We start from the raw sequence: 56997 nt of genomic DNA, 5'->3' as shown, positions 1-56997 counted from the left end.
GCGGGCCCGGGTGCGGATGCGGTACTCGGACCGGTCGTGGATGGCCCGGCTGCTGCTGGGCCTGGGCGGCCAGGTGCGGGTGCTCAGCCCCGACGAACTGGCATGTGACGTGCGTCAACGCGCGAAAGACGCGTTGGCGCGGGCGCGTCACCTCCCGTCCACCTGAGCCCGCTACGGTGACGCCGTGCCGTACACGTGGAGTCTTGTCCTGCTGGCCGCCGGCCTGATCCTGCTCGCGCTGTTGCTGATCCGGTTGTTCCGGGAGCTGCGTAGGTTCAAAGCCGTGCAGCGGCAGGTCTTCCACGACTTCGGTGATCGCAGCGGTCTGGTGAAGGCACGCGTGGCCGGTCTGAAGGTGGCGTTCGCCCAACGTCGCGATCGGTGACGTGCAACGGCCCTATTTGTCGCCCCCTGCCTTGCGTACCATTGCGCCTGCAGGGACATCACGAAAGGTTGGACTCGAATGGGTTTGCCAGGTGGCTGGGAACTGATTCTCATCGTCTTGGTCTTGGTGCTGCTCTTCGGTGCCACCAAGCTTCCGCAGATGGCCCGTTCGCTCGGCCAGTCGGCCCGCGTCTTCAAGGCCGAGGCGCGCGGCATGAAGGCCGACGAGGAAGCGGCCAAGAAGGAGAAGGCCGAGCGGGAGCCGAAGCCGGAGCTGACTTCCGGTGAATCCGGCGCGCCCCCGGTCACGTCCGCGCTCGACGAGAAGCAGCGCAACGACTCCAAGAACTGACTGAGGACGGGAACGACAAGGTGGGTGCCAGTGCACTGGGGCGCCTGAACCCGTTCCGCAAGGATCGCCGTCGGTGGGGGCGTAGGCACAACCCCGATGGCACCATGACGCTCGTCGATCACCTCTACGAGCTGCGGTACCGGTTGGGCGTGGCCATCGTGGCGGTGGTCGTCGGCGCGATCTTCGGGATCTGGTGGTTCTCGAACTCGGTCTTCGGGCTGCCCACGCTCAGCGATGTGCTGCTCGAACCGTACTGCCAGCTGCCGGTCACCCAGCGGCTGAGCCCGAACGGGACGTGCCAGCTGCTGCAGACCGAGCCGTTCGAGATCTTCATGCTGACGCTGAAGGTCGGGGTGTCGATCGGCGCGGTGCTGTTCAGCCCGGTGTGGCTGTATCAGTTGTGGGCGTTCATCACGCCCGGGCTGTACGCCAAGGAGCGCAAGTTCGCCCGGCTGTTCGTGAGCTGCGCGACCGTGCTGTTCGTCGCCGGGGCGGTGTTGGCGTACTACATCCTGCCGACGGCGCTGGGGTTCATGTCCGGGTTCGGCGGGAACGCGTTCTTCACCGCGCTCACCGGTGGCAAGTACATCAGCTTCATGCTTCTGCTGCTGGTGATCTTCGGCGTCAGCTTCGAGCTGCCGCTGATCCTGGTGATGCTCAACCTGGCCGGGATCGTCAGCTACGCCAAGCTGAAGAGCTGGTGGCGGGGGCTGGTCTTCGCGCTGTTCGTGTTCGCCGCGATCGCGACGCCCGGGCAGGACCCGTTCTCGATGCTGGCGCTGGCGGCCGCGCTGAGCGTGCTGTTCGCCATCGCGATGCTGATCTGCCGGGTCAACGACAAGCGCCGGGCCAGGAAGCTCGAAGGCCAGGGCCTGGAGGGCCTGAGCCCGGACGAGGCTTCGAAGATCGACTTCCGGGCCTCCGGACTGGACAGCACGCCGTCGCCGAGCCCGAAACAGCACGACGACGTGACCTGAGATCCGTGACTGAGATCCGTGACTGAGATCCGTGACCTGAGATCCGTGACTGAGATCCGTGACTGAGATCCGCAATTTCCAATTGAAATCGAACCTTCGATTTCAATGGAAATTGCGGTGGCACTGGCCAACTAGGGCCCGGTGGGCGAAGATTCTCCCTCGTGCACTGCGTCCTGTTGATCAACCCTGCCGCCGGTGGTGGACTTTCCGCGAAGGTGGCCGGCGAAATCGTCGGCCACCTTCGCGGCGTTTGCGGCTGGGCGGTGAGAACGGCTGGCTGGCGTACGCCGACGGAGAACCGCAGGCCCGCCTGCCGCTGAGCATGCGCTGCGTTCCCGGCGCACTCACGGTGGTGGGTTTCTGACCCGGCTGTGATGGGATGCGCATGGCTGCTGGCGCTAGGGCTGCGACGGTGGTCGGTGCGATGTGAAAGCCTTGGGGGGTGGCTGCCAGCCGTTCGTACCCCACCAAGCCGTCCCCGGCCGACGCCTTCTCGGCGCACGCCCGTCGCAGCGCGCACCCCAAGTTGGCCGAGTTCGCGGGCGAGCTGTCCTTCGAGCTCGACCCGTTCCAGCGCACCGCCTGCCAGGCCCTGGAGGCCGGGCACGGCGTGCTGGTGTGCGCGCCCACCGGGGCCGGGAAGACCGTGGTCGGCGAGTTCGCCGTGCACCTCGCTCTCAAGGAGGGCCGGAAGTGCTTCTACACCACGCCGATCAAGGCGCTGTCCAACCAGAAGTACGCCGACCTGTGCGAGCGGCACGGTAGCGACGCGGTCGGGCTGCTGACCGGCGACACCTCGATCAACGGCGAGGCGCAGGTGGTCGTGATGACCACCGAGGTGCTGCGCAACATGCTCTACGCGGGCTCCCGCAGCCTGGACCAGCTCGGCTACGTCGTGATGGACGAGGTGCACTACCTCGCGGACCGCTTCCGCGGCGCGGTGTGGGAGGAAGTGATCCTGCACCTGCCGGAGTACGTGCAGGTGGCGAGCCTGTCGGCGACGGTCAGCAACGCCGAGGAATTCGGCGAGTGGCTGCAGGAGGTGCGCGGCGACACCACGGTCGTGGTCGACGAGCACCGGCCGGTGCCGCTGTGGCAGCACATGCTGGTCGGGCCCCGGATGTTCGACCTGTTCGGCGGCGAGACCGCGGACCGCGAACTGCAGATCAACCCGAACCTGGTGCGGCACACCCAGCAGCTGGCCCGCGTGCACCTGCCCTACGGCGGTCGGCGCGGCGGGCCGAACACCAGGGGCAAGGGTCCGCGCCCGCCGCGGTTCTACCCGCCGTCGCGGGTAGAGACGCTGACCGGGCTGGACGCGGCCGGGCTGCTGCCGGCGATCGTGTTCATCTTCAGCCGCAACGGCTGCGACCAGGCCGTTTCCCAGTGCATGCGGGCGGGGCTGCGGCTGACCACCGACGCGGAGATCGACGAAATCCGTGAGGTGATCGACGAGCACACCGCCAACCTGCCGGAGTCCGACCTGGCGGTGCTGGGCTTCTGGGAGTGGCGGGAGGCGCTGGAGCGCGGCCTGGCCGCGCACCACGCGGGCCTGCTGCCGGCGTTCAAGGAGACCGTCGAGGAGCTGTTCGTCCGCGGCCTGGTCAAGGCCGTGTTCGCCACCGAGACGCTGGCGCTGGGCATCAACATGCCCGCCCGCACGGTGGTGCTGGAGCGGCTGGTGAAGTTCAACGGCGAGTCACACGTGGACCTCAGCCCTGGCGAGTACACACAGCTCACCGGCCGGGCCGGGCGGCGCGGCATCGACGTCGAGGGCCACGCGGTGGTCGTCTGGCAGCCGGGCGTCGACCCCAAGCAGGTCGCCGGGCTGGCCTCGACCCGCACGTACCCGCTGCGCTCGTCGTTCCGGCCCGGCTACAACATGGCGGTCAACCTCGTGCAGCGCGTCGGCCAGGACGCCGCGCGGGAACTGCTGGAGCAGTCGTTCGCGCAGTTCCAGGCCGACCGCTCGGTGGTCGGCCTGTCCCGGCGCGTGGATCGCAACAACGAGGCGCTGACGGGCTATTCCGAGGCGATGCACTGCCACCTGGGCGATTTCGACGAGTACTTCGAGCTGCGTCGCCGCATTTCCGAGCGGGAGAAGCACCTGGCCCGGCAGAACCGCCAGTCGCGGCGCGCGGAGGCGGCGAAGTCGCTGGAGAAGCTGCGCAAGGGCGACGTGATCGCGGTGCCCGGCGGGCGGCGTTCGGGGCTGGCGGTGGTCATCGACCCGGGGCTGGAGCCGATGGGCGAGCCGCGGCCGCTGGTGGTCACCGAAGACCGCTGGTCGGGGCGGCTGTCGGTCGCCGACTTCACCTCGCCGGTGGAGCCGCTGGGTAAGATCAAGCTGCCGAAGCACGTCGACACCCGCTCGCCGAAGTCCCGCCGGGACCTCGCCTCGACGCTGCGCAACACCGGCCTCGAGGCCCCGGGCGGACGTGGCCGGCGGCGCTCCGACGCGACCGACGACGCGGAGCTGGCGACGTTGCGGCGCGCGTTGAAGGCGCACCCGTGCCACGGCTGCGACGAGCGGGAGAGCCACGCCCGGTGGGCCGAGCGGTACGAGCGGCTGCGGGGCGAGAACGAGAACCTGCGGCGTAAGGTCGCCGCGACCACGCACTCGCTGGCCCGCTCCTTCGACCGGATCGTCGCGCTGCTGACCGAACGGGACTACCTGCCGGTGGCGGGCTCGTCGGAGGGCGAGGTCACCCAGCACGGGCGGCGGCTGTCGCGGCTTTACAGCGAGTCGGACCTGCTGGCGGCCGAGTGCCTGCGGGTCGAGGCGTGGCGCGGGCTGGGGCCCGCCGAGTTGGCGGCCGTGGTGTCGTCGCTGGTCTACGAGTCGCGGCGGGAGGGCCTGGCGCCGCAGGTGCCGGCCGGTGCGGTCAGCGACGCGCTGGCCGCCACCTGGCGGCTGTGGGCGGAGCTGGAGGACGACGAGCGGCGGCACAAGCTGGACCGCACCCGCGAGCCGGACGCCGGTTTCGCCTGGCCGGTGTTCCGCTGGGCGCGCGGCGAGTCGCTGGAGAAGGTCCTCACCGCGGCCGCTTCCAGCGGGCACGAGCTGTCAGCCGGTGACTTCGTGCGCTGGTGCCGCCAGGTCATCGACCTGCTCGACCAGATCCGCGAGGTCGTCGGGGCGGCGGACCCGGTGGGTTCGTCGGCGGTGAAGGCGGTCACCGCGATCCGCCGCGGCGTGGTCGCCGCCGGCGCCTTGTGACCGCCGCCCGGCCGATTCGGGCGGCCGGGCTGTTGTGGTTGGATCTCCTGGCGTCGGGAATGTCGCGATGGCCAGGTGAACTTCGTCGGAGGTGCAGATGTCGTCCCCCTACGGCCCGCCGGGGGGCTATCCCCAGTGGGGGCAGCAACCCCAGGGGCCTGGGATGCAGCCGGCGGCGCCGGGCTATCCGCAGCCGGGTGGTTTCGCGCCGCAGCGACCTCCGCAGCAGCCGCCGCAGCAGCCGCAGCCACCCCAGCAGCAGCCCTACGGCTATGGCCGGCCGCAGTACCCGCAGGGCGGGCAGTATCCGGCACCGGGCGGCTACGGGAGGTTCGACCAGTTCGAACGGCCGAAGAAGAAGCGCTCGGCGCTGCCGTGGGTGCTCGGCGGGATCGGCGCGGTCCTCGTGGTCGGCGTGGTGCTGGTGCTCGGGTTCGTCACGCCGGGCTGGTTCGTGCGGCCGGTGTTCGACGCGGCCAGCGTGGAGAAGGGCGTCACGCAGACCCTGAAGGGCTCCTACGGGCTGCAGGGGGTCGGAAACGTCAGCTGCCCGAGCGGGCAGCCGGTGGCGGTCGGTCAGCGCTTCGACTGCAAGGTCAGCATCGACTCGGCGACCAAGACCGTCACGGTGACGGTCAAGAACGAGAAGGGCGTCTACGAGGTCGGCCACCCCAAGTGAAATTCGGTCGACGCATGCCGGGGCGGCAGGCAAGATCGGTGGCGTGAGCCAGCACGAAGTGCGCGCGTTGTCCGAATCCGAGTTCCGCGGGGCGAACGACCTGTTCCGCCATGCCCTGTTGTGGCAGCCGTCGAGCGACGAGGAGTGGGCAGGCAACGCGGCCCTGCACGAGCCGGGTCGGGTGCTGGGGGCGTTCGTCGACGGTGAGCTGGCCGGGACGACGAGAACGATTACGAACATGCTGGCGGTGCCGGGCGGTCGGCGGCTGCCGGCGGGCGCGGTAGCGGGTGTCGGGGTCCGCGCCGACCAGACGCGTCGCGGGGTGCTCACGTCGCTGATGCGCGCGCAGCTCGAGGAGGTGCGCGAGCGCGGCGAGGCGGTGGCGATGCTGCGCGCGTCCGAAGCGGTGATCTACGAGCGGTTCGGTTACGGCGTGGCCACCAGGTGCCGGTCGGTGGAGCTGGACCGGGCCAGGGTGGCGGTGCGCGCGGAGATGCCGCGCGGCGGCCGGGTGCGGCTGGTGGACCAGGCGAAGGCGGAGCCGCTCCTGCCGGCCATCTACGAGCGGTGCGGCCTGGACCGGCCGGGCCGGATCGGGCGCGCCGACGCGTGGTGGTCGGCCCAGTGGTCGATGCTGGGCAAGGGGCTCACCGTCGCCGTGCACGCCGACGAGGACGGGGTGGACGACGGGTTCCTCATCTACGAGCCGAAGACCGATGACAACCGGTTCAACACGGTGCGGGTCGTCGACGTTTCGGCGGCCGATGCCACGGCGACGGCGGAGCTGTGGCGCTTCCTGTTCGACCTCGACCTGGGGGACCGGCTGGTGGCCGGGATCCGGCCGGTGGACGAGCCGCTGGAGTGGTGGCTGACCGATCGCCGCCAGTGCCGGATCACCACGGTCGAAGACGACCTGTGGGTGCGCTTGGTGGACGTGCTCGCTGCCTTGCGCGCGCGGACCTTCGGCGCGGCGGATCCGGTGGTGGTCGAGGTTCGCGACGCGTTCCTCCCGGAGAACGAAGGCCGCTACCGCGTCGGCCCGGACGGCGTGGACCGGTGTTCCGGCGAACCCCAGCTCAGCCTCGACGTCGCCACGCTCGCGGCGCTGTACCTGGGCGACCAGTCCGCGTCGGCGCTCGTGGCGGCGGGCCGCGTCCAGGCGCACGACCCGGCGGCCGTCCCGGCGGCGGACTCCCTGTTCGCCACCGTCGTACCGCCCTGGTGCGGCACCAGCTTCTGAGCGCCCGTGCGCACTTTTCGTTTCGCGCGACCGGGGAGTCCGGGCCTGGGCACCTTGAAAATATGTAGACCAACTGTCGCGGTGACCGCGTTGTCGATGCTCGAAGGTGCCCGGCTGCTCTGCAAGGTCCAGCGGGACCTCGCGGCGATGCGGACGGTGGGCGATCAGCTGGCGGAACTGCTCGAAAGCGCTCGGACGGAGGAAGTTTGATGCGGGTCCACCACCTGAACTGCGGGACCATGCGGCCGTTCGGCGGCCGGCTGGTCAACGAGGGCGGTGGTCTGCTCGGTCCGGCCCGGATGGTCTGCCACTGCCTGCTGGTCGAGACCGAGCGGGGATTGGTGCTCGTCGACAGCGGTCTGGGCGTCCCGGACGTCACCACGCACGTCGAGCACCTGGAGCGGAGCTGGCTGCGGCTGACCCGCCCGGTGCTGGACGTGGCGGAAACGGCGGCGGCGCAGATCAAGCGCCTCGGCTACCGCACCGAGGACGTGCAGCACATCGTGCTGACCCACCTGGACCGCGATCACGCCGGGGGACTGCCGGACTTCCCGCAGGCGCAGGTCCACGTGCACGACGTGGAGTACCAGGCAATGTTGCGCAGCCCGGAGCCGTCGCGCTACCTCGGCCACCAGTGGCGGCACGGTCCTAAGTGGAACGTCCACGGCAGTTCAGGTGGAGAGCGCTGGTTCGGCTTCGAGGCGGTGCGCGACGTGCCCGGGCTGCCGCCGGAGATCCTGCTCGTCCCGTTGGTCGGGCACACCCGCGGGCACGCCGGAGTGGCGGTGCGGCGGCCGGACGGGCGGTGGCTGCTGCACGCCGGTGACGCCTACTTCTACCACGGCGAGATGGCGGACAGTCCACATTGCACGCCGGTCCTGCGCCACTTCCAGAACCGGGCCCAGGAAGACGGCCCGCAGCGGAGGCGGAACCAGGACCGGCTGCGCGACCTGGTGACCGCGCACCGAAGCGAGATCGACGTGTTCTGCGCGCACGACCCGGTCGAATTCGAGCGCCACCTCCGAGCGGAATCCACAGTGGACAGATGCTAGGCTTTCTAGCGGCTTAGGGGGTCAGGGCCGCGATCAGGCGGTCGATGCTGGCGCCCAGGCCCCAGATGCGTTGGAGCTCGCGCAGGCGGTCGATGTCCACAGGGGACTGTGGGAGCGCATCAGGGCGGTCCTGGACCACCGGGGCGTCGCGGGCCACCCGGACCACCGACGGGGCCGCGGCCAGGTAGTCGGCGGCTTCCGCGAGCTTGCCCCGGATCCTCGGGGTCAGGCGGGAATCGCCGCTCCCGGCCGCCGCGAGGAGCGCTTCGAGCGAGCCGAACTGGATGATCAGCTTCGCCGCCGTCTTCTCGCCGATGCCGGCCACCCCGGGCAACCCGTCCGACGGATCTCCGCGCAGCATCGCCATTTCCGCGTAGTCGTCACCGGCTCGGTCGGCCGACAGGGCGTACTTTTCCGCGAGTTCGGCGGGGCCGTAGTCCTGCGCCTTCGCCAGGCCTGCGCCGACGTAGATCACCCGGACCGCGGTGGGCTGCGTGCGCACCAGCTGGAACAGGTCCCGGTCGCCGGTGACGACCTCGACCGGGTCCCGGTCCTCGCGGTCGGCCAGCGCGCCGATGACGTCGTCGGCCTCGTAGCCCTCGGCTTCGGCGGTGGCGATGCCCGCCGCGTCGAGGACTTCGAGGATCACCGGGATCTGCGGCGACAGCGTGTCCGGGACCTCTTCGGCCGCGGGGTCGTCCTCGGCGACGCGGTGTGCCTTGTAGGACGGCAGCGCGTCGACGCGGAACTGCGGCCGCCAGTCATTGTCCAGGCACGCCACCAGCCGCGACGGGCGCCGGTCGCTGATCAGCTTGGCGAGCATGTCGCAGAATCCGCGCACCGAGTTCACCGGCGTGCCGTCCGGGGCGGTCAGCGAATCGGGCAGTGCGTAGTACGAGCGGAACCACAACCCGGCCGAATCGACGAGCATCAGGGGACCAGTCACAGCTCGCCAGCTTGTCACGTCCTCGCCCCCTGCTCGCGGTGGGTCCGCAATTTCAATGGAAATTGGAAAGGGGCGGGTTCGACGCCGCTGTCCGCGGCGGACATCGCGGCGGCCGACGCGGTGATCTTCGCCTCGCGGCGGGCGATCCGCTGCGGGTGATCCCCTCGATCGTGATCGGCTCGGCGACGACCGGTGCGCTGTCGATGACCTTCGGCGCCACGCTGCGGGCCCCGCACGGCGGGATCTGGACCAGCCGGGGCGGCGGGTCGCCGCCCCGGGGTTAGGCTTGGGAGCCATGGCCACCGTCTCGATTAAGCAGGATCCATCAGTGTTCGCGGCCCGGCTCACCAAAGCCGCCGAAACTGCTGCCGCGGCGGAACTCGACGCGCTGCTGATCACGCCCGGTTCCGATCTGCGCTACCTCCTCGGCGCGGGCGGGGAGTCGCACGAACGGCTGACCTGCCTGGTGTTGCCGGCCGGCGGCCGGCCCGCGCTGGTGCTGCCGAAGCTGGAGGAGCTCGGCTTCGCCGACATCCCGCTGGCCGAGCTCGGCATCGACGTCGTGACCTGGGTCGACGGCCAGGACCCGCACGCGATGGTGGCCGACCTGGCCGGCCGCGGCGGGGCGCCCGCCCGGTTGGCCGTCGCCGACGTGATGCCCGCGCTGCACGTGCTCCCGCTGCGCGACGCCCTGCCCGACGCTGAACAGGTGCTGGCCGGGACCGTGCTGCGCGAACTGCGGATGCGCAAGGACGCCGCCGAGATCGAGGCGCTGCGCAAGGCCGGGGCCGCCATCGACCGGGTGCACGCCCGGATGGCCGAGTTCCTCAAGCCGGGCCGGACCGAGGCCGAGGTCGGCGCCGACATCTCCGCCGCGATCCTCGAAGAGGGCCACACCGAGGCGGCGTTCGTCGTCGTCGGCTCGGGACCGAACGGTGCCAGCCCGCACCACGCCGTGTCGAACCGGGTGATCGAGCGCGGCGACGTGGTCGTCATCGACATCGGCGGCCCGAACGCCGAGGGCTACAACTCCGACTGCACCCGCACCTACGCGATCGGCGAGCCCGCGCAGGCGGACGTCCGCGAGACCTACGCAGTGCTGGAGGCCGCGCAGCGCGCCGCGGTCGAGGCGGTGCGGCCGGGCGCGACCGCCGAGTCGATCGACGCCGCCGCCCGCGAGCCGATCGCCGCCGCCGGGTTCGGCGAGTTCTTCGTGCACCGCACCGGGCACGGCATCGGGCTGGACGTGCACGAGGAGCCCTACATCGTCGGCGGCAATGCCCTGCCGCTGGAGGCGGGCATGGCGTTCAGCGTCGAGCCGGGCATCTATCAGCCGGGGCGCTGGGGCGCGCGGATCGAGGACATCGTCATCGTCACCGAGGACGGCGTGGAGAGCGTGAACAACCAGCCGCACGAGTTGATGGTGCTGCCGGCGTGAGCGACAGGTCCGCGACGCCAGGCGCCCTGGAAGGCACCGACCGGACCATCCTGCGCGAACTCGCGCGGGACGGCCGGTGCAGCTTCACCGATCTGGCCGAACGCGTCGGTTTGAGCGTTTCCGCCGTGCACCAGCGGGTTCGCCGCCTGGAGCAGCGCGGTGCCCTGCAGGGCTACACGGCCAAAGTGGACGGTGACCAGATCGGGTTGCCGCTGACCGCGTTCATCTCGCTGACCCCGATCGACCCGGCCGCGCCGGACGACTACCCGCAACGGCTGGAGCACCTTCCGCAGATCGAGTCGTGCTATTCGGTGGCCGGCGACGAGTCCTACATCCTGCAGGTGCGGGTGGCCTCGCCGCTGGGACTGGAGGAACTGCTCCGGCAGATCCGCGAGGCGGCGAAGGTCTCCACCCGAACGACGGTGGTGCTGTCGACACCGTTCGAGAACCGCCCCCCGGCGATCTGAGCCGACCAGGGGGGCGTGAGTGATTTTCGGCGCTGTGGCGCCTGAAAACGCTCACGAGCCCTGGTCGCAGGATCAGGGATGGGCTTGGGCGGCCACGAAGTGTTCCGGGACCGGCCTCAGGTTGCCGCGCTCGTCCGGCAGGCACATCGCCGTCGGGGTATCGGTGGCCATGAACTCGCCGAGGCAGTGGCCCAGCTGCGTGTGCCCGGCGGCGTTGGCGTGGAACGATTCCTGCATCGCATGCGGCGCGCGCCGCTCGTCCTGGAGGCTCGGCCAGTCGACCGTCAGCCGGGTGAACCACTCGCCCTCTGCCGTGCGCGGGTTCCCGGTGCACGCCTCGTGCCCGGAGCCCGCCAGGGACAGGTCCAGGAACCGGGCGTCCGCCTGCCGCGCGACATCCCGCAGCCCGGCCGACAACTGCGGCACCCCCGTGTCCCGGATCCACTCCAGGTCGCCGGTCAGGAACGGGCAGCCGGACAGGTCCTGCAGCTCGGGCTTGACCCCGGGGCCGACCGGCGAGGCGTAGGACTGCACGATCAGCGAGTAGCTGCTCGGCGTGTAACCCGCGCTGTCCATCGCCGCCCGGATGTCGTGCAGCGCGCCCAGCACCTTCGGCTTCATCCGCTCCACGCGCTGCGGCCACGCGGTGCGCAGCGGCGCCGCGCAACCGTCCGGGGCCTGCCGCACCCAGGCTTCCACGCACCGGTTGACGACTTCGGTGAAGCCCGGGTCGTCGTTCGCGCCGACCTGCACCACGACGTCGGTGATCCGGTAGCGCCGCGCCAGCTCGGCCAGCCGCTGCGACTGGGAACCCTCGGCGTGGCCGGGTTCCGGGTTCGCGCTCACCAGATCGGTCCGCGCGCCCGAGCAGGCCAGGTTGATGCGGGTCACGGTGGGCGGCAGCCGCAGCTGGTTGACCGGCGCGGCGGCCGAGCGGTGGCACCAGTTGTCCTGCTCGCCGTTGGTGCCGGCCTCGTAGTTGCCGCCGCCTTCGCCGGACATCGTGCTGTCGCCGAGGGTCACCACCGCGGCCGGGAGCTGCTTGGGCTGCAGCGGCAATCCCGGCAGGTACTGGTCGCTGATCAACACCGCGAGCGCGAGCACGGTGCCGACCAGCAGCAGGATCAGTGGTTTCGACTTGTGCGCCAGCATCGCGTGGAAGTCTATGGGGCCGCCGCGCGGCGGCCTTCATCACCTCTGCGGGTTTTGGGAGCATTTGCGGCGTCTGGTTCGTTGAACCGGGTGACTGCCACCGACAGGAGGTCTCCGCGCCGTGCAGATCCTCGCCCTTCTCCTCGTCGCCGGTGTGGTCGAACTCGCCGTGCTGGTCGCCGTCGGCCAGGCGATCGGGGTGCTGCCCACTATCGGCCTGCTGGTCGCCGCCGCCGTGCTGGGTAGCTGGCTGCTGCGCTGGCAGGGCCGCCGGACCCTGCAGGAGTTCCGCGAAGCCACGCGCCGGCGACGGCCTCCGGAGAGGGAACTCTCCGACGGCGTGCTCATCGCCGCCGCGGGCATTCTGATCATCCTTCCGGGGTTCCTCAGCGACGTGGCCGGCCTGCTGTGCCTGCTGCCACCGGTCCGCGCCGTGCTGCGCAAGCGGATGCTGCGCGCGGCGGAGCGGCGGTCGAAGGCGATGCGGGACCAGATGTGGCTGCACACCCAGCAGGCCTACCGCCGGCCGGGCGCGACCGCGCCCGGCGGCGTCGTCATCGACGGCGAGGTGGTTTCGGTCACCGAGGACGACGAGCCCGCCGCGGCCGGCCCGGAACTGCTGCCCCCGCAGCGGTCTGCGCAGGCAGAACGACCGGACGGGCGCCCGCGCCGGTGATCGGTCGCCGTCGGCGTCAGCTGGTGCCGGGGGGCGGGTAAGCTCGCCAGAACGATCGCGGCCGGGTTCGCGCTGGGGGCCGGTTCGATCGCGGGATCGTGCGTCGACGCCTTCGACCGATCTCGACCTGCGCAGCTGGAAAACCCGGAACGGGGAAGCACGAAGGACATGTCCGAGACCACGTTGTTGCTCGGTGGGCGGATCCACTCGCCCGCCGACGCCGGTGCCACCGCGATGGCCGTGACCGATGGCACCATCGCGTGGGTCGGCACCGACGAGGCCGGCCGTGCGCTGCATCCCGACGCCGAGGTCATCGACCTCGAAGGCGCGTTCGTGGCGCCTGCCTTCGTCGACGCGCACGTGCACGCGACCTCGACCGGCCTGCTGCTCAACGGCCTCGACCTGACCGGTTGCGCGTCGCTGACGGAATTCCTGCACGCACTGCGGGATCACGTGGCGGAGTACCCGGGCACGCTGGTGTGGGGCCATGGGTGGGACGAGACGTGGTGGCCGGAGCGGCGACCCCCGACCCGCGACGAGATCGACGGCGCCGCGGGCGGCGCGCCGGTGTACCTGTCCCGGATCGATGTGCACTCCGCGCTGGTGTCCAGGGCGCTGGTGGACCGGGCGCCGCTGGCCCGCGGGGCCGAAGGCTGGAGCGAGCAAGGCCCGCTGACGCGCGTCGCGCACCACCACGTCCGCCGCGCCGCACGAGAAGCCCTCGGTGCCGCGCAGCGCCAGGAAGCGCAGCTGGCCTTCCTGCGGCACGCGGCCTCGCGGGGCGTGGCGTGCGTGCACGAATGCGGCGGGCCGGACATCTCCGGGGCGGACGACCTGGCGGACCTGCTGGCGCTCGCGGCGCAGGGCGGCGTGCCGGAGGTCGTCGGCTACTGGGGCGAACTGGGCGCGGTGGACCGGGCCCGCGAGCTCGGTGTCCGCGGCCTGGCCGGTGATCTCTTCGTCGACGGTGCGCTCGGTTCGCGCACCGCGGCGCTGCGTGAGCCCTACTCGGACGACCGGACCACGGCGGGCGTGCTCTACCTCGACGCGCACGCGGTGGCCGAGCACCTGGTGGAGTGCACGCGCGCCGGGATCCAGGCCGGATTCCACGTGATCGGCGATGCCGGGGTGGCCGAGGTCTGCGACGGCTTCCGCAAGGCGGCCGAGATCGTGGGTGCTCCGGCGCTGGCGAGCCTGCGCCACCGGCTGGAGCACCTGGAGATGGTCGACGAACACCAGGCCGCCGAACTGGGCAGGTTCGGCGTGGTGGCGTCGGTCCAGCCGTCCTTCGACGCCGCCTGGGGCGGTTCACACGACATGTACGCGCGGCGCCTCGGCGTCGGGCGCGGCACCCGGCTCAACCCGTTCTCGAAGCTCGCCGCCGACGGCGTGCTGCTGGCGTTCGGTTCGGACGCACCGGTCACGCCGGTCGACCCGTGGCGCGCGGTGCAGGCCGCGGTGCACCACCGCACCGCCGGTTTCGGCATCTCACCGCGTGCCGCGTTCATGGCGCACACCCGGGGCGGTTGGCGAGCCGCCGGGGTCGACGACGGCGTGACCGGCACGTTGGTTCCCGGTGCGCCCGCGACCTACGCGGTGTGGGAAGCCGGGAATCTCGTTGTGGCGGCACCTGATTCGCGGGTGCAGCGGTGGTCCACCGACCCGCGGGCGGGCCTGCCGGGCCTGCCGGACCTTTCCCCGGACGCCCCGCTGCCGCGCTGCCTGTGCACGGTCCTGCGCGGGGAAACCATTTATACCCGAGCCGCCGAGGACGACGAACTCATCTAGCGCTTGATTGGAACGGGCCCCATGCCCTCCGACGGCCTACCGATCCACCTGCAACGCGTCTCGTGATCCGCGGAGTCCGGGTCTTCCGCGGCCGGACCCCGCGGACGTGGTTACGCGTTCAGCGGTCTGCCCAGGGCTGCCAGGACCGATTCGTGCACGGCTTCTGACAGGGTTGGGTGGGCGAAGACCGCCTCGGCGAGGTCGTCGGCCGTGGCCTCCAGCGAGTGGGCGATACCGAGGCCCTGGACCAGTTCCGTGACGTCCGGACCGACCAGGTGCGCGCCCAGCAGTTCGCCGGTAGCGGCGTCGAAGATGGTCTTGACGAAGCCGTCGGCTTCGCCGATGGCCATCGCCTTGCCGGAGGCCTGCAGGTCGAACCGGCCGATGTGCAACGGGCGTCCCGTTGCCCGGGCTTGGGCCTCGGTCAGGCCGAGACGGGCGACCTGCGGTCGTGCGTAGGTGCAGCCCGGAATTCGGCTCGGGTCCAGCGGTTTCACGTGCTCCACCCCGGCGAGTCGCTCGACGCATACCACGCCTTCGTGGCTCGCCTTGTGGGCGAGGCACGGGGCGCCCGCCACATCACCGATCGCGTAGACACCGAACACGTTGGTCCGGCACCACTGGTCGGTGCGGACGAATCCGCGTTCCACCTTGACCCCGATCCCTTCGAGCCCGAGCCCCGTCACGTTGCCCTCGACGCCCGCCGCGACCAGGACCCGCTCAGCGACGAGCCGCTCCGCCGCGCCGTCGGCGAGGTTCAGCGTCGCGGTCACGTGGTCGGCCGCCGCGGCGACCTCGGACACCGATGCGCCGGTGTGCACCCGGATGTCACGCTTCTCGAACTTCTTGCGCACGTGCTCGGCGACCGCGGCGTCCTCGGCGGGCATGACCTGCGGGGCCACCTCGACGAGCGTGACCTCGCTGCCGAGGTCGTTGTAGAGGCTGGCGAATTCGACCCCGATCGCGCCGGAACCGATGACCAGCAAGGACTTGGGGACCTCCGCCGGCACCAGCGCCTCGAAGTACGTCCAGACCCGGTCCCCGTCGGGCACCACACCGGGCAGCGAGCGGGGGCGCGCGCCGGTCGCCAGGATCACGTGGTCGGCGCGCAGCGTCCTCGGGTGCTCCCCGACGACCTCGACCACGCCCTTGCCGACCAGTCGGGCGGACCCGTTGACGACGTCGATGCCGTTCTTGCGCATCAGGTATTCGACGCCGCCGGCGAGGCGGTCCGAAACCGAGCGGCTGAACGCCACCAGCTGCGCCACGTCGAACTCCACCCCGCTCGCGGTAAAGCCCAGTGGCCGCAGGTTGGCGAGCGTGTGGGCGACGTCCGCGCCGTGCAGCAGCGCTTTGGTCGGGATGCATCCCCAGTTCAGGCAGATGCCCCCGAGCCGATCGCGTTCGACGACGGCCGTGCGCAGCCCGAGCTGGGCGGCGCGGATGGCCGCCACGTAGCCGCCGGGGCCGCCGCCGACGACGAGCACATCGTACTTTTCGGTCATCGCTCCTCCTAGACCAGCATCAGGGCCGGTGATTCGACGAAACGCTTGAGCTCCCGTAGGAACGTCGCGCCGAGCGCACCGTCGATCACGCGGTGGTCGCAGGAGAGCGTCACCGTCAGGACCGTCCGGGCGATGATCTGTCCATTGTCGACGCACGGGCGCTGCTCGCCGGAGCCGACCGCGAGGATCGCCGCCTGCGGCGGGTTGATGATCGCGTCGAACTCGCGCACCCCGAACATGCCCAGGTTGGAGACCGTGAAGGTGCCGCCCTGGAACTCCTCGGGCTTGAGCCGGCCGGTCTTGGCCTTGGTGACCAGGGAATGCACCTCGCCGGAGATCTCGGCCAGGGACTTGGTGCCGGCCCCGCGCACGATGGGCGTGATCAGGCCCGAGGGCAGCGCCACCGCGACGGAGATGTCGGCGGCGGAATACCGGAGCACCGCTTGAGATTCCTCGTCGAACTGCACGTTGACGTCCGGGACCTCGCGCAGCGCGGCCGCGCACGCCTTGACGATGAAGTCGTTCACCGAGAGCTTGACCGCCGGCACCGTGGCGTTGATCTGCTTCCGCAGGGCGAGCAGCGCGTCGATCTCCAGGTCCGCGGTCAGCCGGAAGTGCGGGGAGGTCTGCTTCGAAGCCTGCAGCCGACGGCCGATGACCTTGCGCATCGAATCGAGCGGTACGGTCTCGAATTCCGGTGCGGCCGGGGCGGTTTCGCGGACCTCCGGTCCGGCAGCGGGCAGGAACTTCCGCTCTGCCTCGCGGACGTCCGCGACGCACACCCGGCCGCGCGCACCCGTGGCCCGGCAGTCGTGCAGGTTGATGCCGAGGCCCGCCGCGAGGCGCCGCGCCACCGGGGTGGCGTTGACGCTGCTGTCGTCCTGTGCGGACCGTGTGGGAGTGGCGTTACGCTGCGGTGCCAACGGTTCTGCGACTGTGCCTCCCGCCGCGCGGATGGCGGCGTAGACGTCGGCCACCGAAACCCGGCCGATGCGGCCGGAACCGGTCACCTCGCCGAGATCGATCTGGAGCTTGGCCGCGAGCTTGAGCGCGTGCGGCGTTGCGAAGACGTCGCCGTTCGTCGAGCCTGCCAGCGATTCTGGGACCACGGTCGTTCCCGGTGTCGCGACCGGCGCCGCTGCCGCCATCGGGGCAGCGGGCAAAACTGCTTTCGCCGCAACGGGTTCCGGTACCGTAGACCCGTTCGCCGCCAGGAACTCCTCGATCGCCGCATCCGGGACGTCGGCGTCTGCCGACACCGCCATCGCGGCTCCCACCGGTAGCGTCTCGCCCGGCTTCGCGAGGACGCGGCGCAGCACCCCGTCGAAGGGCGCTTCCATCTCGTTGGTGATCTTGCTGGTTTCGACCTCGCAGATCGGGTCGCCCTTGCGGAACCCGGCACCCTCGTCGACCAGCCATTTCGTGATGGTGCCCTCCTCCATGGAAAGGCCCCACTTCGGCACTTCGATCAGGTTGATGTCGCCCATGATCAGTTCGCCACCAGCCTGCGGATCGCGGTTTCGATGCGGGCCGCGTCCGGCAACCAGGCCTTCTCCAGTTTGGGGGAGAAGGGAACCGGCGTGTGCGGCGGAGTCACGAGCTCGACCGGCGCCCGCAGCGAGTCGAACGCCTTGGTCGCGATGAGCGCGGCCACGTCGTGGCCGAAACCGCAGCGGGCCGCGGACTCGTCCACGACGACCACCCGGCCGGTGGCGGCCACCGATTCGAGGATGCCCTCCTCGTCCAGCGGCGAGACGGTCCGCGGGTCCACGACCTCGACCGAGACGCCCTCGGCGGCCAGCTTGTCGGCCGCGTCGTTGGCGGCGCCGACCATGGCGGACAGGGCGATCACCGTCACGTCCGTGCCCTGCCGGGTGTAGTTGGCCACTCCGAACGGGATCGCATAGGGCTCGTCCGGCACCTCGGCCTTCGTGTCGTAGAGGGTCTTGTGCTCGCAGAACACGACCGGGTCGTCGTCTCGGATGGCCTGGATCAGCAGCCCCTTGGCGTCGTAGGCGTTCGACGGCGCCACGACCTTGAGGCCGGGCACGGCGGCGAACACGTTGTAAGGCGACTGCGAGTGCTGGGCGGCAGCGGAGAACCCCGCGCCGATCATGCCGCGCATCACCATCGGCGTGCGCGCCTTGCCGCCGAACATGTACCGGAACTTAGCCGCCTGGTTGTAGAGCGCGTCGTAGCAGACCCCGAAGAAGTCCATGAACATCAGCTCTGCCACGGGCCGCAGGCCGGTCAGCGCCGCACCGGCCGCCATGCCGATGATCGCTGACTCCGTGATCGGCGTGTCGATGACACGCTCGGAGCCGAACTGGGTCCACAGGCCCTTGGTGACGCCGAGGACGCCGCCGAACGCTTCGACCTTCTTCGTCTCCAACTCCGGGTTGGTGCCGGCGTGGCCGCCGCGCAGGTCCTCGCCGATCTGCACGACGGTCTCGTCGCGCTCCATCTCCTGGCAGAGGGCGTCCTTCACGGCCTCGCGGTACGTCTTCTTCGACGTGGTCATCGTTGCCAGCCCTTCAGTACGAGACGTAGACGTCGGTGAGCAGGTTCTCGATCGGCGGGTACGCGGCGGCGCGGGCGCGGGCGACCGCATCGTCGACGAGCCGCCGGGATTCCTCGTCGATGGCGTCGAGTTCCTTCGCGGTGGCCTTCTTGCGGTCCACCTCGTCGCGGAAGTTCTGCAGCGGATCCCTCGTCCGGCGCAGCTCCGCGACCTGCTCCGGGGTCCGGTACAGCTGCGCGTCGCCCTCGAAGTGGCCCCAGAACCGGTTCGCCCGGGCCTCGATGGTGGTCGGCCCGCCGCCGTCGCGGGCCCGCTCGGCGGCCTGTCGAGTGGCCTCGTGCACCTCGAAGAAGTCGGTGCCGTCGACCTTCACCGCGGGCATGCCGAACGCGGCCGCCCGGGCGGCGATGTCCGGCGCGCCGACCGCGTAGTCGGTGCCGGTGGCCTCGCCGAACCCGTTGTTCTCGATGACGAAGATGATCGGCAGCTTGAGGACCACCGCCATGTTCATGGCTTCGAAGGTGGTGCCCTGGTTCGAGCCCCCGTCGCCGGTGAACGACGCGGCGATCCCGCCGTTGCGCAGCGTCTTGGCGCTCAAAGCGGCACCGATCGCCAGCGACGGTGCGCCGCCGACGATCGCGTTGGCGCCGAGCATGCCGACCGACAGGTCGGCGATGTGCATCGATCCGCCCTTGCCGTGGCACAGGCCGTCGTCCTTGCCGAAGATCTCCGCCATCATCCCGCGGATGTCGCAGCCCTTGGCGATGCAGTGACCGTGGCCGCGGTGCGTCGAGCCGATGTAGTCGGTATACCGCAGGTTCTCGCACACGCCTACGGCGATCGCCTCCTGCCCGGAGTACAGGTGGATGAACCCGGGGATGTCGCCGGTGGCGTTCTCCTCGTGCAGGCGGTCCTCGAACGCGCGGATCTCGGACATCTTTCGATAAGCGCGCAGCAGCTCTTGCTTGTTCAAGGCCATCTCGCTCCTTTTCCGCGTGCGGTCCGGCGACCTGGCGATGTGCGGATGGGGCGGGTGGTCCGCCCGATCGGATCGCGCAGACCCGCCGTGGCTCTTGGTGGGCAAACGTAAGCGGATCTCGAAAGAGCGGACCAGCGTTGCAGTGGGTTGCATGTGGGATGTCGCCCAGTGGCAACGATCTTCTGGGCAGATTGTGTCCTCTGTGGATTGGATCGAACGGAGGTTCGAAGGTCTCGACGCGGGACGCAACCCTGTGCAACTCTTGCGCATCCGCCCCGTGACGCCGTCTCCTATGGCGACGTCTCGTGGCGAGACACAGCGTTGTTGCGGGACCGACAGGAGCTGGCCATGCGGACCCATCGCCTCGACGAGGCCGCGCTCCCCGTGGGGACGGATACGCGGCAGTACGCCCGTGCGGTCGCCCGTGCGCACGACGCCGTGGTGAGCGGTCGCCGCCCGGCGGTTCCGCCGCGGCCGCTGATCGCCGAGTCCTGGAACCGCGCGCGCAGCCAGGGTGTGAACCCGGACCACGGCGCGGAGTGTCGACCGGTGTCCGCTGGCGAGGTCGAGCATCGTCGCGTCACCTGCGGCATCACCGATGACGCGCTGCTGGCGCTGCGCAGCGGCCTGGTCCCGGCGGCCGAAAGCGCCGGGCACATCGTGGTCATCGTCGACGTCGAGGGACGAGTCCTGTGGCGGGATGGGCACCCGGGTGTGTTCCGCCGGGCCGACCGCCTCGGGTTCGTCGAGGGCGCGTGCTGGCTGGAGAACACGGTGGGCACCAACGCCATCGGCACGGCGCTGGTCGAGGGCGTGCCGGTGCAGGTCCACTCGGCCGAGCACTACGTGCGCAGCCACCACGCGTGGAGCTGCTCGGCCGCGCCGATCCGCGACCCGCGCGACGGGAGGCTGCTCGGCGCGGTGGACGTCAGCGGGCCCGCCGACACCATGCACCCCACCACCCTCGCGCTGGTCCGAGCCGTGGCCGGGTTGGCGGAGGCGAGGTTGCGCGATGTCCACCGCACCCGCCTGGACCGCCTGCGCGCCGTGGCCGCGCCGCTGCTGGCGAAGATCGACGGGCAGGCCCTGGTGGTCGACCCGAATGGCTGGGTGGCCGCCTCGACCGGCCTGCCGCCGCTGGACCGCGTCGCGCTACCGGACCGGCTGGATTCGCAGGAGGTGTGGCTACCGGCGTTCGGCGCCTGGTCACTCGAACCGCTGCCGGAGGGCATCCTGCTGCGCCCCTGCGCGCCGGACGCGCCGTCGGCGGCCCGCGTGGTGGTCGACGTGCGCCGGCCGGGTCGCCCCGCCCTGACCGTGCACCGCACGTCCGGGAGCTGGACGTATCCGCTCAGCCGGCGCCATGCGGAGATCCTTCTCGACCTGGCCGAGAACCGGGCGGGCCGGAGTGCCGCCGAGCTCGCCGAGCAGCTATTCGCCGACCGGACCCGCACGATCACGGTGCGGGCGGAGATGTCCCGGTTGCGCAAGCGGTTCGGCGATCTCCTGGACCACCGGCCGTACCGCTTCCTGGCGGACCTGGACGTGACCGCGGTCCGCTGACCGGTGAGCTCAGCAGCTGGGCTCACCGAGAAGGGACGTGCCCGACCTGGTCAGCGAGGTGGAATCGGTCGCCTGACCCGGCCCCGTGACAGCCTTCGAGGGGCGCCGTGGGGGGCGCCCCTCGAAGGTTCGTCGCTGCGATCAGGCTGTGGGGGTCACACCGACGTCACTGCTGTCCCGAGAAACCCCTGGCTCGGGTTGTCCAAGGCTATCCCTCGTCATCCTGCTGCTGCGGCTGCTGCTCTTGCTGCGGCTGCTGCTGTTCTTGCTGCTGCGGCTCTTGCTGCTGCGGCTGCTGCTGTTCCTGCTGCGGCTGCTGCGAATCAAAAGCGGGCAGGGTCTGGAAGCCCGATTCGGCGGTGGGGGTCTCTTCGAGGAAGGCGCTGACATTGCTCGGCAGCTGGAAGGTGGGCTCCTCGTCGGCGCTGGCGATGCCCTGGGCGCCGAGCAGGAGGCCGGTCGACGCCGCAGCGGCGAGGACGAGTTTGGCGGTCGTACGCATTTGCTTCTCCCGTTGGTGAAGGGGTTGGTGCGACTGGGAATCTGCCCTGCCTGCGGCCTTCCAGCAGCGCGAGGCCACCAATGTGTGTCACCCCCGGCCGACGTGTTTCGCGCCGTGATCGTCGGTGACCCATTCGGACTGCCTGCTTTGTCCCCCGGGCACTGATCAGGGGAAGACCCTGCTGACCAGAGATCCGGCGGGTTTGAAGAATGGGCGCGCGAGCCGCTGACCGTCCAATTCGCACAGTCGTCGGGCCAGCGCCTCGCCTTCGGCCGGGTCGTCGCTCTTGATGTGCAGCAGCAGCGGTTCGCGCGGGAACTCGGCGACCACCTCGTCCAGCGACGGCATCAGCCCGGCTCCCCTGCCGGAGACGCGCCGCTGACGGTGGTGCGGGAGCGCCTCCCGCTGTGTCGGAAACACCTGATGGCGTCGGGTGTGCCGCCCGGGCGGTACCACATCGGTCTCGTGTTGCACAATGGTTTCGGCAGCGCATGTCCGGCCGCTGCGATCTACAGCCGATACCACCACTCTCGGGGTGAGGATTGTGCCCAGTCATGCCACGTCCGGCAACGACGCGCTCCACCGGCCGGTCGAGGGCCGGCGTGCTTGCCCGGTTCCGGGCGACCTGATCGCGGTGCGGGGGCCGTGGGGCACCCGGCGGCCGAGGCGGCAGCTCGGCTCCACCGGCATCGTCACCGCCGACGTCGTCCGGGTCTGACCCGGCCCGCTACCAGCCCCTGCGACAGCGGCAAGACCGACGCTGCGTGTGAAGCATCCTGCGCGCTGCGCCAGCCGGACCTCGGTGCGCGGCGCTGGTCAACCGGGATTACCCGTTCCGCTGCGTGGCCATTCCTGCGTCATGGCTGCCGGTGTCCGTTGCCGCCGTGCTCCGGGACCGCGCCCGCCTGAGTGTGGAGGGCGCGGATGACGGTGTTCGCCGTGGCGACCAGCGGCACGGCCAGGACCGCACCGCCGACACTGGCGAGGGTGAAACCGGCCGTCACGCTGAGCACGACGGCCAGCGGGTGCAGCCGCACGGCGTGCCCGAGCAGCAGCGGTTGCAGCACGTGCCCTTCCAGCTGCATCACGCAGACGACCACGGCCAGCAGGATCAGCGCGTTGACCACGCCGTTGGCGGCCAAGGCAACCAGCACCGCCAGGCTGCCGGTGACGACCGCGCCGATGTAGGGCACGAAGGCGCCGAGGAAGATCAGCACGGCGAGCACGAAGGGCAGCGGCACGCCGAGCACGGTGGCGCCGATGCCGATCACGGCGGCATCGATGAACGCCACCGCCGCGGTCGCGCGAACGTAGGCGACGAGCGTGATGAACCCCTGCCGACCCGCGTTGTGCACGCGGAAGCGGATCGTGCGCGGCATCGTGATCCGCACCAGGAATGACCAGATCGAATCGCCGTCGCGGAGGAAGAAGAACAGCGTGAACAGGCCGAGCAGCACGCCGGCGAGGAACCGTAGCACGGTGCCGGTGGTCGCCAGCGCGGTCGTCGGCAGGCCGCCCCGGTCGATTCGCAGGGCCTCCGAAAGCTGTTGGAAGACCTGGTTGAGCTCCTGCTGGCTCAGGCTCAACGGCCCCCGGATCAGCCAGTCGTGGATCTGCTGGAAGCTGGCCACCAGCTGTTCGCTCAGCCCGGACAGTCCCGCCACGAGCGTGTTGATCACCACGGCCAGCACGGCGCCGAGCGTGGCGAGCCCGCCGACGAGCACCAGCGTGGTCGCCAGCGTGCGGTTCAGCCCCTTGCGGACCAGCCAGTGCACCGCCGGGGACATGAGCGCCGCCAGCAGCGCCGCCACCGCCACCGACATCACTTCGCCGTAGAGCAGGCTGAAAATCTGCCACAGCACCCAGACAACGGCAACCAGCACCAGCAGTCGCCACCCCACGGCGGCGGCGACGCGCAGGCCGCGAGGTATCGCCACTGCGACACCGCCCCGGCCGCCGGAATCGTCCACGTCCCGTGGTTGGCCCGCAACGCTGATCACCAAACGTTCCCGGTTCACGGGTTTGACCCGGTGCGAAACGGGGTAACGTGATGATCATCCAATGAGGACGGGCGTCAGGCGGCGATCGCGAACACCAGCGCCGCGGCGCAGGCGGCGAGCATGCCGGTGCAGTTCAGGAACAGGTTCCGGCCGAAGTCGCGGGCGCGGATGTGCGATGTGAACGCGATCAGGAAGTAGCAGACGAGTGCCGCGCTGGTCAGGATCGCCAACGGGCGGAACCAGATGCCGATGACCAGACCGGCGGCGGCCGCGAACTTCAGCAGCGGCAGCAGCCGCCAGTACCGCTCGGGGAAGCCTACGTCGACGAGGCACCGGCGGACGAATCCCACGGGCTTGATGCACAGCAGCGCATCGCCGAAGTGGATGAGGGCCAGCACCGCAAGTGGCCACCACGGTTCTATCATGTTCGCTCCCTGTCCGGTCGGGTGATCCGTGCTTTCCCGGACAGGACGAGGCGGCGCGGCGAGATGTGACAGGCCGGGTCTCAGGCCGGCGGCGGGGTGTTCTCCGACCGCCATTGCGCGAGGTGGTCGTGGAGGCCGCGCAGGGCGTCGTGCGAGCTGCGGTACGCCTCGTACAGGGGCGTGAGGCGCTCGGCACCGGGGGATGGGGTGAAGACCCGGCTCACCGCGACGGTGGCGGCGGCAGCGGTCTCGACGTCGGGGTACGCACCTGCGGCGACGGCGCCCAGCATGGCCGCGCCGAGCACTGCGCTGTCGTGCACCCGCAGCCGCTCGATGGGGCGCTGCAGGACGTCCGCGTGGATCTGCGTCCACAGGTCGCTTCGCGCGCCGCCGCCGGAGAAGGTCAAGGACGGCAACGGGGTTCCGCATGCCCGCTCCACCGGCTCAAGCACGTGCCGGCCGGACATGGCCACGCCTTGCAGCACCGCCAGGGACATGTCGGCCGTCGACGTCGCCGAGCTCAGCCCGAAGAAGCTGCCGCGGACGCCGGAATCCCACAGCGGTGCGCGCTCGCCCATCAGGTGCGGGGTGAAGACCACTCCCGGGGCGCCGGTCGCCGCCGAGGCGAGCACCTCCTCGATGCTCAGCCCCGCGACCCCGCACCACCAGCGCAGCGCGTCGCCCGCGGCCTGCGTCGGCCCCGCGTGCACGAAGAGCCCGTTCCGCGGCGGGAACGTGACGACTTCCCCGACCGGCGCCGATGTCCGCGATGCGCCCGCGACCACCAGCGACGTCCCGCACGACACCATGCCGCGACCGGCCTCGGTCGTCCGGGTGCCGAAGACCGCGCCGAACGCGTCCATCGTGCCCACCGACACCTCGGCGGAGCCGAGCGCGGCGTCCTTCGCCCGTTCCACCGGCGCCTCGGGTTCGAGGATTTCCGGCAGCTTCCCGGCGAGCCCGTCGACGAGCCCGACGGCTTCCGGGAGGTATCCGGCGGAACCGGCAACGCGCACCCCGGAGAGCTGGTCCGTCGCCAACCGGCCGGTGAGCCTGGCGACCACGAAGTCCTTCGGGCTGAGCACCCATCGGGTGCGCGCCCACTGCGCCGGTTCGGTGCGGGCGAACCACTCTGCCCGCGCCCCGGCGAACGACGCGTCGAGCACGATCGGCCCGCCCCAGATCCGGGTCTTCTCCGCCGGGGTGAACCGCGCGTCGAGCTCGCGGGCGACCTCGGCGCAGCGTTGGTCCTGCCAGATGATCGCCGGTGCCAGCGGCTCCAGCCGCTCGTCGACGAACACGTGGGTGTTCACCTGGCTGACCACGCCGACCGACCGCACCGCGTTCGCGGGGAGTCCGGCGAGGACGGCGCGGATGCCGGCCTCGCACCCGCGCCACCAGTCGAGCGGGTCCTGCTCGGCCCAGCCCGGCCGGGGCCGGGCGATCGGGTAGCCCGTCGTGTGCGCGGCGACCGGTTGCCCGTCCAGGCTGAAGGCGGCGACCTTGACGGCCGTCGTCCCGACGTCGATCCCCAGCATCAGCTCTGCTGCGTACATGAGCAAGAGGTACCAGGAGCTGCCGCGCGCCCGGAACCGGCATTCGCCGCTCGGTGCGGCCCGAACTGCGATTTGAAGATTGCCGAGCAGTGATCAGTCGATTCGAAGGTGCTGTCCTGGAAAATCCTCAAATGCAGCCTCAATGAGAATCTTGAAGGGTCGATGCGCCGCCGGATTCGCCGCCGACTCCGGCGGCGGATCCGGTGAGGTGGAGCTTGCGCTGGACGCGTTGGTAGAAGGTGGTCCGGCCGAGCCGCACGACCCGGGCGGCGGCCGGCTCGACCGTGATGTCGAGGACGGTCCCGGCCGATCGGTGCGCGACGAGCTGCCCGTCGACCTCCACGCCGAGCTCGCTGCTCGTGGGCAGGATCCGCAGCGCGAGCCGCTCCCCGTGGGACAGGAAGATCGCGCGGTTGAAGACCGAGTGTGGTGCCACCGGCGTGACCAGCAGCCCCTCGACCCTGGGGGAGATGATCGGGCCGCCCGCGGAGAAGCTGTAGGCGGTGGACCCGGTGGGGGTCGCGACGACGACGGCGTCCGCCGCGTAGCTGACGAACGGGTGCCCCTCGACCTGCACCTCGACCTCCGCCATGCCCTGGCCGGGCACCCGCACCAGGACGATGTCGTTGAACGCGACCACCTCGTGGTCGGCGGTGGTGATGTGCAGCCCGGAGCGCGTCTCGACGGTGAAGCCGTCCTCGTCGATGGCGCACAGCGCCCGGTCCAGCTCGGGAACGTCGATCTCGGCCAGGAATCCCAGCCGCCCGAGGTTCACGCCGAGGACCGGGGTCTGGTGCTCGCAGCCGAGCCGCAGCGCCCGCAGCATGGTGCCGTCGCCGCCGAGGCTGACGAGGAGGTTGGCCCGGCGGGCCAGCTGCGCGGGCGCGAGTGCGGTGATCGGCTGGGTGTAGGCGGCGATCTCCGGCGGCGCGCCGAGCACCTCGATGCCCCTGGCCCGCGCCCAGTCCACGACCGTTTCGATCACGTCGGGGCGGTGCCGCCCGGGGTGCAGCACCAGCCCGACCGCCTTGATCAATCCCATGGCCAGCCGCCCTTCGGTCCGGGAGGGGTCCGTACCGGATCTGCCGTCCACTGTAGAGGTTGACGGGCCGGTAATCAGGTCCGGCGGAGCCGGCTTCCGACCGGGCCGGGATTCTCCAACGGTTATCGAGATTCTCACGTTCCAGGGCTTGATCCACTTCGGCGCGCGTCCCGGTGCTGAACGTGCGTCACCGGACCGGATGGTTTGCCTCCGTTCCCCCGGGCGGCGGCGGACATCCGGTCTGCGGCGATGCGATCATCGGAATCGTCCAGCCCGGCGACTCCGCAGGCGTTTCCTCGTCGATCTCCGGGCCCGGTGCCGAACCGGATGGCACGCCAAATCCGCAACGGCCCGATCGATCAACATCCCGAGCCGGCCGGTCGCCGCGCAGAACGAACGGAGATCCCTGATGACTTCGCAACTCGATCTCGGAGCGTCGGTACCTGCGGCCCGTACCGCGGTCGGCCAGGGGACCGCCACGTCGCGCCTCGTGCACCTGGTGGGCTCGCTGCCCGGAGACCTCGCCGCCGATCAGCGAACCAGGATGCAGTGGGTGCTAGATCGCTCCGGCGGCGCCCGGTTGAGCGCGGTGCCGTGCGACGACGATCCGTCCTGGATCGTCGACTACCTGCGCTCCCGGGCGCAGGTGCCCGCGTTCGAGGTGGTGCGGGACGGCGAGTGCGCCGACTACGCCGACATGCCGGTCTACCGGGTGCGCCAGGGGCATCGGCTCACGATCGAGGACGTCTCGCTGGGCCGGCCGGAGGAGATCTACCGGGCGGTCGCCGCCTGGCGCGAGCTGGGCGGGCCCGCGACGCTTCCGCCGGTGCAGGCCAGCGTGCCGTCGCCGCTGGACCTCGCGACGTTCACGCTGGGCGACCCGGCGCGGATGTTGCGGCACTTCCCGGTGTTCGAGCGGATGATCTGCACCGAGGTGGCCGAGATCGCGCACCGCCACGGGCCGGACGAAGTGGTGCTCCAGCTGGAATCCCCGGCGGTTCTCTACCTGCTGCACCGCGCGCCGCGGCCGGCGCGGTCGGCGATCGCGCACCTGCTGGCGCACCAGCTCGCGCGGGTGATCGTCTCGGCACCGCGCGGCGCGCGGTGGACGCTGCACCTCTGCCACGGCGACCTGGGGCATGTTTCCCTGTTCGGCCCGGAAGATCTCGCTCCGGCGGTGCTGGCGGCGAACGCCTTGGCTGCACGCCTGCGCAGCTACGGCCGCCGGATGCCGACCGTTCACATCCCGATGGCCCACGGTGATCAACCACCGCTGGTGGATCCCGCCGCCTACGCCCCGCTCCACGGGCTCGCGCGCGGCATCGACGTGATCGCCGGCTGCGTCGACGAGCGGCAACCCGAGTTGTCGGCGAAAGCGCTGTCGCTCGCCGAAACCGCGCTCGGACAACGGGTCGTCGGAGTCGCAGCGGCCTGCGGGCACGGTCGCCGCACCCCGACCGAGGCGGCGTTCAACATCGAACTGGCCCGCCACCTCGCCGGCAGCTGACCGGGGATCGTGATCCTTCGAAACATGTTGCCGGGCAACGTTTCCCGGTCGGTCATTCGTCGGGTAGCTCATCGCGGCGGCGCGGGTGGCAGCCGTGGCAGCGGTTCCGCGCGCGTCCCGCCCCGCACGCGAGGAATCCCGCGATCACCGCGAACACCAGCACCGGTAACACCTGCACCAGCAGCGGCGTGTTCGCGGCGGCGCTGAGCAGCGCGGAGATCGTGCCGATGTTCCCGGTGAACGTCAGGGCGACCGCCACGTTCCGCCTCCCGGGCTCCCGCTCGTCGTGGCTTCGGTCGTGTCGGTGCATCTTCGCCCCTTTTCCGTGTGCAGCGCCGGGACCGGCCGACGCTGTCCGAGTGCGTTCACGGAAGCGGCGAAGCGTCAGGCCAGCGCGGACAACTCCTTCGCGGCCACGGCGAAGCGGTTGCAGTCCGCGCACAGCTCGACGGCGCACCACTGCGGGATCAGGCCCTGCGCGACCAGGTCGGCGAGCCCGGCGCGGAGGGCGGCGTCGGGGGCGACGGGTTGGCGCCGGAGGGCGGCGACGAGGACGGCGACGACCCGCGCGTCGAATTCCGTGGAATCGTCGGCGACTTGCCCGGGGTCGTGCGCGGGCAGGTTCGCCGCGTCGCCGCACTCCGGGGTGGCGATCGGCTTGTCGGTGCGCCGCGGCCTGCGGCCCATCGGCCGCTCGATGTAGCGCTCCCACCAGGTCACCTTCTCCGGTTCCGCCGCGGTGCCCGCGTTGACGCGGGTGCCGGAGCGGCAGTGCCGCTCGACGAGAGCGACGCCGGCCGCGACTCGTGCGCGGTAGTGCTCCGCCGCGCCGCCGAACTCCGCGGCACAGCGGGTGGCGAGCCGGCGCAGCAGTGCTTCCTGGCTGTCCAGCGGGGCCATCACGCCCGCCTCGTCCGCGAGGTACTCCAGCAGGGCGCGGTGGAACTCGTCGGGTAGGCCGAGGGCCATCGCGGACTTCCGGATGCGGTCGACCCGGGCTTGCGCGCCGACGTCGGTCCGCCGCCGCCGGATCCAGTCGTGCACCGCCTTCTTGCGCACGTGCACGCGCGCGGCGCCCAGCGGGTTCCCGAGTTCGCCCGCCCGGTCGGCCAGGTACCGGTGGCACTCCACGAGCATGTCGACGAGGAAGTCGCGGCAGACGCAGTCGCCGTCGATCAGGACCGTACCGATCAGCTTCCGGTTCCGGTCGGAAGCGCTGATCCGCAGGTCGCAGCGGGTGTCGGGCAGGGCCCGGTGGATCGCCGCGCGGTTCGCGCGCGTTTCGTGCCAGATCACGTCGAGCAGCTCGGGTACGCCGACCGACTGCTGCGACCGGTCGCCGGTTGGGCGAAGGCCTGGAAGCACTGTCGTCATAACACGAAATTTTACGAGAACACAAAAATGCTCGTCACGGTTTTTTTCGATAAAATCGCGGACAGACGATGTGCACGCCGAATGAGATGTGCACGCCGAATGAGTCGAGGAGGGTAAATGGGCCTGCTGCCCGCCGAGGTGCCGGATATCCCGGAGGCAAGGTCCGAGATAGTCCCGGCGAGACTCGCGCGGAAGCTCGCGCCGCTGTTCGGCGTGCCGTGGGAGCGCAGCCCGTTCGGCCCGCAGACCTGGGTCTCCGACTACAACAAGATCACCTTGTCGGAGATCGCGCGCGGGGCACCGCTGCGGACCCGCGGCCGGGCCAAAGCGCCGGTCGCGGACCCCGGCACATGGGCAATCGTCGACCGCATCGCGGTCACCGGCCCGGGCGGATCCCTGCCGAACGAGATCCCGAACGCCACGCTCAACCGGTTCGGGCCCGACACGAAGGCGGCGGTCGTGCTGACCGCGACGAACCGGCTGCTGGTCCCGGTCGTCGACGCCGTCGAGTCCGCGATGGGGCTGCTCGTCGCGGCCGACGGGTCGGAGCTGCCGGTCCGGTCGCGCCTCGCCGCGTGGGCCGCGCTGGTCCTCGAAGCCTTCCGGACGCAACCCGCCCTGGTCGCCGCGGCGATCCGGGCCCGCACCATCCAGCGCGAGCTGCTCGTCGACTGGTACCTGCCGCTCGCCGGTGCCTCCGCCGAACTGCCGCTGACGCGTTGCGAAGTGGGCGGTCCGCACGCCGACGGCGGCGCGGGCACCTCGTCGCGGCCCCGCGACCTCCAACTGGCCGACCACACGGTCCGACTGCTCGGATCGGACGTGCCGGGCGAGGTGGTGGACCGGTTCCTGCGCGAGCTGATGGCGATCGGAACCCAGCGGAGTTCCAGCCACCTCTGGCTTAGCGAGCGCCGCCCCGGCCAGCTCGCCGTGGAGGCGCTCGTGCCGCCCACCGAACAGGTCGACCGCTACGTCGAGCAGGTGGCGCACCTGCTCGACCAGGACTCGTCCCCAACGGGAGTGCTGCCGCGCATCCCGAAAGCGTCCGAGCTGGCCGGGCTACCGGTGCTCGCGCGGCGGGCGGTGTTGATCGGTCTGCTGACCGTGCTGCGGCAGGTGCGGTTCGACGCCGAGGGGCGCGAGCAAACCAGGGTCGCGATCGTGCCGATGCTCGCGGAGGTGGCGACGCTCGCGACGGAGTGCCTGGGGCCCGGCGATCCGTTGACGGTTCTCGCGCGGTGCCGCGCGGCCGACATGACCGTGCACACGCTGCGCCACGATCGCCGCAACGACCTGGCCGAAGCGGTCGAGGAGCTGCTGGCGCAGGTCGAGCGGTGCATCGAGCTTGCGGAGGAAGGCGTCGTGGACCGGGGTGCCGCCGCCGAGGCGGTCTCGTCGGCCAACGTCGAGATCAACATCGTGCGGCGGACCAACGCCGCCGATCCGGCGGCCAGGCTGCCGTCGCCCGCGAAACTGGACGACTGGCTGCGCCGCACCTGGGACGCCTACCGGCGCATCCTGCAGATCAGCCCGGACTGGCCGGCCGACCCGGACTCGCGGCTGGCCGTAGGGCACCACCTGCACAACTACGCGTCGTACCTGGCCTCCCACCCGGACGACGAGTCCGACCTGCTCGCCGCCGTCGAGCTCTTCGCCGGCACCGTCATCCCCGCCCGCGAGCTGTACTGGAAGAGGACGCAGAGCTTCCTGCCGCTGCGCCAGTCGTTGCAGGTGGCGACACGGGCGACGACGACGTTGAGCAGGCTTGCCGCCGAAGCCGGGCGGCGCGCGCAGGCCGCCCACTGGGCGGAGTGCGGGCACGGCTGGATCTGCCAGGCGCTCGACGACCGGGAGACCGCCGAGCTGCTGGCCCGGCCGACCGAACCGGCGGCGCACTTCTGCTTGCTCGCCGTGCCCGCGCTGCTCGCGGCCGTCGAGGCCGGGGTGGCGGGCCCAGACGAGGTCGAGCGGTCCGGGCGGTTGCTGGCGGTGGCGGAGGACTGGGTGCGGCGGGTCACCGACGGCAGCGAGGCCAGCTACAGCCACTACGAGCTGTTGGCCGACCTACGCCGCCGCCTCGACACGCTCCGCTGAGAGCCTATTGGTGAATGGTCTGGGTGGGTGGTCGCTTAGCGGAACCTGAGAGGTTCCCTGGACTGCGGGTGCCCCTCCTGATGTATGTCCAATACGCGGCGGAGGGGCCGTCCTCGCCAGAAAACCTCTCAGAACCCGCCGATGGTCGTCTTGGCAAGGTGAATGCAAGCGGCTACGCCGCTTCCAAAGGCGCGGACGGCATTCGCCAACAGGCTCTGAATTCAGCGCTGGACATACGTAAATCGGGGATCCCGCAGTCCAGACGGCGTCTGTAATTCCCGCAGGGGAGCCGTTACCAGCACCGCTTCGTAGAATGAGTCTGGAGTCAGTCCCTAAAAGGAGTTGCCTGGCAATGGATTACTGGTGCAGCAGCTCGGGCCAGGGGCCCTTGTACCGCTCCAGCTGCCGGCGTGCCGCGTCCGGCGCGATGCCTGCGGCGTCGCCCAGCGAACGGTAGTTGTCCACCAGACCGGTCTCGCCCCACTGCCGGTGCGGGCAGATTTCGTCCGCCGCAACGGGTTCCCGGGGCGTGTCCCGGGCCGACCGGTCCACTTCCGGGCAGCACGGTTCGCGCAGGGGCCTCGCGGATCGCTCCACGAACTGCATCGGCGCCCGCGTCCCGTGCCGGGCGATGAGCTTGGCCTTGACGAGGACCTTGGCCGCGCCGTCGGTGCTGTCCTTCCTGGCCGCGGGCGTCAGTTCCGCCACCAGGTAGCGGGTGAGGGCTTTGACGGCGGGTGCCCGATCTGACCACAGTGGACTCAGCGAGTTCAGGGCGAAGTGGTGGACGCCGACCAGCGTGCACCCCTCGGCGGCGGACGGGTCGGCGGCCGCGGCCAGCTCCGCGATCAGGTCCCCGAACTGGCCCTGGGTGATTCCCGCCGGCCGAGGTGGGCGGGCGGTCCCGAGCTCGTCGGCCTGCGCCAGGCGGCCGAGCCGATCGGTGGCGGCCCGCAGCCTGCGCACCAGCACCGGCAGGTCCTTGGTCTTCGGGTATTCGCCCGGCTTGCTGCGCAGCCATGTCAGCAGCGGGTTCCGCGCGGCGGATTCCGCGTCCACGAAGAGCTTCGCGACGAACCAGCCGGCCAGTTGCTCGACGTCGGAGAGCCGCTCGCCGTGATCCGGGGCGCCGGACGACGGCTTCTGGTCGAGGTCGTCGACCGGCAACTGGTCCGGGCGTTCATCGAGGTGGAGACGGTGGTTCAGCACGCGGTGCACGGCGTTGACGCGCTTGCCCGCCGCGCTGCCCCCGGGCGCGGCGCTCCCGAGGTGGACCGCGAACTGGTCGATCGCCACCGCCACATCGGATTCGTCCGGCCCGCGCCGCATCCAGGAACCCGCCGGGCGCGTCATCGCCCTGTTCAGGATGCCCGCGAGCTCGGGCACGGACTTCGCCAGCTCGTCGAGCGGATCGCCCCCGACCAGGCCACGGCGCGCCGCGATGGCGACGCGGTAGGCGGCGAGCCGGACCAGGAAGTCGGCGTTGCCGGTGACCGGGAGCGGATTGGCCGCGCTCGGGGTGGGCAGCCCGGCCACCCGGTACTCGGCCGTGAGCCGGGCGCCGCGCTCCAGCACGTCGAGGACGACGTCCGCCGCGTCGGCGTCGGAAACCGCCGGCTGCCCGGGGATTTCCACGAGCGCCTCGATGATCGCCGGTACCACCACGTTGAGCAGCAACTCCGGCTCGCCGACCGGGCGGGCCCCGGTCACCAGTCGCCGGATGCGCACGGTTCGAGCCAGCAGGGCGATGGTGCGGTCGTCATCGTCGGAGTCGACCCGGCCGACCCGGACCAGGATGTCGAGCGGGAGACCGGGAAACCGGCGGTAGCGACCGAATTTCGCCGCGGCGTTGCCGGTGTTGCGCTGCACACCGGAATGCCAGCGACCCCAGGTCAGGCACGCCGCGACGAGCACGCCGCTCTCGTCCGGCTTGACCGGCGAACCGGATTTCGCCAGCTTGGCAACCACTTTCCCGGCCCGGTCGACGACGGCGTCCCGCAGCGCCCCCAGCGATCCGAGCTTGTGGACCAGCGCGTGCAGGTCGTCCGCGTAAATGCTGCCGAACAGCTCGTCCGAGGCCGCCGCCAGTTCGTCGCGTGAACTCATGCCGACCTCCGGCTCTCGGAGCGGAACCGCACGCCGACCGGATCGCCGGAGGCGACCAGCCGCGCGCGCAAGACACCGGATGGATCCGGCTCGAACGTTTCCCAGTGCTGCGAGCCGTCGTCCAGACCCGCCTGGAGCACGGCGTTCGCCGTACCTCCGGCGGGCCGAACGGCCAGGCCGATTTCGACCGCACCCCCAGCCAGCGGTCGAATCGTCCACGTCACCTCGGGTGCCACCCCGACCGCGGCGGCGAGCTCGTCGGGCAACCGCCAGATCTCCTGCGCTGCTGGCGGATCCGCTTCCCGCTCGCCGGATTCCCCGGATCTGAACCGCAGTTCCGGGCCCCGCAGGGCACCGGCCCAGCCCGCCAGGTCCAGCCGCGTCCACAGCTCGCCCGCCCAGGCGCCCAGCGTGCCCCGGGGTGCGGGGATCGCCGGCTCCAGCGCCACCGCCCGGTACGGTGCCCAGGCCTCGGCGAGGCCGTCGACCTCGCCGAGGTCGAGTTCGAGCCAACCCCCGGGACCGCCCGCGGCGATCGCGTCGGCGACGGCCGCCGCCACGCGCGGCCCCAGCAATTCCGCCACGTCGTCCGGAACCCCGTTGTCGCGCAGCGCTACTGAGACGAACGTCGGTGGCCCCTCCGGATCGGCGGCCACGAATCCGGCGACGAGACCGTTGCGCAACTGCACCTCCAGGGTCGGCTCCGCGGTCAGCAGCGTGATGGCGACCGTGCCGCGGTCCGGCAGGTGGTCGATCCGCAGGTGACCGTCCCAGGTGATGACGCTCATGCGCCTCCTCCGCGCTCGCCGGATGTCCGCCGCACCGCGACGGCTCGCCATCCGGTCGTCCGGCCCCGGAAGGCCGATCCCGGCCCCACCCGATGACCGTGCCGGACCGATCGGAAGGAGCGTCGCCATGCTCGGTGGTTCTGACGACAACCCCTGACGGACGACCGGAACGGGCGGCACCTTCGAGCGCGGCGGACGCGCCCCCGAGCGGTGGTCATCGCGCCGGATTTAGTGCCCACGACTTACCCGCGAGAATCGAGTTCAGCCGCCGGGTGGACTCGTCCAACCACGTTGCGGCCGGCGGCTTGCCGTGTCCGCTCTGACCGTTCGCGTGGTGTCCCGCCTGTTCGAACTCGTCCGCTGCCGAAACTGCGTCGTCCACCACGGTCCCGAGCACGTCGAAGCGCAGGACCCGGATCTCGCGCACATCTACCGCCATTCCGGCGATCTTCCCAAGGGAATACAGGTGTCCGTGCGTGCTCTCGCACCGACGGGTGCCCGTGGGCTCGTGAGTGGCAATGCCGGTTCTTACCGGATCAGTCACTCACGAGGGGTGTGGGTGGGGTCGTGAGTGGTGATGCCGGTTCTTACCGGAATAGTCACTCACGAGGGTAGGCGGCGGAGCTGTCCTGGCCGGGAGCCCGGACGGGGTGGGCATAGTCTGAGAACCCGCTGCGGTGCAGGGAATCCCTCGTCCGTCAGTGCACGATCGCAAGCCCTCGCAGATACGGATCGCAGATCATCGGAAGGCAGCCATGACCGACCCGACCCGCCGACGGTGGCGCCCGGCCGTCACCGGGTGGCTGATCGTGCTTACGCTGCTGGTGGCCGACGCCTGCTCCTGGCCGGGCTCCGGGGAGCCGGGCGAGGAGGACGCCCACCTCGTCTCGTACTCCAAGGCCGCGTCCTGGCTGGCCGGGCTCGACCCGGCCGAGGCCGAAGAGCAGATCCGCGACTGGGCCAGGCTCGCGCTGGCGTCGTCGCTGGGCATGGACCAGGACCGCATCGTCGATGCCCTGCACGACACGACGCCGCTGCGGGACCCGTTGTTCGACGGGCTCGTCGAGCAGCCCGTAGGTCCCGGCCGGTCGCTGTTCGACGGCCGCACGCTGCACCTGCTGGTGCCGGAGAACGACCCGCACCCGTCCCGCACCCTCGGTCGGCTCCTCGACCAGCACCGCGTCGATGCGGGCTCCGATCCGGTCGGCGTGCAGGTGCACCGGTACCGGATGCGCCCGGAGAACCAGAAGGTCGAGCTGTACGCGCAGCCGGAAACTCCCACTGCGGAGTTCCGCGCGGCCAACGGCTACCGCGAGGCGCGGCTCGACCAGCGAGCGGACCTGGAAGGATTCCTCGCGGACACCAATCACCTCTCGCGGCTGGAGCTGCGCGACGGGCAGGTCTGGGCGGCCGGGTGGAACTGGCCGGATCTGCCCGATGGCGACGTCCGGCCGGCGGACGTTTCCGTGCTCCAGCGCGGCTACCGCCAGCAGGGCGAACCGGGCCCGGGATTCTCCTTGGACCCCAAGCCGATTTCGAGCCCGGACGAGATCCGTGCCGCCATTCCGGACCTGGCACCCGAGCTCGTCGGCCGCGTCGCAGGCGGGAACTGGGATGCCGAGCTCACCGACCTCATCGAGGGGCACCTGTTCAGCGGCGACCCGCCCGCCGATGCGCTGCGCGCCTGGGGCCTGCCCGCGGACCGGACCCAGTTGTGGGCGCTGTACAACCTGTTGGGCGGGCTTCCGGTGGTCAACGAAGCCCGCTACGAAGGGGGAATCGCCGGCACCGAGGTCGGCATGACCGCCTTCTACACCGACCTGGTGATGAAGGACTGGGTTGCCGGCGTGGGCACGGGGGTTCCTTCCGGCGGAAGGGTTCCCGGGTTCGTGCCGAACCCGCAAGCCCCCACCCCGCCCGGGCTTTGCCCGCCGGCGGGGGAGCGGTCGCCGCCCGCGGAATCGGCGCGGCTGTGGCTGGGCCAGGCCGACGGCGCGTTCGGCTACCGACCGGACGGCGTCGACATCGGCGCCCAGGCGACCCGGCTGTTCGTGCGCTCGCAGGGGCCCGGCGGGCAGGAGCTCGAAGCCACCTACAGCATGGGCCGCGCATCGGCCTGGTGGGATCGCCACTATGCGGACGTCGCCGATTACGAACCCGAGTTCTGGCGCCTCGAGGAGCTGATGCGCTGGTCCGGGGCCCTCGAATGGCTCGCCGGGAGCGGGCATTCCCTGCCGCAGCTGCCGGCCGGCGAGATCAGGTCCGACCTGCGGTTCGCGGACTGGCACGCGCGCAACAGCGACCTGCGTGAGCGCGCGCGCCCGGTCTCCGCGTCCCCGCCCGGACGGGCGGAGTCCGTGCTCACCGTTCCCTCGCCCGCGTTCTCCGACTGCGGACTGTCCTATGTGTACGGTGGTGTCACGCTCGGCGATTCCCTGGCGCGGCATGGCGGTGCACCCGCCGAAAACCCGCTCCCGCCAGGAATGCGGCGGGCCAAGCCGGTCGACCCCGCCGCCACCAGCATCGACCAGTCCACCGGAACGGCCCAGATCAGGCAGCTCGGCGACGCGGGGTCGCCGGAGGGCCTGACCCGGGGCTTGCGGCGCGGCCCGGACGGTGCGTCGGTGGTGACCGAAGGCGCGCCACGCAGGGAGATCCCGTTCGGCGAGGCGCGGTTCCGGGGCGAGGGCGGACGCCTGGTCGAGACGAGGCTGCGTTCCGGCGAGCACGGCATCTCCGCCGGTGTCGAGGCCCAGGGGCAGCCGTTCGGGACGGTGGCCGCGCTGCGCCCGGAGGCCAGCGGGGTGCGGCAGACCGACATCGTCGTGAACCTCGGTCTGCTCGGCCGGTTCCGGGATCTGGTCAAGCGGGATCGGCAGGACCCGGCGCACGGGTTGGAGAACGCGCCCGGCTTCCTCTACAGCTACCCCGAAGCGAATGGGACCGGCTACCGCTTCGCCGATGGCTGGGTCGGGAAAACATCCGGCCAGGCGCCGAACCAGGCGGGCTTCGCCGCGGAGGTGGTGCCCGGCGAGTCCTACCTCAGCGTCGAGCGGCCCGCGCTGCTGCCGGGCATCGAGCTGTCCAGGCTGCAGGAGATCTCGGAGCCGTTCACCACGACTTACGGCGAACTGCTCCGCCAGGTGCCCGCCACCGCCGCTGTCTACGTCCTGGCCGATCGGTCGACGCACCTGCCGCGGCCGATTGAGCGCAACGCTCGGGTGCGCGTCAGGATCGCGCAGCCGGTGGTGGCCCTCGGTCCGGGTGCCAGCCCGATCTCCGCGGAAGGGCAGGTCTGGTCGCTGCTCGACACGGGCACCGTCGGCGCCCTCGCCGCCCCCGGCCAGGACATCGTGTTCGGTCGGCCGTTCGGTGGTGGGCCGGGCGGCAGTGGCTGGGGATCCTGGCCGTTCGGGGTTCCCTTGCCCGTCAGCCCCAGCAACCAGGTCGTGCTCGTGCAGCAGTGCCAGCCGAGCGACGGCGTGGATCATGGCGTGGATTACGGCGTGAATCCGCCGACGTGGGACGAGGAATGCGGCTCATGACCGGACCAGAGGAGTTCGCGGTGGACGCGGGGTCGCCGCTGGCCGTGGCGCTCGCCGCGGCCTGGGAAGCGTTCGAACGGGAGGACGTGCGAGCCACGGACCGGTCGTACCGGCAGTCGGTCCGGCTCGCCTCCGGCAACCCGGCGCTGGCCGCCGCGCTCGCCGTGGAGCACGTGAGCCGGCTCCGGGCCCTCGACGACAGCACGACCGCGTTGGCCCGTTGCGAGGAATACCTCGGCAGCGACTGGGAAAACCTCCAGCTGCGGCTGCTGCGCGCCGAGACACGCCTGGCGATGGGGGACAACTCCCGGATCGACGCCGAACTCGACGAGATCGGTCGGATCGCCGCCGGGCGGCACATGCGGCGCGAGGACGAAGCCCATCTCGACCGGCTCCGGGGCATCGCTGCCGCTCGGCGCGGGGATACCGGTCGAGCTCTGCGTCACCTCCGCGAGGTGCGCGTGGTGTTCGCCGAGCTGGGAGACGAAGCCGCGGCGTCCAAAGTGGATCTCGATATCAGGGCGGTCGAAGGACGACGCGGCGACGCGTCGGAGCCGGTGCGCGGCGATGACGATTCGCCGCAGGCCAGCATGGTCCGGGCGGAAGAGCTGCGGATGGACGGGTGGTACGAGAAGGCCCTCGCCGAACTGGCACCGGCGCTGGCCGGGAAGCTGGATCCGGCCATCCGGTTCCAGTTCCTCTTCGCGAAGATCCGCCTGCTGCGCCTGTTGCACTCGACCGAGGCCGACGAGCTGTTGCCGGAGCTCTACGCGGCGGCAGAGCAGTCCCCGCAACCGGAGGAGAACCGCCTCGTCGCAGGGCGGCTGGATCCCAGCGCCGAAAGCTTCAGCGTGGTGGGCATGGGTGGGCATCTGCTGCAAGCCGCCCGCGCCTACGCCGAAGCCGCAATGCGGCTCGCCGAGCCCGGACGATCCGACGAGGCCGAGCGGCGCGTCCTGGCCAAGCAGCGGGTCGACGAAGCGGAACGGCTCTTGCTCGCCGAGCAAGCCCCACCAGAGGCCACCGGCCGGCACGTCGCCGAATGGCACCTCGCCGCGGGCGAAATCGCCCTGGCGATCGCCAAGCTGGAACATGATCCGGCCACCGCCGCGCAGGCGGTCCGCCACTTGCAGGAGAGCACGGCGATCGAGGATTCGCCGGTAGTCAACCGGATCGCCGCGCTGCGGCGCCTCGGCGACGCCCACGACCAGCTCCGCGAGCTCAGTGGCAGCGCCGACGGCCTGGCGAAGGCTGCGGAAGCCTGGGCCGAAGCGCACCGGCTCGAGGAGCACTTGGCGTCGCGGCAGGACGACGACGAGAACCGCATCCGGATGCTGCTGGCGAATCCGACGGAGTTCGACAAGCGGATCGAGGCGGCGGCCCGGGAGATCGAGCGCGGTGACCAGCACGCGGCGGTCGCCGCCGTCGTCGCGATGGAAGCCGCCAGGGGGTCCGCGATCCTGCCGCGGATCCTGTCCGACGAGCAGCCCTTGGTGCGCGACCTGCCCGGCCTCGGCGATCTCGCCGGTGCGCGGCGGTGGATTCGCCAGGCAGCCCGCGGTCTTCCGCGCAAGCAGCTGATCTGGATGCTGCACGCCACCCCGGACGGCGTCCACCACGCGTTCGTCTGGCGCAGGGGGCCGTTCGGGGTGCACGTGCGGCACGCATCGGTGCGCGGCGCACCTGGCAGCACCAAGATCGACCTCGCGGAGGCGATCGCCGAACTGAAGGACTGCTGGCACAACGGCGACCGGCTCGAAGGGCGGCTGCGGAAGCCCAGGAACTCCGCGGCGTGCCACTTCGACCAGAAGCTGCACGCGGTCGTGCGCAGGTTGGGGATCGGTCGGCTCTGGAAGCTGCCCGGGCACATCGAGCGGATCGCGGTGGTCGCCGGGGGCGACCTCGCGGAGATCCCGTTCGCGCTGCTGCCCTGCCCGGGACCGTCGGGCGAGCTGCTCGGCGGCAAGTACGCGCTGTCCGATCTCCCGTGCCTGTCCATCAGGCGACCGCTGCGCCGACGCGCCCGCGGGCAGCGGGGAACGTCGGGGCAGCAGATGTTGCTGGTGCAGCCGGCCGCCGCCGCACCGGAGGCCCCCGGCGCCGCCGACGAGGAGGCGCTCGAGGCCGCCACGGAGGTGACCGGCCGCAAGGTCCTGAGCCGGGCCGCGGCTACCCCCGCGGCCCTGCGCGAGGAGTTGGCGTCCGGGCAGTTCCGCCTGGTCCGCGTCGACGGGCACGGTGAGTTCCAGCCGGCTTCCGCCCCGGAATCGATCCTCTGCCTCGCGCCGAAGGGGAAATCCGGGCACCTGACCGCACGCGAGTTCCGGGAGATGAACCTGCGCGGCACCGGCACGCTGATGCTGGGCGCGTGCGAATCCGGGATGGCCGAACGCATCGGCCGCGACGAGCGCACCGGCTTCGTCCGTGCCGCGTTCCTGGCCGGAGCTTCGTCGGTGGTGGCCGCCCGGTGGGACGCGCTCGACGTGGTGGCCGCCCGGGTGCTGGACGACTTCGAGAAGAACCTGCGCCGCCACCCGCGCGATGTCGCGCTTTTCCGGGCGCTGCGTGAGGAACACCAGAAGCACCACGCGGACGGCCACCCGGCGCGCTGGGCGTTGTGGACGCTCTACGGCGACGTCGGGCACCAGAACATCTGGTACGAGCCGCTTTCCCGGTGGTGGGGTGCGGTGCGTCGACGCTTCGGGGGAAGGGATGCGTGAATTACGATCGGCAACCGGGCGGTGGGTCGCCAGGGCCGCAGCGCTGCTGCTGGCCGGCGGGCTGCCGCTGACCGCGCTGCCACCGGCGTCGGCGCAGGACGCGCCGCCCGCGCTGCAGCCGGTGCAGATCGTGCTGCTGGTCGACCAGTCCGGGAGCCTGACCGAGCAGGACGTAGCCGCCGAACGCGACGCGGCGCGGGTGATCGTCCAGGGCGAGCCGGCCCGGGATTCCACCGTGTCGGTGCTGGGTTTCGGCAGCGCGAACGCGCCCGGCCGGTCGGCGGTCGACCCGGTCTGCCCGCCGACGAAACCGGATTCGCCACAGAGCCGGCAGTTCCTCGGCGACTGCGTCGGCGGCATCCACCGGCGCACCCCGGCCGAGGGCGACGGCACGGACCACGTCCAGGCCCTGCGCCAGGCGCTGAGCTACCTCAGCCAGCCGGGCACCGAGGGGCAGCCCAAGATCGTCTTCCTGTTGACCGACGGCGTGCTGGACGTGCGCGACAGCCCCGAATACGGCAGGACCGCCGATGAGCGCAACGCCACCGCGCGGTTCCGGCTCTCCGGCGTGCTGGACGAGCTCAACCACGCCGGCGTCAGCGTCTGGCCGCTGGGATTCGGGCAGGCCGACCAGAAGCAGCTCGACGAGTTCGCCACCGGTGCCGCCCAAGACCGTTGCGGGCTGCACACCGCCCCGCCGAGCGCGACGCTGATCAAGGAGTCCGCCGACCTGTGGGGGGCCATCGGCCGGGCGTCCAGCTCGGCCCGCTGCACGAGCGTCGGGGAGCCCGTGCCCGACCGGCTGCCCCCCGGCGGGACGGTCGAGCTGCCCGTGGAGGTCCCGGCCATCGCCAGCGAGGGCACGATCCTGGTGTTCAAGCGCGACCCGCGGATCCTGGTCAGCTACCTCGACCCGAACGGCGAGAAGGTGCCCGCCAACGGCGACTTCGGCGGCTCCCACTTCGAGTTGGGCGGCCAGGACACCGAGGCCGAGGCGATGCGGATCCTCAACCCGGCACCGGGCCGCTGGACCGTGCTGCTGGAGTCCCGGCCGGGAGTGCCGCCGCAAGAAGTCGGCGCCATGACGGTCTTCCAGGGGGCGGTTCGCGCGCTCCCGTACATCGCGCCGCAGACCCCGGCCCCGGGATCTGCGGTGCAGTTCTTCATGCGGGTGCGCGGCGCCAGGACGGCGATCAAGGACCCGGAGCAGCTGAAGGGCCTGACGTTGACCGCGGAACTGCGCGGGGACGGGTTCGCCCCGCTCCCGCCGGTCGAGCTGTCGGACGAGGACGGCGACGGCGAGTACCAGGGCCGGATCGTCGTGCCCGAGACCGCGACGGGGCGGCTGGACTTCGTCGGCGGCATCACCGGGGTCGGCGTGAGCGGCGACCACCAGATCTTGCCCACCCGGATCTCGTCCGGAGCGGGAGGAGTGCAGAGCGTGCTGAACCTCGATGACGCGGAAGCCGAAGTCGTCGCCGGAACCTCGCTGAACGGCAGCATCGACGTCAACAATGCGACCGGTCAGCCCAGGACCATCCGGATCGAGCTGACCGATCTCAGCCAGGGAGCGCTGGTGACGGCCTCGCCGGAGAAGCTGGTGGTGCCGCCGGCGGCGGGCTCACAGCGGTTGGGCTTCACCCTCACCTTCGACCCGGCGACCGCGCTGGGGGCGAACCAGGGCCGCATCCGGCTGGTGGACGAGACCACCGGTGCGGTGCTGCGCGATCCCGTGTTCGAGCGCGAAGTCGTGGCACCGCCGGGGCCGATCGAAACCCTCTGGTGGCTTTGGACCCTGATCTTCGCCGCGGCCACCGCGGCAGTCGGCGCGGTCCTGCTGCGGAGGCGGCGGCGCAACGCCGAGCGCGACGTCCGCGGGATCCGGGTCGAGCTGCGCCGCTACGGGCAGCCCACCGGCAAACCGGTTACTGCGCACCAGCATGGGCAGGAGTTCGGCTTCGGCGTACTACGCGGCGAAAGCGCCGCCGACACCCGCATCACCTCCGGTTCCGGCGGGGACCGCTACCGGGTGCGGCGGGCAGCGGGCGGACCGGTGTTGACCGGGCCGTCCGGCGAACCGCTCGGCTTGGCCCCGGGCGGGGGGCTCGAACTGGCCGACGGCGTGGAGCTGGTCGTCCACGACCGGCCCGTCCGGCGACGCGCGGCGAAACCCGTCCGCGGCAAGAAAGTCCAGAGTGGACGAACGGCGAAACCGAAGCGGTCGTATGACCCCTACGACCTCTGAGAACCTGCCGGCGAATGCCGTCCACGCCTTTGGAAGCGGCGCGCCGCTTCCAGCCACCTTGCCAAGACGACCATCGGCGGGTTCTGAGAGGTTTCCTGGCGAGGACGGCCCCTCCGCCGCGTATTGGACATACATCAGGAGGGGCACCCGCAGTCCGGGGAAGCTCTCAGGTTCCGCTAAGCGACCACCCACCCAGACCAATCACCAACAGGCTCTGAAGTGAGGACCCCACCATGAAAATCCACCAGCCGATGCTGTTCCTCGGCCTCGGGGGCACCGGATGCCGCGTCGGCCGCGAGCTGGAGCGGGTGCTGCGCGAGTCGCTGTGCGGCCCCGACGGCACCGAGCTCATCGCGCGCATGCCCGGGCAGGACTACCTGCCCTACCAGCTGCCGTCCTGCCTGCAGTTCGTGTACGCGGATCTCAGCATCGACGAGCTGAGCAAGGTGCTGCCGAACGTGGTGCCCAGTTCCGACCACCACGCCGCCGCGCAGCACACCACGCACCTCATCGCGAACCTCGTCCCGCCGAACCACCACAACAGCGCGCAACTGGCCCAGGCGATGCGGATCACCCTGGACGAGCCGATCGGCTGGCTGCCCGGACCGGAGACCGATCCCCGGGTGGCGCCGCTGAGCGCGGGCGCCGGCCAGCTCCCGACGGTCGGCCGGGCGGTGCTGTTCGAGACGATGCGCCAGGGCCACGGACCCGGCGCCGTGCTGCACGGCGTGACCGCGGCTATGCAGCGGATCAAGGCCTCCGGATCGGTGCTGCGCGCTCTCGGCGGGAGGCTGGGCAACGCCGTCGACGTGTTCGTCGCCTTCTCGGTGGCCGGCGGCACCGGCAGCGGCATCTTCTACGACTACCTGCACCTGATCGGCGAACACCTGCGGCAGGCCGGGACGGAGGCCCGGATCTACCCGCTGGTGCTGATGCCCTCGGCGTTCAAAGAAGGCATGGGCGGCGGCCGGGCCGCCGTGCTCAACTCGGCCACCGCGCTCGTCGACCTGTTCCGCCTGATCGACGACCAGAACGCCCAGGGGGCCGGGGACGAGGTCGGCGGCGCCCAGGACCAGGGCCCGCTTTCGGTCTGGTTCCCGGGCGAACCCCGTCCGACCAGCCTGCGGCCCGCCACCGTGCAGACCGCCTTCCTGTTCGGCCGCCCGAAGGACGGGGTGAGCGGCGATGACCTGGTCCGCTCGATGGTCTCGCTGGTCACCACCCTGATCGGCGCCGGCGCCGAGGGCGATCAGTCCTTCGCCGATCGCTTCATCAACGACACGGCCAGCCGCTCGGCGTTCGCCGACACCGGCATCGGGCGGCGGGGCGTGTCGACGTCCGCGGTCGCCTCGCTGACCATCCCGCTCGCGGTGCTCGCGGACGTGGTCAGCTCGCGGCTGCTGGCCGAGGCGGTGCGGGTCATGCGGCAGGCGCCGACCGGGGCCGGGGTGCACAACCGCGACCTCATCGAGCGCTTCGACGTCGCCGCCGGGCTGGACGGCTTCCTGACCTGTGCGCCGCTGGAGCCCTTCGCCGACGTCGAGGACGTCCCCGTCGGCTACGACTCGATCATCCAGGCGCTGAGCGCCCGGGCGCGGACCATGCAGGAAAGCCTGGACCGCAACGAGCGACTGCTCGGCCCGCACCTCGGCCGGTTGGCGCGGGACTTCGACCCGGTCAAGGCCGGGGAGGAGCTGTCGCGCACGGTCGACCCGTTCCGGCTGCGGCGGGTCGTGCGCGGCGATCCGGGCTACCCCGAGAAGCTGGACCGCGGCGGGTTCGAGAAGATCCTCAACGACCGCAAGGAATCCCGGCGGGCGCCGGGCGAGTTCGGCCTGCACCCACCACAGCCCGAGACCGTGCAGCGGCGGCGCACGCTGCGGCGGCTGCGCTGGCCGGACCAGGTCGTCCAGGACGCGGTCGAGGACCAGGACGCCTGGTACCAGTGGCGGGTCCGGCGGCAGTGGCACGAGGCGTGGCGCCAGAACGAGCGGCTCTGGGAGCCGCGCTGGCGCTCGTTCTGCGACCGGCTCACCGCAATCACCGACGAGTTCGCGGATCACATCGCCGCGGACGACCGCCAGTTCTCCGAGCGCGCCGCGCAGCTCTACGCGCCCCGGCTCGGGGTGTCCTACCTGCTGCCACCCGGGGACGGCGGGCTGGAGGGCTTCTACTCGCGGGTGTACAAGGTCCTGGAGGAACGCTTCCGTGACCGGCTCGGTGCGAACGCCACGGCCGCCGACATCGTCGGGCTGATCCTCGGCGAGGACGGCTGGTCCGGTGCCTACCGCGTCGGCCGGGAGCAGCCCGAAGCGGCGGTTCACCTGGTGCGCCAACGGATTCGCGGCGCCGTCTCGGAGTGCTTCCGGCCCGGCGGCGGCGAGCGGGCCCTCGTCCCGTCGATCCGGGACCTGCTCGCGGCGACCGTCGGCCGGGCCGACACGGCCATCGACGATGCCGACATCACGTACTTCCGCACGCAGCTGGCCGGACTGGTCCCCGGTGGATACGCGCCCGCGGGCGAGGGGGACCTGAAGGTGCTCATCTCCTACCCCGGCAGCGCGCCCGACAACGCCGTGGAGACATCCCTGCGGAAAGACCTGGTGCCGTCCGAGTACGCGCCGTCGATCGTGTTCCGGCCGAACGAGTCCGATTCGCTCGTCGTCGTCTTCTTCCGCACCGGCATGGGCATCACCCAGGTGCCAGAGGTGCGCGAGGCCGTCCAGCTCGCGGCGGATGCCCGGCGGTATGAGCGGGCCGACGACCGGCTGTCGTGGCGGCAGCGGCTCGGCAGGGCCCCGGGCTACCTGATCTCCACCCCGACCGACCGCGCGCTGATCCTGCAGAGCTTCCTCAACGCGATGTGGAACGGCCTCGTGGAGGTGGACCCGCCCGGACAGGACCGCAGCCCGCAGCGGATCCGGGTGCATACCGGCCACACCGACGCCCCGCCGCTGGTCCTGGAGCTCACCCCGTTCCGGGAGCTCTCCTCGTGGGGCAGCCTGCTGCAGGCCTACGAGGAGTGGGTGATCAGCAACGGCAGCGGCAACAATCGCGACCTCGCCGCCGAGCTGATCGCGATCAAGCCGCGCAACGTGGACCGCGATCCCGAGCCGCCGTCGCCGCTCTACACCACGCTCCACCAGCTCCCCGAGAAGGAAACGCAGCTGCTCGACGAGATCCGCAACCGGCCCGGCGTCGGCGCGGGCGAACAGCTCGACCTGATCGAGGAGTTCTGGACCCGGACCCTGCCCGCCGCGCTGGAACTGCCCTTCCGGGGCGTGCAGGCACCGTTCGCGAACCTGCGGGACATGACCGACTACTTCGACTTCCAGTCCCCGGCGGTCGACCGGTGACCGCCCGCCGCGACGACCCCGTCCTCGTCATCGACCTGCGCACCGGCGAGTGCGATGCGGAGCAGGCCGCAGGCGCGGTCCTGGTGCTCGACGATGCGGAGCAGGCCGCCGACCACGACGAGGTTTACCAAGCGCTGCTCGGGAATCCCGCGGTCTCCGGGGTGCTCTGCGTCGCCGTCGCCGTCGACGGCGGCAACGCCGACGGCGCGGTGCGGATCCGGCCCGCGCCGTCGCTGGCGCCCGTCGAGCGGGCGGCGACCGTCTGGATCGGCCACTCCGACGGGATCCGGTGGCGACCGGCCGAGCCGCTGGTGCGAGCGGTCGAGCGAGCCGCGATCTCCGGCCTGGGGCAGTTGGTCGACGCCCTCACCGATCCGGCGGTCTTCGCCGCCGTGGTGAAGGCCGTCAGCACCCTGCCCTACAGCACGGCCAGCGCGGGCATGGTCCTGGAGCGGACCAGCCTGCACGAGGTGGAGCTGCGCCGGGCGCAGGAGGAAGCCATCGCGTGGTTCACCGACCCGGACGCGGGCCGGGTCGGGGCGCAGGAACTGCCCCGGGACGAATTCCGGACCGCTGTCCGGGAAACCATCGAGGTCGACCCCGCCGAGGACGTCCTGCTCCCCGGCGCGGAGCTGGCCGAGGCCCACACCCGCGCCGTCACGGCGCTCAACGCGGCCGACCACGCGCTCACCCGCGTCGACCACTTCCTTGCCCCGCTCCCGAAGCGGCGCCCGAGACCGGCCGTGGGGCCGGTCCTCGCCGAGGCGCGGGCGGCGGTGCGGGACTTCCACGACAAGGCCACCCAGCAGTTGCACCGCATCGACGAGAACCTGCGGGGACAGCGCGTCGGCAGGGACGTCGTCGCCCGGCTCGGGGTGCGCGGCCCGGTCCCGGCGCGGCCGCGGGACATCCGCGACCGCTCGCGCCGACTCGTCGAGGAGTGGCTCGGGCGGTACCGGTCGGTGGCGTGCCTGCTCCCGGACCTCGACGCGGAACGGGTCGGCCAGGAGCCGCAAGGTTGCGCGGCGGCCATCGCCGAGCTGGACGGGCTGGCACCGCCCGCCGAACCGGCACCGCTGCTCGCGACGTGGCCGCAGCCTTCGCTGGTGATGCCCTTAGCCGCGGTTGCCGGTGGGCTGGCGGCGCTGGGCACCCACGCGCTGGGCATCGCCGCCGCGTTCTACTTGCCCCTGCTGGTCTTGGCCTGGTTCGCCGCCGGTCTGGTGCTGCAGGCGCGGCAACCGACCGCGACCGGCGAGCAGGGCTTCGCCGTGGCATCGGTGCTCGCCGCGTTGTTCTGGGCGTTGCCGGTGTTCGGCGGCTGGCTGATGGTCTTTCTCGTTGCCGGCGCGGGAATTCCGGACGTGCTGGGCGTGGTCGCGACGCTGCTCGCGGTGCTGCTGTCCGCCTGGACGATTGGAGTTGGCTGGCGGCGTTCGGTGCGGCAGTGGCGGCGCAAGCTCGACTTCGACGGGCTCCGGGACCGGTTGGCCGGGGCCGCGCAGCTGGTGGACGAGGTGATCCGGGCCGAGTGGCGGCCCTCGGCCCGGCGGGCGATGTTCGCGGAAGGGCTGCGCCAGGTGTCGATCGGCTTGACCGCCGTCCGGGACGTGCTCGCCGAGCGCGCGGCCGACCTGCTCGATTCTCCCGAGCAGCACGACGGAAACCACCCGCACGACCCACCGGACCGGGACGTCCACCAGGAGGTGTGCGAGGTCGTCGTCACCGACCTGGTCGACCTGACGATCGCCGCCCTCCGCCCGTGCTGGGCCGGGATCGACGCCGATCGGCCCGCGGCCCGCGAAGAACACGCGCGGGAGGTGGAGCGGCTGCTCACCGCCTACCGCGAACACCTCCGGCAGTACGGGTTGCTAGTGCCACCGCCCTTCGCCCGCGAACGCGCCCATCGCGCCGAACTCGCCGCCCGGCTCTGGGATGGCTCGCAGGTCGGCGACGCGCTCCGGTGCGACAGCGAAGCCGAGATGACGCAGCTGTGCCACGCCCGGCAGCTCGGTGCGCTCAGCGCCATGGCCGACCGCGCACAACTCGTGCGGTTCGCACCCGCGTCGGTACGCGGCGGCCGGTGCGGGGATCCGTCAGGCGTCACCTGGACCGGCGAAGCCGAGATCGCGGGAACCCTGCGGCTCGTCCCGCTCAGGCAGGGGGTGTTCCAGTGACGACCGAGGTGCGGTGCCGCGCGATCGACGGCACGCCGCTCACGATCCGGCTGACGGTGGGCGGCGACGCCGGTGTCTCCGGTGGCGGCCTGCCGACCCGCCTGGTGTCGGTGGACGGCGGCCGGCAGCTGCTGCAGAAATGGGTCCCCCGCGCCGATTCCGGTGGTCCGGGGCAGCTTCGCCCGCTGGACCGGGAGATCCGGGCGCTGCACCGCTTCGCGTGGGCGTTCCCGCGCGACAGTTACCCGCCCGAGCTGCCGAGGCTTTGGTACTACGACGTGGACGGCGACGAGCCGTTCGTCCTCGTCGAGCCGTACCGGGGCGAACCCGTCGAGGGGCTGCTGCCGGAACTCGGGGCGCAGCACCGTTACCGGCTCCAGGTGGGCGTGCTGCGCGCCCTGCACCTCGCCGCCGTCGCCGGCGTGGCCCACGGCCGGGTGGAGCTCGGTGCACTGCGGTGGGATTCCGGGAGCAGGACCGTGCAGCTCGTCGACTTCGAGCGGGCCGCCGGGATCGGTGAGCCGCGGGAGACGCCCGACGGCCTGCGAGCCGACGTCCGAGCCGACGTCCGAGCCGACGTCCGGGACGACGTCTGGGACGCCGGGCTGGCGCTCTGGCGCACGGTGCACCCGCACACCGGGCGCGGCGCGCCGGACCTCACGGTGGACGGCGGCGCGCTGAGCACGTTGCTCGACGGGGTTTTCGCCAACCCGCCGGAGATCCGCCCGACTCCGGCGGACCTGCTGACCAGGCTCCGCGAGCCCACGGAAGTGCCGGTCTTCGTTCCCGGCAGCGCCCTGGCCCCGGGCGTCGAGGCCTACCTGAACCTGTTGCGGCGCAAGCGTGGAAACGCGGCGGCTCAGGCGGCTCAGGCGGCGCAGAGCGCCCCGGCGCGGTCCTGGCTGCCCTGGCGGCACGCCTCGAAGTCCGAAGCGGACGAACAGCCGACGCCGGTCCGCTGCCCGGTGTGCCTGGACTCCTACCCGCGGCCGCTGCCAGACGACGTGCTGTGGCGTCACGAGGACGGGAAGTTCGTCGAGGACGACTCGTCCTCGCAGGACCCGCAGAAGCGGCAGTTCCGCAGCCTCAGCGGCTACCGCCGGTGCCCCAACCCGTCGGACGACGTCGCCGGGCACTTCCTGCCCGCGACGTACCACGACCACGGCCCGCCGCTGGTCGTGGCGATGATCGGCCGCCCGTCGGCGGGGAAGACCCACCTGCTCGCCGCGATGGTCCGCGAGGTGGTCGATCGCGGCGGCCTGACGCCCTACGGGCTGACGGCGACCGCGCTGGACCTGCACCGCCACGACCGCTACCGGAAGCAGACCCTCGAACCGGCCGAACGCGGTGCGCGACTGCCGGGCACCCCCGAGGGCCTGACCGACCCGGCGGAGATCCTGCTGCTCAGCGGGCCGGGCGGAAGCCGGCCACTGGTGTTCTTCGACGTGGCGGGCGAGGACCTGCAGGCAGTCGGCGACGCCCGGCTCGCGCGCTTCCTGCTCGGCACCGGTGCCGTGATCTTCGTGCACGGGCTGGAAGCCGCGCCCGAGCGCGTCGGCAACCAGGCGTTCGAGATGTCCCTGGCCCGGCTCCGGGCGGTGCCAGATTTCGAGCGGCTGCCCGCGGCGATCGTCGCGACCAAGTCCGACCGGCTGCGATACCTCCCGCCGATCGACCGCTGGCTGCGGCACCGCAACGGTCCCCTCGCGATGATCGATCCCGCGCTCCTGCACATGGAGAGCAGTTCGGTCTACGCGTTCCTGCAGAACCGGGGGGAACACGCCGCGCTGGCCCCGTTCAGCGTCTTCGACCGGTGCACCCTGCACTTCGTGTCGGCCAGCGGCAGCGAAGCCACGCCGGGGGAGGAACGGTTCCCGCGCGGGTTCGAGCCGGTCCGGGCGCTGGAGCCGCTGATCGCCATCCTCGCGATGGCCGGGATGATCGACGCTGGCCGGGTCGGTACCTGAGCCGAGACGGGCCCGGTTCTACTCCGGTCGCTTCGGCGATCCCAGGACTTCGGCCACGAGGAGATGCCCTGGATGTTCTGACCCGCCGCCGTTTACTCCGATCGGGCTACTGTGGACGAGAACTACCCGATCGAGTGACAAGGCCCGGCTGTGCAGGGCCAACGCCGGTTACCGCCGCCAAGCGGGCATCGGCGGTGCCGGGCGGCCGGACCGGGCTTCTGGGCGGCGCGCTGAGCGGCGCTCGATCAATTCGAGCAGCTCAGCGCGCTGCACGGGGAAGTGCCGGCGGCCGCATCCGACCAAGGAAGGCCCCACCCGGGCCAAGGGGGCGTTCGCCGGTCGGTGCCACGCGGACCGCACGCCTGAGCGCGCACCGCTGGCCGCACGGGCATACCTTGGCCCGGAGTGATCGTGGACCTCCCCCAAACAAAGCCGCGGTACCGCGATCACCCGCCCGTGGCCTGCTTCTTCGGCCTCCCCCCAAAATCCCTCCGAAGAAGCAGGCCACCCCATTTCCTCCCCGGCAACACGGCGATGGTTGCTCGGACAACATGGGCCCGCAACCGCACACCGCCTGGGCATCACCCCACTGCTGCTTCGGCTCAGGACCCAGTGCGAGGAAGTTCCGCCGGGACTCCGGGACGGCCGGGCCGCCGGCGCCGCCGACGCGTCCAAATAGGACAGCTGCTGAACCGTCTCGATCTGCTGGCGGGGTGAGAACTCGTGGCCGCCGAGCTCCTGCGGGATGCCGATCTTGAACAGCTGGCTGCGATGATCCATTTCCGGGTGGCAACCTATTCGGGTGCTCCGCTGCGGGTACCGGCTTCGCGGACCTTCGCGGTCGAATTGTGACTGTATTTCACGTAGTCATGATGGTAAATTTCCAACATAACCCCGAACGGGGGAGGCGACTGTTGGCGTTGCGAGATATGGTTCAGACAGGTGCGCACGAAATAGCCGATCGGCCGTCCTCGATCCGATTCGAGGGCACGCAAAAAAATGGGGGCGAGAGGTCGGGGACCCGCTGCAACGCGAGTCCCCGGTCCCTCGATGGCCACGGAGTGGTCTCAAATGGATCTGTTCACGAGGTGCAGCGACCTCCCGTACGAGCAGTTGTGCGAGGAGATCAGGATTGCTGGGCGGGCGCGCAAGGAAGCTGTGGGGAGGGGTGCGGCCGCCGACGTGGAAGCGGCGGAGTCGGTGCTGAACTGGTTCCTGGAGGAACTGGCGGACCGGCTCAGGCAGGGGGTGCACCGCGACGAGCAGCCGCGGGGTGAGCCGGTTCCGCAGTAAAACGGACACGCGTCGTGGCTCGCCACGCGCGTGCCCGGCACCCGCTTCCCGGGCGTTTCAGCCGGTGTTGCGGGAGTTCAGCCGGGAGCCGGGCGCGGCTAGTTGGCTGCGGGCGGTCACCAGGGCGGTTCGCGCGTCGTCGCGGGCGCCCTCGGCCAGGCGGTCTGCGGCGGTGCGAACCGCGGACGCGGCGTCGTCGGAGATCTCGATATGCGGGTGCTGGTCCAGGAAGCCGACCGCGCGGGTCAACGCCTGGTGCGCTCGGTCCCCGGGATTGTGCTGCGCGGTGAGCAAATCGATGAGTGCTGTGTCCACCGCGTCGCGCAGGGCTGCCTCGGTCGAGGTGTGCGGTACTGCAGTCACGGGGCGGAAGTCTATGCCCTGCAACGGATCTTCAGCGTCCTCGGGCCGCACCCACATGGGTGGTCCTTGGTCAACTGAGTGCGTCGTGAGCAGGCGCGTCGGAGGATCTTCCGGCCGCGGGGTGTGGTCGAGCGGCGTCGGGGAGGCGGCATCACCGCGTCTGAACTGCCGGGACTTTCGTCCCTGGAACTGCTCCGCAGGGGTGGGTACGCAGAGCACGATGTGGAATGGACGCAGGCGAGGAGGCGCTGCCATGGATGGTGTCGTGGTTAACTCGCTGGACGCGGGGCTGTCCGACGCGGAGACGCGCCGGCTGCTCCAGGTCGTGAACCGGCACTGGGTGCGCAACGAGATGCAAGCCGGGCGGGATGCCCGGTCCCGCAGAACGACGGTGAACCTCGCGCTGCTGCGAGCTCCGCTAAACGGCGTGGACCTGGACAGCAAGGACCACGCGATGCTGACCTGGCTCGCCGATCGCGACGCCGACGTCGTGGCGGGCGTGCGCAGCCTCCTGGACCGCGCTCGCGCGGCCACGCCGATCCCCGAAGCGGAACGGGACTCCCTCTGACAGCAACGGGAGATCCGCGCCCCGACGGCCGATCCCGCTTGGCCCGACGGCCGATCACCCGGGCCGCGCGGTCCCGGTCGCTTGGGCGCGCTCGGCCAAGCGCTGCATGGCGGTGGAGCGGGCCGAGTGCACGTGGTGCAGGGTGGCCTGCCGGGCCGCCTCGGCGTCGCCGGCGAGCAGCGCGTCGAGGATCCGCTGGTGGTCTTCGCGAGCCATCTCCACCCGGCCGGGCACCATCAACGTGGTCTGCATGCCCTGGTGCAGGATCTGCTGCAGGACACCGAGGGTCTGCTGCAGGAATTTGTTGCCGGCCGCCTCCACTATGGCCAGGTGGAAGTCGGCGTCGAGCTGCTGCAGGCGGTCGAAGTCGCGCGGTACCTGCTCGGCAGCCTCCACCATGCTCTCCAGTACGTCCGAAACCCGCTGCAGCGCAGCGGTGTCCTGGCGCTCGGCGGCCCAACCAGCCGCAGGCACCTCCAGCACCTCGCGCATCGCGAACAACTCGCTGATCGAATGGCGCTGGGTGGCCAGCGCCTCGCGGAGCTCACGGGCGGTCTCGGGCTCGGCGATGAACACGCCGCGGCCGTGCACCACCAGGAGCACGCCCCTACCCTTCAGCGCGCCGATCGCCTCGCGCACCGTCGGCCGGCTCACCCCGAGCAGCTCGGCGAACTCGCGTTCCGGTGGAAGCCGGTCGCCCGGGCTGTACCGCCCCGATTCGATCGCCTGCATGATCTGCAGCTTGACCTGATTGGCGACCGACCCCGGCGACAACCGCTCCCACATGCGCATCCACTCCAGAAGTCATCCTTGACCTTGACCGCAAGTCTACGGTCCGTCCTTTCGCGGCCCGGCGGAGTGGCTTCGACCCGGGGCCGGGCATTTCCGGCCTTCCGGGTAAAACGATTTACCGGCGAACAGCAGGTGTTGTTCTGGCTCTACACCAACGATGATGCACAGGTAGGCGTAGCGACGTTCCTGGAGAAGCGATGTTCCTGGAGAAGCGATCGGCGGTGTTCCGTGACGACTGAACTCGAATTGCGAAACGACCACCTGGCGGTGCGGTTGACGCCCGACCGGGGCGCGGACATCACCGCGCTGACCGATGCCCGGACCGGCGCGCAGCTGCTCTACCGCACGCCGTGGGCGGATTCGGCCCAGCCCGGGCCGTGGGCGCCGGAGTCCCGCCAGTCCTGGCAGGCGTTGTACCAGGGTGGTTGGCAGCTGCTGTGCCCGAACGCCGGCGATGCGTCGAACGTCGCGGGCGGCACCTGGGGTTTTCACGGCGAAGCCTGCCTGCTGCGCTGGAAGGTCGAGGAGTCCACTTCGGACTCTGCGACCCTTTCGGTGCGGTTGAGCCAGGCTCCGCTGCGGATTCGGCGGCAGCTGGTGCTGGACGGATCGGTGCTGAAGGTGGCGGACACGTTCCACAACGAGAGTCCCGACCCGGTTTCGGTGGCGATCGTGCACCACCCGGCCTTCGGAGCACCCTTGGTGACGCCGGGGGCGCGGATCGCATCGGGTGCGCAGAAGCTAACGGTGGACCCGACGTCCGGTCCCGTAGTGGAAGCCGGTGCGACGCTCGCGTGGCCGGTCTCGGAGCTGTCGACGCTGCCGCCCGGCGGTCCCGGTCAGGCCACGCTCGCGTACTTCGGTGATTTCACCGAACACTGGGTGTCGATCACGAGCGCCGCTGGCGACCTGGGCATGGCCATGGCGTGGAACGGCGACGTGCTGCCGAACGCCTGGCTGTGGTTCGAAGGCAACGCGACACCCGGATTGCCCTGGTACCGAACGGAATACGTCTTCGCGGCCGAGCCAGCGTCGACGATCCCCGCGGGCGGCGTCGAGCAGGCGAGGGCAAACGGCGGGAACCTCGTCGAAATCGCCCCGCGCGGTTCGGTGTCCACCGCGGTGTGCCTGGCGGTGCACCACGATTCCCGGCCGGTCACCGGCATGGACCTGACCGGCCGGATCACGTTCGAACGAGACGACCGATGACGTTCGACGGGAGAACGAGCGGTACCGGAAGGCTGGCATCCCCCGGCCTTCAGTAGTCCATGTCAGCAAAGCTTGCGGCCGACGCCGGCGAGGCCGGTGAACCGCTCGGGGTGCTCGGCGATGTCGGCCGCGGCGACCGGACGCCACAGCGGCAGGGTCACGACACCCGGATCGATCAGTTCGAACCCGTCGAAGAACTCGGTGACCGCGGCGCGCGTGCGCATGGTCAACGGCGTGGTGGTGCGCTGCCGGTAGAGGTCGGCGTGCGACGGTGCCACGTCGGGTCGCCCATCGGCGCTGGCGTGCGAAAGGATGAGGAAGCTGCCCGGCGCGAGCGCTTCGCGGTACCTGGCGACGATCTCGTTGGGCCGGGACTCGTCACCGACGAAATGCAGGACCGCGACCATCATCAGCGCCACCGGCCGGCTCAGGTCCAGCAGCTCCGCGAGATCGGGGGAGTCGAGGACCTGGTCCGGCTCCCGGAGGTCCGCGCGGACGATCGTGGCGTTCGGGTTGTCCCGCAACAGGTTCTTGCTGTAGGCGACCGCGACCGGATCGGTGTCCACGTAGACCACGCGGGAGTCCGGCGCCGCGCCCTGGGCGACCTCGTGCACGTTGCCGACGGTCGGGATGCCTGAGCCGAGGTCGAGGAACTGGCGGATGCCCTGCTCGGCGCAGTACTGCACGGCCCGCCGCAGGAAGGCGCGGTTGGCCTGCATGATCAGCGGCAGCTCGGGCCACATGTGGATGGCCTCTTCGGCCATCTGGCGGTCGATCGCGAAGTTGTGGTTGCCGCCGAGGTAGTAGTCGTAAACCCGGGCCGCGTTGGGCTTGTCGAGGTCGATGCTCTCCGGCTCGGGCGGCAGCTCCGACATCCATTCCTCCTCACGGCTGGGCGGCGCGTCCCGCCGCCCAGCCGTGATGTTAACCCCGCCCGTTATGCCCTGTCTCCGGCCATCGGTCACAAGGCGGGCTCGGCGCCGCGGCCGAGCTTGACCACCACGCCGAGGGCCAGCAGAGCGACCGCGGCGCCGCCGGTCATGGTGATCGCCATCGCGGGGCCGTCGTTGCCGAGGAGCCCGACCAGCGGCGCGATCAGCGCGCCGAGGCCGAACTGCCCGGCGCCGAGCAGCGCGGCAGCGGTCCCCGCGGCCTCGCCGTGCCGGGACAGCGCGAGCGCCGGGGCGTTCGGGAGCACGAAGCCCATCGCGCCCAGCACCAGCCACAACGGCACGATGAACCCGAACAGTCCGCCCGTCCCGGTGGTGGTCAGCGCCGTCAGCACCAATCCGGCGGCGGTCGCCGCGATCAGCGCGCCGGTGACGATCTGCCTGGGCGTGTACCGGTTGAGCAGCACGACGTTGAACTGCGACGCCCCGATGAGCGCCACCGCGCCGACGCCGAAGACCAGTCCGAACGCCTGCTGGTTGAGGCCGAACTGCTCCTGCAGCACGAACGACGAGCCGGAGATGTAGGAGAACAGCGCCGACATCGCCAGCGCCGCCACGATCGCCAGCAGCACGAAGTCGCGGTCGGTCAGCAGGGACCGGTAGGTGCGCAGCACCGGGCGGAACTCCGCGGCCTGGCGGCGCTCCGGCGGCAGCGTCTCCTTCAGCGCGAAGATGGCGACGACCAGCAGGATCGCGCCCAGGATCGCCAGCGCGCCGAACACGCCGCGCCACGAACCGGCCAGCAGGATGGCGCCGCCCAGCGTCGGCGCGAGGATCGGCGCCACGCCCATCACCAGCATCAGCCGGGACAGGGCGGTGGCCGCCGCACGGCCGCTGAACAGGTCGCGCACCACGGCCATCGCGACGACCATGGTCGCGGCCGTGCCGACGCCCTGCAGCGTGCGCAGCGCGCCCAGCACCGCGACGTTCGGCGCGATGAGGCACGCCACCGACGCGACGATGTGCAGGGCGGTCCCCGCGATCAGCGGAGTCCGCCGGCCGACGATGTCGGAGAACGGGCCGATCAGCAGCTGGCCCAGGCCGAGCCCGAGCAGCGTGCCGGTGAGGGTCAGCTGCACGGCGGATGCGGAGGCCTGCAGGTCGTTGCCGATCGCAGGCAGCGCCGGCAGGTACATGTCGATGGTCAGGGGGCCGAGGGCGATGAGCGCTCCCAGCACGAGGATCACCCGGAACCGCTCGAATCCGGTTGGCTCATCGGCCACCGGTTGTGCACGGTGTGCCTCCGATGGGCTGTGCACCGCAACGTTGTCCATCGTTACCTTTCGAATTCACCGCGGGAGGACTTGGGGAATCTGACTCGGGTTTCAGCAATCCGGTCGATCTCTTTGTTCCCGGTGCCGCGACGAATTCGCTGTGATGCGGGCTACACTGGTCGCGATCGGCCGGAAATCCGTTGAGCAGCGCCGGATTTCGGCCGATTTATGTTAACGTCACTAATCATCCATTGTGGACTTAAAT

Annotated in this window: 48 protein-coding genes (1 of these 48 running past the window's edge); 27 read left to right on the top strand and 21 right to left on the bottom strand. The window is 71.1% G+C overall.

Translation table 11 applies throughout. The features are described from left to right. The 8 genes from FDZ84_RS01875 to FDZ84_RS01835 form a co-directional block, all read left to right on the top strand. Nucleotides 1–166, top strand: the 3' portion of a protein-coding gene (locus tag FDZ84_RS01875) for a YafY family protein (protein WP_168584433.1). 806 nt of this gene lie to the left of the window's left edge; the window shows 166 of its 972 coding nt (coding positions 807–972); its start codon lies beyond the left edge, outside the window; its stop codon occupies nucleotides 164–166. A gap of 18 nt (nucleotides 167–184) precedes the next feature. Further along, entirely contained in the window at nucleotides 185–385 is a 201-nt protein-coding gene (locus FDZ84_RS01870; protein WP_168584432.1) for a bacteriophage holin, read from the top strand. A 78-nt stretch (nucleotides 386–463) separates the two neighbouring features. Then, on the top strand, nucleotides 464–736 hold the full coding sequence (gene tatA, locus FDZ84_RS01865) for a Sec-independent protein translocase subunit TatA (protein ID WP_168584431.1): 273 nt from the start codon (nucleotides 464–466) through the stop codon (nucleotides 734–736). A 104-nt stretch (nucleotides 737–840) separates the two neighbouring features. Then, nucleotides 841–1713 (top strand): twin-arginine translocase subunit TatC, encoded by an 873-nt coding sequence (gene tatC / locus FDZ84_RS01860; protein WP_246868732.1) that lies wholly within the window; start codon nucleotides 841–843, stop codon nucleotides 1711–1713. A gap of 442 nt (nucleotides 1714–2155) precedes the next feature. After that, nucleotides 2156–4933, top strand: a complete 2778-nt coding sequence (locus FDZ84_RS01850; RefSeq protein WP_168584430.1) for an RNA helicase — start codon at nucleotides 2156–2158, stop codon at nucleotides 4931–4933. Nucleotides 4934–5030: 97 nt separating this feature from the next. Further along, nucleotides 5031–5612 (top strand): DUF4333 domain-containing protein, encoded by a 582-nt coding sequence (locus FDZ84_RS01845; RefSeq protein ID WP_168584429.1) that lies wholly within the window; start codon nucleotides 5031–5033, stop codon nucleotides 5610–5612. Between the two features lie 43 nt (nucleotides 5613–5655). Next, the gene (locus FDZ84_RS01840) at nucleotides 5656–6852 is read left to right on the top strand and encodes a GNAT family N-acetyltransferase (RefSeq protein ID WP_168584428.1); all 1197 of its coding nucleotides are present in this window, start codon (nucleotides 5656–5658) and stop codon (nucleotides 6850–6852) included. 209 nt (nucleotides 6853–7061) lie between these two features. After that, nucleotides 7062–7904 carry an MBL fold metallo-hydrolase gene (locus FDZ84_RS01835; protein ID WP_168584427.1) on the top strand — a complete coding sequence of 281 codons (843 nt, stop codon included), beginning with the start codon at nucleotides 7062–7064 and terminating at the stop codon, nucleotides 7902–7904. A 13-nt stretch (nucleotides 7905–7917) separates the two neighbouring features. Here the strand turns inward: FDZ84_RS01835 and FDZ84_RS01830 are convergent, their stop codons facing one another. Continuing rightward, complete coding sequence (locus FDZ84_RS01830; protein ID WP_168589727.1) at nucleotides 7918–8835, bottom strand: 5'-3' exonuclease; 918 nt, start codon at nucleotides 8833–8835, stop codon at nucleotides 7918–7920. A gap of 77 nt (nucleotides 8836–8912) precedes the next feature. Between FDZ84_RS01830 and FDZ84_RS37590 the strand changes: the two genes are divergently transcribed. From FDZ84_RS37590 to FDZ84_RS01815, 3 genes are read left to right on the top strand one after another with little or no spacing between them, the layout of a single operon-like run. Next, a complete protein-coding gene (locus FDZ84_RS37590) occupies nucleotides 8913–9134 on the top strand; it encodes a hypothetical protein (RefSeq protein ID WP_210435830.1) in 222 nt (73 codons plus the stop codon). 11 nt (nucleotides 9135–9145) lie between these two features. Beyond that, entirely contained in the window at nucleotides 9146–10288 is a 1143-nt protein-coding gene (locus tag FDZ84_RS01820; RefSeq protein WP_168584426.1) for a Xaa-Pro peptidase family protein, read from the top strand. Then, on the top strand, nucleotides 10285–10755 hold the full coding sequence (locus tag FDZ84_RS01815; protein WP_246868731.1) for an Lrp/AsnC family transcriptional regulator: 471 nt from the start codon (nucleotides 10285–10287) through the stop codon (nucleotides 10753–10755). Before FDZ84_RS01820 ends, FDZ84_RS01815 begins: the two co-directional genes overlap by 4 nt. A 72-nt stretch (nucleotides 10756–10827) precedes the next feature. On the opposite strand, the gene FDZ84_RS01810 is transcribed toward FDZ84_RS01815, so the two are convergent. Continuing rightward, nucleotides 10828–11907 (bottom strand): GDSL-type esterase/lipase family protein, encoded by a 1080-nt coding sequence (locus FDZ84_RS01810; protein WP_168584425.1) that lies wholly within the window; start codon nucleotides 11905–11907, stop codon nucleotides 10828–10830. Nucleotides 11908–12028: 121 nt separating this feature from the next. Between FDZ84_RS01810 and FDZ84_RS01805 the strand changes: the two genes are divergently transcribed. Then, nucleotides 12029–12583, top strand: a complete 555-nt coding sequence (locus tag FDZ84_RS01805) for an FxsA family protein (RefSeq protein WP_168584424.1) — start codon at nucleotides 12029–12031, stop codon at nucleotides 12581–12583. A gap of 168 nt (nucleotides 12584–12751) precedes the next feature. Further along, nucleotides 12752–14371: an amidohydrolase gene (locus tag FDZ84_RS01800; protein WP_168584423.1), complete on the top strand. Its 1620-nt coding sequence runs from the start codon at nucleotides 12752–12754 to the stop codon at nucleotides 14369–14371. 110 nt (nucleotides 14372–14481) lie between these two features. Here the strand turns inward: FDZ84_RS01800 and lpdA are convergent, their stop codons facing one another. From lpdA to FDZ84_RS01780, 4 genes are read right to left on the bottom strand one after another with little or no spacing between them, the layout of a single operon-like run. Further along, complete coding sequence (gene lpdA, locus FDZ84_RS01795) at nucleotides 14482–15876, bottom strand: dihydrolipoyl dehydrogenase (protein ID WP_168584422.1); 1395 nt, start codon at nucleotides 15874–15876, stop codon at nucleotides 14482–14484. An 8-nt stretch (nucleotides 15877–15884) separates the two neighbouring features. Beyond that, the gene (locus tag FDZ84_RS01790) at nucleotides 15885–17363 is read right to left on the bottom strand and encodes a 2-oxo acid dehydrogenase subunit E2 (protein WP_168584421.1); all 1479 of its coding nucleotides are present in this window, start codon (nucleotides 17361–17363) and stop codon (nucleotides 15885–15887) included. A gap of 2 nt (nucleotides 17364–17365) precedes the next feature. After that, a complete protein-coding gene (locus FDZ84_RS01785; RefSeq protein ID WP_168584420.1) occupies nucleotides 17366–18397 on the bottom strand; it encodes an alpha-ketoacid dehydrogenase subunit beta in 1032 nt (343 codons plus the stop codon). Between the two features lie 13 nt (nucleotides 18398–18410). Further along, a complete protein-coding gene (locus FDZ84_RS01780) occupies nucleotides 18411–19376 on the bottom strand; it encodes a thiamine pyrophosphate-dependent dehydrogenase E1 component subunit alpha (protein WP_168584419.1) in 966 nt (321 codons plus the stop codon). 348 nt (nucleotides 19377–19724) lie between these two features. On the opposite strand from FDZ84_RS01780, the gene FDZ84_RS01775 reads away from it, so the two are divergent. Further along, nucleotides 19725–20939: a helix-turn-helix domain-containing protein gene (locus FDZ84_RS01775; RefSeq protein ID WP_168584418.1), complete on the top strand. Its 1215-nt coding sequence runs from the start codon at nucleotides 19725–19727 to the stop codon at nucleotides 20937–20939. Nucleotides 20940–21147: 208 nt separating this feature from the next. Here the strand turns inward: FDZ84_RS01775 and FDZ84_RS01770 are convergent, their stop codons facing one another. Then, nucleotides 21148–21441, bottom strand: coding sequence for a hypothetical protein (locus tag FDZ84_RS01770; RefSeq protein ID WP_168584417.1), 294 nt, complete (start codon nucleotides 21439–21441; stop codon nucleotides 21148–21150). A gap of 165 nt (nucleotides 21442–21606) precedes the next feature. Beyond that, a complete protein-coding gene (locus tag FDZ84_RS01765) occupies nucleotides 21607–21789 on the bottom strand; it encodes a hypothetical protein (protein WP_246868730.1) in 183 nt (60 codons plus the stop codon). Nucleotides 21790–21985: 196 nt separating this feature from the next. Between FDZ84_RS01765 and FDZ84_RS01760 the strand changes: the two genes are divergently transcribed. Further along, nucleotides 21986–22159, top strand: coding sequence for a hypothetical protein (locus FDZ84_RS01760; RefSeq protein WP_168584416.1), 174 nt, complete (start codon nucleotides 21986–21988; stop codon nucleotides 22157–22159). Nucleotides 22160–22298: 139 nt separating this feature from the next. Here FDZ84_RS01760 and FDZ84_RS01755 read toward each other — a convergent pair whose 3' ends face one another. The 4 genes from FDZ84_RS01755 to FDZ84_RS01740 all read right to left on the bottom strand — a co-directional run bounded on the left by FDZ84_RS01755 (nucleotide 22299) and on the right by FDZ84_RS01740 (nucleotide 26464). Beyond that, nucleotides 22299–23441: an AI-2E family transporter gene (locus tag FDZ84_RS01755; protein ID WP_246868729.1), complete on the bottom strand. Its 1143-nt coding sequence runs from the start codon at nucleotides 23439–23441 to the stop codon at nucleotides 22299–22301. A gap of 74 nt (nucleotides 23442–23515) precedes the next feature. Beyond that, nucleotides 23516–23866 carry a DoxX family protein gene (locus tag FDZ84_RS01750; RefSeq protein WP_168584414.1) on the bottom strand — a complete coding sequence of 117 codons (351 nt, stop codon included), beginning with the start codon at nucleotides 23864–23866 and terminating at the stop codon, nucleotides 23516–23518. 80 nt (nucleotides 23867–23946) lie between these two features. Continuing rightward, nucleotides 23947–25422 (bottom strand): FGGY-family carbohydrate kinase, encoded by a 1476-nt coding sequence (locus FDZ84_RS01745; protein ID WP_168584413.1) that lies wholly within the window; start codon nucleotides 25420–25422, stop codon nucleotides 23947–23949. Nucleotides 25423–25561: 139 nt separating this feature from the next. Then, nucleotides 25562–26464 (bottom strand): NAD(+)/NADH kinase, encoded by a 903-nt coding sequence (locus FDZ84_RS01740; protein WP_246868728.1) that lies wholly within the window; start codon nucleotides 26462–26464, stop codon nucleotides 25562–25564. A gap of 409 nt (nucleotides 26465–26873) precedes the next feature. Here FDZ84_RS01740 and FDZ84_RS01735 point away from each other — a divergent pair, with 409 nt between their 5' ends. After that, nucleotides 26874–27971 (top strand): hypothetical protein, encoded by a 1098-nt coding sequence (locus tag FDZ84_RS01735; protein ID WP_168584412.1) that lies wholly within the window; start codon nucleotides 26874–26876, stop codon nucleotides 27969–27971. Between the two features lie 52 nt (nucleotides 27972–28023). On the opposite strand, the gene FDZ84_RS01730 is transcribed toward FDZ84_RS01735, so the two are convergent. Continuing rightward, nucleotides 28024–28281, bottom strand: a complete 258-nt coding sequence (locus FDZ84_RS01730; RefSeq protein WP_168584411.1) for a hypothetical protein — start codon at nucleotides 28279–28281, stop codon at nucleotides 28024–28026. A gap of 74 nt (nucleotides 28282–28355) precedes the next feature. Then, complete coding sequence (locus tag FDZ84_RS01725) at nucleotides 28356–29345, bottom strand: hypothetical protein (protein WP_168584410.1); 990 nt, start codon at nucleotides 29343–29345, stop codon at nucleotides 28356–28358. Nucleotides 29346–29462: 117 nt separating this feature from the next. On the opposite strand from FDZ84_RS01725, the gene FDZ84_RS01720 reads away from it, so the two are divergent. Then, complete coding sequence (locus FDZ84_RS01720) at nucleotides 29463–31439, top strand: hypothetical protein (protein WP_168584409.1); 1977 nt, start codon at nucleotides 29463–29465, stop codon at nucleotides 31437–31439. A 357-nt stretch (nucleotides 31440–31796) separates the two neighbouring features. On the opposite strand, the gene FDZ84_RS01715 is transcribed toward FDZ84_RS01720, so the two are convergent. The 3 genes from FDZ84_RS01715 to FDZ84_RS01705 all read right to left on the bottom strand — a co-directional run bounded on the left by FDZ84_RS01715 (nucleotide 31797) and on the right by FDZ84_RS01705 (nucleotide 34772). After that, nucleotides 31797–33545 (bottom strand): hypothetical protein, encoded by a 1749-nt coding sequence (locus FDZ84_RS01715; protein WP_168584408.1) that lies wholly within the window; start codon nucleotides 33543–33545, stop codon nucleotides 31797–31799. Continuing rightward, nucleotides 33542–34333 (bottom strand): hypothetical protein, encoded by a 792-nt coding sequence (locus FDZ84_RS01710; RefSeq protein WP_168584407.1) that lies wholly within the window; start codon nucleotides 34331–34333, stop codon nucleotides 33542–33544. The genes FDZ84_RS01715 and FDZ84_RS01710 overlap by 4 nt, the downstream gene beginning before the upstream one ends. A gap of 214 nt (nucleotides 34334–34547) precedes the next feature. Then, nucleotides 34548–34772: a hypothetical protein gene (locus FDZ84_RS01705; RefSeq protein ID WP_168584406.1), complete on the bottom strand. Its 225-nt coding sequence runs from the start codon at nucleotides 34770–34772 to the stop codon at nucleotides 34548–34550. A gap of 316 nt (nucleotides 34773–35088) precedes the next feature. On the opposite strand from FDZ84_RS01705, the gene FDZ84_RS01700 reads away from it, so the two are divergent. The 8 genes from FDZ84_RS01700 to FDZ84_RS01670 all read left to right on the top strand — a co-directional run bounded on the left by FDZ84_RS01700 (nucleotide 35089) and on the right by FDZ84_RS01670 (nucleotide 51636). Then, on the top strand, nucleotides 35089–37878 hold the full coding sequence (locus tag FDZ84_RS01700; protein ID WP_168584405.1) for a hypothetical protein: 2790 nt from the start codon (nucleotides 35089–35091) through the stop codon (nucleotides 37876–37878). Then, nucleotides 37875–40598, top strand: coding sequence for a CHAT domain-containing protein (locus FDZ84_RS01695; RefSeq protein WP_168584404.1), 2724 nt, complete (start codon nucleotides 37875–37877; stop codon nucleotides 40596–40598). The genes FDZ84_RS01700 and FDZ84_RS01695 overlap by 4 nt, the downstream gene beginning before the upstream one ends. Beyond that, entirely contained in the window at nucleotides 40591–42843 is a 2253-nt protein-coding gene (locus FDZ84_RS01690; protein WP_168584403.1) for a vWA domain-containing protein, read from the top strand. Before FDZ84_RS01695 ends, FDZ84_RS01690 begins: the two co-directional genes overlap by 8 nt. A gap of 233 nt (nucleotides 42844–43076) precedes the next feature. Further along, on the top strand, nucleotides 43077–46199 hold the full coding sequence (locus FDZ84_RS01685) for a tubulin-like doman-containing protein (RefSeq protein ID WP_168584402.1): 3123 nt from the start codon (nucleotides 43077–43079) through the stop codon (nucleotides 46197–46199). Beyond that, nucleotides 46196–48376 carry a CvpA family protein gene (locus FDZ84_RS01680; RefSeq protein WP_168584401.1) on the top strand — a complete coding sequence of 727 codons (2181 nt, stop codon included), beginning with the start codon at nucleotides 46196–46198 and terminating at the stop codon, nucleotides 48374–48376. The genes FDZ84_RS01685 and FDZ84_RS01680 overlap by 4 nt, the downstream gene beginning before the upstream one ends. Beyond that, nucleotides 48373–50343: a hypothetical protein gene (locus FDZ84_RS01675; RefSeq protein ID WP_168584400.1), complete on the top strand. Its 1971-nt coding sequence runs from the start codon at nucleotides 48373–48375 to the stop codon at nucleotides 50341–50343. Before FDZ84_RS01680 ends, FDZ84_RS01675 begins: the two co-directional genes overlap by 4 nt. A 723-nt stretch (nucleotides 50344–51066) precedes the next feature. Then, the gene (locus FDZ84_RS39905; protein WP_256413647.1) at nucleotides 51067–51195 is read left to right on the top strand and encodes a hypothetical protein; all 129 of its coding nucleotides are present in this window, start codon (nucleotides 51067–51069) and stop codon (nucleotides 51193–51195) included. Nucleotides 51196–51414: 219 nt separating this feature from the next. Beyond that, nucleotides 51415–51636 carry a hypothetical protein gene (locus FDZ84_RS01670; RefSeq protein ID WP_168584399.1) on the top strand — a complete coding sequence of 74 codons (222 nt, stop codon included), beginning with the start codon at nucleotides 51415–51417 and terminating at the stop codon, nucleotides 51634–51636. Nucleotides 51637–51693: 57 nt separating this feature from the next. On the opposite strand, the gene FDZ84_RS01665 is transcribed toward FDZ84_RS01670, so the two are convergent. Beyond that, a complete protein-coding gene (locus FDZ84_RS01665) occupies nucleotides 51694–52056 on the bottom strand; it encodes a hypothetical protein (protein ID WP_168584398.1) in 363 nt (120 codons plus the stop codon). Nucleotides 52057–52252: 196 nt separating this feature from the next. Between FDZ84_RS01665 and FDZ84_RS37585 the strand changes: the two genes are divergently transcribed. Further along, the gene (locus tag FDZ84_RS37585) at nucleotides 52253–52567 is read left to right on the top strand and encodes a hypothetical protein (protein ID WP_210435391.1); all 315 of its coding nucleotides are present in this window, start codon (nucleotides 52253–52255) and stop codon (nucleotides 52565–52567) included. Nucleotides 52568–52621: 54 nt separating this feature from the next. On the opposite strand, the gene FDZ84_RS01655 is transcribed toward FDZ84_RS37585, so the two are convergent. Further along, complete coding sequence (locus FDZ84_RS01655; RefSeq protein ID WP_168584397.1) at nucleotides 52622–53359, bottom strand: FadR/GntR family transcriptional regulator; 738 nt, start codon at nucleotides 53357–53359, stop codon at nucleotides 52622–52624. Between the two features lie 228 nt (nucleotides 53360–53587). Between FDZ84_RS01655 and FDZ84_RS01650 the strand changes: the two genes are divergently transcribed. Next, nucleotides 53588–54568: a DUF4432 family protein gene (locus FDZ84_RS01650; protein WP_168584396.1), complete on the top strand. Its 981-nt coding sequence runs from the start codon at nucleotides 53588–53590 to the stop codon at nucleotides 54566–54568. A 62-nt stretch (nucleotides 54569–54630) separates the two neighbouring features. Here FDZ84_RS01650 and FDZ84_RS01645 read toward each other — a convergent pair whose 3' ends face one another. Then, a complete protein-coding gene (locus FDZ84_RS01645; RefSeq protein WP_168584395.1) occupies nucleotides 54631–55443 on the bottom strand; it encodes an SAM-dependent methyltransferase in 813 nt (270 codons plus the stop codon). 86 nt (nucleotides 55444–55529) lie between these two features. Further along, nucleotides 55530–56792: a multidrug effflux MFS transporter gene (locus FDZ84_RS01640; protein ID WP_168584394.1), complete on the bottom strand. Its 1263-nt coding sequence runs from the start codon at nucleotides 56790–56792 to the stop codon at nucleotides 55530–55532. Nucleotides 56793–56997: the final 205 nt, after the last annotated feature.

Source organism: Saccharopolyspora sp. ASAGF58 (assembly GCF_012277335.1).
GTDB lineage: Bacteria > Actinomycetota > Actinomycetes > Mycobacteriales > Pseudonocardiaceae > Saccharopolyspora > Saccharopolyspora hattusasensis.
Note: the sequence above shows the minus strand (reverse complement) of the source record. Positions and strands in the feature narration are given on the sequence as shown.

What these genes read in the sequence shown, in the direction of transcription:
- FDZ84_RS01790 (WP_168584421.1), bottom strand. Translation starts at nt 17,363, where the DNA reads ATGGGCGACATCAACCTGATCGAAGTGCCGAAGTGGGGCCTTTCCATG.
- FDZ84_RS01715 (WP_168584408.1), bottom strand. Translation starts at nt 33,545, where the DNA reads ATGAGTTCACGCGACGAACTGGCGGCGGCCTCGGACGAGCTGTTCGGC.
- FDZ84_RS01770 (WP_168584417.1), bottom strand. Translation starts at nt 21,441, where the DNA reads ATGCGTACGACCGCCAAACTCGTCCTCGCCGCTGCGGCGTCGACCGGC.
- FDZ84_RS01670 (WP_168584399.1), top strand. Translation starts at nt 51,415, where the DNA reads ATGGATCTGTTCACGAGGTGCAGCGACCTCCCGTACGAGCAGTTGTGC.
- FDZ84_RS01665 (WP_168584398.1), bottom strand. Translation starts at nt 52,056, where the DNA reads ATGTGGGTGCGGCCCGAGGACGCTGAAGATCCGTTGCAGGGCATAGAC.
- FDZ84_RS01740 (WP_246868728.1), bottom strand. Translation starts at nt 26,464, where the DNA reads ATGGGATTGATCAAGGCGGTCGGGCTGGTGCTGCACCCCGGGCGGCAC.
- FDZ84_RS01640 (WP_168584394.1), bottom strand. Translation starts at nt 56,792, where the DNA reads ATGGACAACGTTGCGGTGCACAGCCCATCGGAGGCACACCGTGCACAA.
- FDZ84_RS01785 (WP_168584420.1), bottom strand. Translation starts at nt 18,397, where the DNA reads ATGACCACGTCGAAGAAGACGTACCGCGAGGCCGTGAAGGACGCCCTC.
- FDZ84_RS01810 (WP_168584425.1), bottom strand. Translation starts at nt 11,907, where the DNA reads ATGCTGGCGCACAAGTCGAAACCACTGATCCTGCTGCTGGTCGGCACC.
- tatC (WP_246868732.1), top strand. Translation starts at nt 841, where the DNA reads ATGACGCTCGTCGATCACCTCTACGAGCTGCGGTACCGGTTGGGCGTG.
- FDZ84_RS01685 (WP_168584402.1), top strand. Translation starts at nt 43,077, where the DNA reads ATGAAAATCCACCAGCCGATGCTGTTCCTCGGCCTCGGGGGCACCGGA.
- FDZ84_RS01720 (WP_168584409.1), top strand. Translation starts at nt 29,463, where the DNA reads ATGGGCCTGCTGCCCGCCGAGGTGCCGGATATCCCGGAGGCAAGGTCC.
- FDZ84_RS01845 (WP_168584429.1), top strand. Translation starts at nt 5,031, where the DNA reads ATGTCGTCCCCCTACGGCCCGCCGGGGGGCTATCCCCAGTGGGGGCAG.
- FDZ84_RS01750 (WP_168584414.1), bottom strand. Translation starts at nt 23,866, where the DNA reads ATGATAGAACCGTGGTGGCCACTTGCGGTGCTGGCCCTCATCCACTTC.
- FDZ84_RS01700 (WP_168584405.1), top strand. Translation starts at nt 35,089, where the DNA reads ATGACCGACCCGACCCGCCGACGGTGGCGCCCGGCCGTCACCGGGTGG.
- FDZ84_RS01725 (WP_168584410.1), bottom strand. Translation starts at nt 29,345, where the DNA reads ATGACGACAGTGCTTCCAGGCCTTCGCCCAACCGGCGACCGGTCGCAG.
- FDZ84_RS01695 (WP_168584404.1), top strand. Translation starts at nt 37,875, where the DNA reads ATGACCGGACCAGAGGAGTTCGCGGTGGACGCGGGGTCGCCGCTGGCC.
- FDZ84_RS01835 (WP_168584427.1), top strand. Translation starts at nt 7,062, where the DNA reads ATGCGGGTCCACCACCTGAACTGCGGGACCATGCGGCCGTTCGGCGGC.
- tatA (WP_168584431.1), top strand. Translation starts at nt 464, where the DNA reads ATGGGTTTGCCAGGTGGCTGGGAACTGATTCTCATCGTCTTGGTCTTG.
- FDZ84_RS01775 (WP_168584418.1), top strand. Translation starts at nt 19,725, where the DNA reads ATGCGGACCCATCGCCTCGACGAGGCCGCGCTCCCCGTGGGGACGGAT.
- FDZ84_RS01690 (WP_168584403.1), top strand. Translation starts at nt 40,591, where the DNA reads ATGCGTGAATTACGATCGGCAACCGGGCGGTGGGTCGCCAGGGCCGCA.
- FDZ84_RS01820 (WP_168584426.1), top strand. Translation starts at nt 9,146, where the DNA reads ATGGCCACCGTCTCGATTAAGCAGGATCCATCAGTGTTCGCGGCCCGG.
- FDZ84_RS01705 (WP_168584406.1), bottom strand. Translation starts at nt 34,772, where the DNA reads ATGGCGGTAGATGTGCGCGAGATCCGGGTCCTGCGCTTCGACGTGCTC.
- FDZ84_RS01780 (WP_168584419.1), bottom strand. Translation starts at nt 19,376, where the DNA reads ATGGCCTTGAACAAGCAAGAGCTGCTGCGCGCTTATCGAAAGATGTCC.
- FDZ84_RS01655 (WP_168584397.1), bottom strand. Translation starts at nt 53,359, where the DNA reads ATGCGCATGTGGGAGCGGTTGTCGCCGGGGTCGGTCGCCAATCAGGTC.
- FDZ84_RS01645 (WP_168584395.1), bottom strand. Translation starts at nt 55,443, where the DNA reads ATGTCGGAGCTGCCGCCCGAGCCGGAGAGCATCGACCTCGACAAGCCC.
- FDZ84_RS01710 (WP_168584407.1), bottom strand. Translation starts at nt 34,333, where the DNA reads ATGAGCGTCATCACCTGGGACGGTCACCTGCGGATCGACCACCTGCCG.
- FDZ84_RS01800 (WP_168584423.1), top strand. Translation starts at nt 12,752, where the DNA reads ATGTCCGAGACCACGTTGTTGCTCGGTGGGCGGATCCACTCGCCCGCC.
- FDZ84_RS01735 (WP_168584412.1), top strand. Translation starts at nt 26,874, where the DNA reads ATGACTTCGCAACTCGATCTCGGAGCGTCGGTACCTGCGGCCCGTACC.
- FDZ84_RS01745 (WP_168584413.1), bottom strand. Translation starts at nt 25,422, where the DNA reads ATGTACGCAGCAGAGCTGATGCTGGGGATCGACGTCGGGACGACGGCC.
- FDZ84_RS37585 (WP_210435391.1), top strand. Translation starts at nt 52,253, where the DNA reads ATGGATGGTGTCGTGGTTAACTCGCTGGACGCGGGGCTGTCCGACGCG.
- FDZ84_RS01765 (WP_246868730.1), bottom strand. Translation starts at nt 21,789, where the DNA reads ATGCCGTCGCTGGACGAGGTGGTCGCCGAGTTCCCGCGCGAACCGCTG.
- lpdA (WP_168584422.1), bottom strand. Translation starts at nt 15,876, where the DNA reads ATGACCGAAAAGTACGATGTGCTCGTCGTCGGCGGCGGCCCCGGCGGC.
- FDZ84_RS01830 (WP_168589727.1), bottom strand. Translation starts at nt 8,835, where the DNA reads ATGCTCGTCGATTCGGCCGGGTTGTGGTTCCGCTCGTACTACGCACTG.
- FDZ84_RS01730 (WP_168584411.1), bottom strand. Translation starts at nt 28,281, where the DNA reads ATGCACCGACACGACCGAAGCCACGACGAGCGGGAGCCCGGGAGGCGG.